The sequence below is a fragment of the Streptomyces sp. NPDC005496 genome (assembly GCF_042872045.1).
Classification (GTDB): Bacteria; Actinomycetota; Actinomycetes; order Streptomycetales; family Streptomycetaceae; genus Streptomyces.
Window position 1 is genome coordinate 825467 of the sequence record NZ_JBIAJQ010000001.1, and the last position, 53223, is coordinate 878689.

Here is a 53223-nt window from a genome sequence, read left to right on the forward strand (position 1 = left end):
TGGGCCTTCTCGAACCCCGTGCGCAAGGTGTTCTACAACCTCACCATCACGGGGCTGTCGATCGCGGTCGCGTTCCTGATCGGCACCATCGAGCTGGTCGGCGTCCTGCACGACAAGCTCGACCTGCGGGACGCGGTCACCGGCTGGATCGCGGAGCTAGACCTCGACAACGTGGGCTTCATCATCGTCGGCCTCTTCGTGATCGTCTGGGCCGCCGCGCTCGCGTACTGGCGCCTTGCCAGGGTCGAGCAGCGCTGGGCGGTCCGCCCGGCCGACGGCGGCTGAGACGGGGCCGCGAGCCTCAGCGCCGGGGGGCGGGCGACAGTGGCGGGCGCCGGAGCGCAGGGGGCCGGGCGAGCGTGGCGGGCGCCGGAGCCCTATTGGCACGGGGCCGACTCCGCACCCGGAACACGCATGACACTCAGTCCCCTCCCCACCAGGCACTGAGTGTCACCTCGATGCCGCCGATGCTAGTTTCGCCGCATGAGCGAGACATCCCCCGGGGGTCCGTCGGCCGGCGCGGGGGCGCCGAAGCCGCCGATGCGCGACGCCCTGGTCGCGGCCGCGTTCCGGCTGTTCCTGGAGCGGGGGTACGAGCAGACGACGGTCGACGACATCGTCGCGCTGGCCGGGGTGGGCCGACGGTCGTTCTTCCGGTACTTCCCGTCGAAGGAGGACGTGGTCTTCCCGGACCACGAACGCTGTCTCGCGGAGATGACCGAGTTCCTGGAGTCCGGCCCGCCGCAGGACGACCCCGTCGCGCGCGTCTGCGACGCGGCCCGGCTCGTCCTGCGGATGTACGCGGAGAACCCGACGTTCTCCGTGCAGCGTTACCGGCTGACCAAGCGGGTGCCCGGGCTGCGGGCGTACGAGCTCTCCGTGGTGTGGCGCTACGAGCGTGCCCTAGCCGACCACCTGCGGACCCGTCTCACCGACCGGCGTGACGGCACCCTGCACGCCGACGTGATCGCCGCCGCCGTGGTCGCGGCCCACAACAACGCCCTGCGTTCCTGGCTGCGCGCGGACGGCGAGGGGGACGCCGACGCCTTCGTGGACCGGGCCCTGGACTACGTGCGGCGGACGTTCGGCACGGAGGGCCCGGTGGCGCGTACGGAGGAGGGCGAGGACGTGGTGGTCCTGGTGGCCCGGCGCGGGGTCCCCATGTGGCGGGTCGTCAAGGAGATCGAGTCCGTCTGGACCGATTGAGGGTACGCAGTGCCTTTACGACTGGCACTGAGTGCCATACTCTGTGGCGCGTGCACGGCGATCCGAGCACATCAGATTCCGGCCGAGCGCAGGGAGATGACATCGTGTTCCACCCGGGAATCGGGATCGCGGCGGACGTGCTGGACGCCGACGTCCCTGAGAGCAACGCCACCGTCCCCGTCGAGAGCGGCGCCCCCGCCTGGGCCGGCAAGTCGAGCGAGGAACGCCTCGCCTTCCAGCGCTGTCGCTGGTGCGGGACCACCATGTTCCACCGGCTGCTGTGTCCGGTCTGCGCGTCGAGCGACCTGCGCACCGAACGCAGCCAGGGCACCGGCATCGTGCGCCGCACCACCGTGGTCCGCCGCAACACCCCGGCCGCGCGCAACGTCTCCCTGATCGAGATGGCGGAGGGTTTCACCGTCCGCGGCCGCGTGAAGGGGCCGTTCATCGCCATCCACCCGGGCGGCCGCGTCCGGCTCACCGTCGCCGAGGACCCGGTCCGCGGCGAGCCGGTCTTCGAACTCTGCGACGACCCGTACGGCCTGCGCCCCTGACGGCCCTCACCCCGGGCCGACGGGGGCCTTGTCACGCTCACCGGCGAAGACAATAGGCTCCTACGGCGTCCGTGCACCCCGCCCCCGTCACAGGAACGGGGCGGGCCCGGGACAGTACCGGGCCGGATCACTGCGTATGACGCGGCTCCACGGGATCCAGCACCGCCCGAGCAGGAAGCCCGCCGTCTTTTTCGCAGCGCAACTCCTCGGCCATGGCGAGCGAGACGGAGTGGGCCACGGTGGCGTAGGCCTCCTTCAATGCCCTGGTGTCACCTTCGGGCTCCTGCGGCATCCCCCAGCGCTGGACGCCGATGAGGACGTGACCCGACCTCGACGCGTCGGACAACCTGGGGCTCCGGCATGCGAATTGGACGTACGCCATGTCCGCCGCGGCCAGGGCGTCCTCTCCCATCTTCAGCACGGTGAACTTCGGGGCCGGCGGTTCGTCCGTCGGAGGGCCGTCGACCAGCTTCCACGTGATCCTGAGCACGAAGTCCGGCGTGCCGATGGGCAGATGGACGCGGCACACGTCTTTGGTCACGGTGGGGACCGGGAACTCCTCGACAAGGTCCGCTGCGGCCTGTGCGACGGTGTACTCCTTCGCCGACGCCTCGAACCGCGACGACCCCGTGATCACCTTCAGCGCCCGAGACGCCTCGGCGGACACAGCCTTGCCACCGCACAGCCGTGTCCCCCCAACCACCTTGTAGTCCTTCGGAGTTTTCGGAGTTCCCTCCGCATCTCCGTCCCCTCCACAACCGGAGGCGCCGAGAAGCAACGAGCCGGCCACGACCGTGACGAGGAGTCCCCCGCGTACCGACCTACGACTGATCACTGTCCGTATCCTTCCGTACTCTCGGCCGTCCACGGACTCAGCCGGTCTCCGGGTCGTTGCCCTGCTGGTTCTCCCGGTCGTTGCCGAGCCCGTAACCGATCACCGTCGACTCACGCAGATCCTGCCCGACCGTGTTTCTGGCGTCGTCCAGGCCGTGACGTCGCAGGAAGTCCTCCATCGGCGCCTCCGCCATGCTCTCCCCCGCGGAGTAGATCTTCGTCTTCTCCGCGCGGGTGAGTTCCTCCGTCTTCTCCTTGTGCTCATCGACCGAGTTGTCGGAGATGTCACCGACCATCTGCCCGATGACCTGTTCGGCAGCACCACTGGCGGTGTCGGTCGCCAGCGGGATGAGCACCGCGGCCGTGCCCACGGCCGCGGTCGCGGGCAGGAAGGCGACGCCCGCCGCGATGCCCGCCGTGGCCCCGAACTCGATCCAGCCCGACCGCTTGGCGACCGCCTTCTCGTAGTCCTCGTGGGTCTTGAGGTTCGTCGCCTCCACCTGGTCGGCACGGGACTGGTCGAGCATGCCCTGCACCTCGGCGCCCACACGCACGGTCGCCCTGGCCCTGGCAGCGACCTCGTCGTCGATCTTTCCGTCCGGGCCCACTGTCCCCTCCAGCACGCTGCGGGTGTAGACCTGCTCCGCGGTCGAGACCGTCGCGTAGGCGTCCGGGTGCTGGCCGAGGGTGCTGAGGAAGCCCCGGACGACGCTCCGCCCGTTCCTGTCCACCGTGTCAGCGAAGTCGAGGTGCCCGTCCGGGTTCTTGCCCGGCGCGAACACGCTGTCCGGATCGTTCTTGGCCAACGCCCAGTTGACGTCGTCGATGTAGCCGGCGCCCATGACGCCCAGGCTGTCGGCCATCGCCTCCTGGTGCTCCTTGAGGAGACCCGGGTCCGCGGCGTACTTCTCCATGACCTGCTGCATGACCGCGGCGTTGTCCTCGTCCCGGACCACGCCGGCGTCCGGGTGCCCCGCGGGGTAGCCGAGAGTCGCTGCCTCCAAGGCGTGGCCGAGGGCATCGGGCATCTGATCGAGCGCCGCCTTGAGCTCCTTCTCGCCGGAGGAGTTGGCGTCGCCGAAGGACTCCCACTCCTCGTTGCCGAAGAAGTCGAGGTAGTTGTCGATCGCCTCGCCGTCCTTGTTCTTTCCCAGGTCGGCCGTGGCACCGTGATCGACCGTGCCGTCCTCGTTGTACGCGGTCGGCGGGTCGGCGAAGAACCTCTTCGCCGCTTCCGGACTGTTGCCGAGCGCTTCCAGCATGGCGGTGGCCGGGTCGTAGCCGGCCCCGTTCACACCGGAGGGGTTGAACGGGTTCTTGAACGAACTGTTCACCACCTTGTTCTGGGCGAACATGTACGGGTCCTTCGCGTGCAGCTGCGCCACGTGTTCGGCGATCGGGTTGAGGAACCTCGCGTCGTAGTTCCCGTACCGCATGATCCCGCCGAGCAGCTGGTATCCGAACGGCCCGCCGTAGTCGTGCTTGGCCAGCGGAATGTGCTCCGTGCCCAACTTGCGGAGCTGCGGACCCCACTTGTCGGTGAATTCCTTGTCGTGGGAGGCGGTGGCCAGGTTGAGGCCGAGGTTTCTCTGGAACTCCTGGACGTCCTTGAGGCGCTCCGGGTCGGCCTTGCCGCCGTACCCGTAGATGTCCGTGGAGAGCTGGCCGAAGAATGCGAGCGACTTCTCGGGGCCGAGCTTCTCGTAGAAGTCCTTGGAGAACTCCCGCGACGAACTGTTGTCCTTGAGCAACTCGTTGAGCTGCTCGAGTTCGGTGTGGGTGATGTCCCGGCCCTTGGCCGCCAGAGAGGCGGCGCGGGCGGCCTCCTCCTGGTCCAGCTTCGTGTACGTCGGCGCGCTGAAGTCCTTGCGGTCGGTGACGTTGGCCTGGAGGGCGTTCTTGAAGGAGAGGTCGGTGTCGTTGCAGTTGTCGACGATGAGGTCGATCCTCCTCTGCCACGACGCGATGTTCTCCCTCTCCTCTTTCAGATACGTGGCGTAGTCGGGGTCGTGCCGTGCCGTGTGGTTCTCGGACAACGGGTTCCGCGCGGTGACCTTGCCCTTGCCGTCCACGTGGACGCCCGCAGCGGGGCCCTCGTGGTCCCGGATGCCGACCAGCTCGTCCTTGGCCTTCTTGATGGCCGCGTGGCCCTCTTCCAGGATCAGCTTCACGCCCTTGGCCTCGGCCGCGGCGTCCGCGAACTCCTTGGCCGTCTTGCCGATGAACGCCCTGGTGACCCCGGCGTTGACGCCTTCCCAGGCCGCCTTGTCCGCCTTCGCCTTCATCCCGTCGGCGGCCTCGGTGGCGAGCTTGTCCAGCTTCCCCGCCATCTCCGACCAGTCGTCGACGGCAGCCTTGAGCTTCGCCACCGGGGCGTCGATGATGTCCTCGTACTTCAGCATGACGTGCGCTCCCCCGAGCCCTACTTCAAGTATTCCGTGAGCACGGAGATCCGCGTGAGGTCCCCCTCGATCTTCGCGTCGTCCTTCGCGTGCTGGGCCTTGCTGTAATCCAGGTGGTTCGAGATCTGCGCGCAGGCGTCCAGCAGCGTCTTCAGGTGGGTCTGCCAGAAGTCGTGCACTTTCAGCACGGCCGCACCGCTCGCGAAGTTCCCGCTGGTCAGCGCCGTCGCCGCATCGAACGTGGAGGAACGCGCGATGTCGCCCTCTTTCGTCAGCCGGCCCAGCAGGGCGTAGGCGTCGCTGCCGATCGCGCCGAGATCGTCCCGGTTGACCACCAGGTCACCCTCGCCACCACCTCCGCCGCCGTCGGCCGGAATGCTGTTCGTCTGCATCGCGGTGGTCCGCTCGCCCGCCGTCGCGTGCGGTTCGGGCCGTTCTTGCGCGAAGGTCATGAATTCCCCCAAGTCCGTCCGGGTGGGCCACGTCACCGGAGTCGCTGCCCCCGCATCGATCGCCTGTCTCTTCTACCATCACCTGGCCACGCACGGACGGTGGTTGAGACCCCGAAGCCCGGACGGCCCTCAGGAAACGGCCTCGATCGCGGCACCGGCGCACTCCGCCGTGCCGCTCACGGACCCCGGTACCGTGCGGCACGCACGATCACCGTGCTTGCCGCGCACTCGGCCGACCTGGTCCCGCCCGGGCCTCTCCCGCGTAACGGGGCGCGCGCCCGCTCCCCCTGGGAAGATCGTCGGACGTTGGTCACTTGGCCAGGAAGGCGAGGAGAGCCTCGGTGACTTCCTGGGCGTGGGTCCACAGCAGGCCGTGGGGAGCGCCCTCGATGACGACGTAGTCGGCCTGCGGGAGCGCCTGGCTGAAGAGGGCGCCGGTGGCCTCGATGGGCAGGATACGGTCGGCGGTGCCGTGCAGGATCAGCGCCGGGACGTCGATCTTGGGCAGGTCGGCGCGGAAGTCGGTGGACCAGGTCGCCACGCAGGCCAGGGAGGCGTACGCGGAGGCTCCGGCGGCGACGTTCCAGCTGTTGCGGACGGCCTCCTCGCTGATGCGGGTGCCGAGGTTCTCGTCGAGGTTGTAGAAGTCCTCGTAGAACGCGGTGAAGTAGGCGTAGCGATCGGCTGTGACGGCCCCTTCGATGCCCTTGAAGACGGCGCCGTCGACACCGCCGGGGTTGTCGTCGGTCTTGAGCAGGAAGGGTTCCAGGGAGGCGAGGAAGGCGGCCTTGGCTATGCGGGCGGAGCCGTAGGTGCCCAGGTAACGGCCGACCTCACCGGTTCCCATGGAGAAGCCGACCAGGACGACGTCGTGGAGGTCGAGGGTTTCGAGGACCGTGTTCAGGTCGGCGGCGAAGGTGTCGTAGTCGTAGCCGGTGGTGGGCTGGCTGGAGCGGCCGAAACCGCGACGGTCGTACGTGATCACGCGGTAGCCGGCCGACAGCAGGGCGGCGGACTGCTTCTCCCAGGAGTGGCCGTCGAGCGGGTAGCCGTGGATCAGCACGACCGGCTGCCCGGTGCCGTGGTCCTCGTAGTACAGCTCGATGCCGGTCGAGTTCTCCTGGCCGACGGTGATGAACGCCATGGTGCTATTGCCTTTCGGTGGGAAGTGCGGTGGATGTGAACTCCCGTGTGCGGGGAGTGCGTTGGGTGGTGAAGTGCCCGGGTAGGTTCGTACGCTTCGGAGTTCTCCGAGGCCGCGGTGGGGCGGTCCCGTCGTTCAGCGGACCGTGCGGGCCGCGCGCTCCACGATGCGGGCCACGGCGTCGGGGCGGGACACCGACACCGCGTGCGACGCGTCGATGACCGTGGTGCGGGCTCCGGCGCGGGCCGACATGTAACGCTGGGCGGCCACAGGGATGTTGAGGTCCTCCGTGGTCACCAGGGACCAGGAGGGGATCGTCTTCCAGGCGGCCTTCGTCGACTTCTCCTCCAGCGCGGCGGCGGCGATCGGACGCTGTCCGGCCGCCATGAGCCTGGCCTTGTCCGCAGGCACGTCCGCGGCGAACTGGCCGCGGAACTTGTCCGCCTTGATGTAGACGTCGGCGCCCTGACCGCCGTCGGGCAACGTGTAGTTGACGGACTCGATCGCCTCGCCGAGGGTGCTGCCCGGGAACTCGTTCGTCAGCCCGAGCGAGCTCTCGCCGACGTCGGGCAGGAACGCGGCGATGTAGACCAGCGCCTTCACCTTGCCCTCCAGTCCCGCGGCGGCCTGGCTGATGACGGTACCGCCGTAGGAATGGCCGACCAGGACCACGGGCCCGTCGATGTGGTCGACGACGCTGCGCAGGTAGGCGGCATCGGTCGCCGGACCGCGCAACGGGTTGGCGGCGGCCACCACGGGGTAGCCCGCACGCTGCAACCGCGTGACGACGCCGTCCCAGCTCGCGGCGTCGGCGAACGCCCCGTGCTCCAGCACGATCGTCGGCCGTTCCGGGTGGAGGGGCGCCGCACCGGCCGTACCGGGCAGGGTGACGGCGGCCACGGACAGTCCTACGGCGGTTGTGACACCGAGCAGGGCGGATCTGCGGCTGAGAAGAGTGGTGCGCATGCGTGAACGTCCTTTTTTCCTTGGCCGTCGGCCCTGACCGGGCCCGGCGAAACGGGGCGGTGCGTTCGAGGGACGAAGCACCGATTTCCTTTGTCAGCAACTGAGTTGGCGTGTGTTCGGTCCGCGCCGAGTGGTCGGCGCGGTCCGGAGGAGGTGGGCGACGCGTCGCGGCGGCGAGGAGAGCGACTGCCCGGCCACGACACACCTGGGCCTGGAGCACCACCGCCCCCGACTGCCGGGGTGAAGTGCCCTGCGTCTTGTCCTACGACGGCAGGACCGGCTCGGTTCACCCCGAAAGCGGCGCTGTTCCCTGCTCAGTCCGCGTTCGGCCGGTGCTCAGTCCTCGGCAGGTGCTCGGTCCGTGGAGTCCAGGACTTCGTAGACCTGCCGCATGTAGTCATGGGTGCGCTCCGAGCCGAGGATTCCGTCGCCCAGCCGGTTCATCGTGTACGAGAACGTGACGCGCCGGTCGAGGTCCATCATGACGATCGATCCGCCCCGGCCGACCCAGAAGCAGATCCTCCCGGTGGGCATGTGCGGCATCGTCCGCGCGTCGGCGAGCGCGAAGCCGAGGCCCCAGCGCACGGGAACGCCCAGGAACAGGTCGACTCCGTCGGCCTGCACGTCGAGGGCCTGGTCCACCGTGTCCGCGGAGAGGAGCCGGCGGCCGTTCACCTGGCCGCGCCGTGAGATCACGGAGAGGGCGCGGGCCATACCCCGTGCGTTGCCGTGTCCGTTGACGGCTCCGAGTTCGGCACGGCGCCACTGCGGGGTGTCGACGTGCTCGTCCCGGGCGGGGCTGCCGAGCAGCGTCCTGGTGAAGATCCCCTCGGGATCCAGGCCTGCGGGTATCCCGGAGACCTGCGACGGTGCCACCAGTTCGGCGATACGTGGCCAGTCGGCCTTCCGCGCGCCGATCTGGACGTCGGCCTGGGCCGGCTGGGCGATCTCGGTGTCGACGAACTCGGTCAGGGTCCGGCCACTGACCCGCCGGACGAGCTCTCCTATCAGCTGCCCCTGCGTCTGCACGTGATAGCCCGAGGCACTGCCCGGCTCCCACCAGGGCGCCTGCGCGGCCAGCCGGGCGCTCGCGGTCGGCCAGTCGTAGAGGTCGTCGATGGCGAAGGGCTGCTGCCAGCCGGAGAGCCCCGAGGTGTGGGCCAGGACATGGCGTACCTCGATGTCCTGCTTGCCCTGGGCGGCGAATTCGGGCCAGTAGTGCGCGACCGGGCGGTGAAGATCCAGTGCGCCCCGGTCGACGAGGACGAGGGCCGCCAGACTGCTGAGGGTCTTGGTGGTCGACCACATGCTGACCAAGGTGTCCTGGCGCCACGGGACGGTCCGAGCCGCGTCGGTGTGCCCTCCCCACAGATCGACCTCCATGACTCCGTCGACGTCGACGGCGATCGACGCCCCCAGCTCCTCGCCGGACTCCAGGTGCGCTGCCAGCGCCGCTCGGACCGGTTCGAACCGGGCGGTGCTCGTTCCTTCGACGGTGACCGAGACTTTTCCCCACTCGTGACGACGACCGTTCGGTCACACAACGGCGTGGACCGCACGCCGGTTCACCCCGCGTCGCAGCTGGACGGCCCCCGGCCGAGCTGCACCGTGCCGCCTACGGCGTCATCGCCCGGATGGGCTCTTGCTAATGTCTTGTCCGGTATGCGGGCAGCGGACGACGGGGTCCTCGCCGCTCCGGACACCGTGGGGCGCGCACACGTCCGCGGACCACGGTCATGGGTGTGCCCCTGATGGTGGCGCGGTCGAGCGGGATTCCGGGTGGATGCGATGACAGCTGTGGGGCAGGGGCTCGACTTCGGCCTGCTGGGTCCGCTGGTGGTACGGCGAGCGGGCACGGTGCTCGATCCGGGTCGGCGCAGGCAGCGACTGCTGCTGATCCGCCTGCTGCTCGCGGACGGCCGTGCGGTCGCGCCCCAGACCTTGTGCGAGGAACTCTGGCCGCAGCAGCCCGGCCGGATCCCGGGCGGCGCTATGAACTCCCTGCACGCGCACGTCAGCAAGCTGCGCGCGGTCCTGGAACCCCAGCACCTGCGCCGCGAGGGCACCTTCGACGTACTGGTCACCGAGCCTCTGGGCTACGCGCTGCGCGTGCCGCCCGAGAGCCGTGACACCGTACGTTTCGAGCGATCCGTCGCCCAGGCCCGCCTGTTCATGGACCAGGACCGGCCCGAAGACGTCGTCCAAGAGGCCGGGAAGGCCCTGGAGTTGTGGCGTGGCACCGCGTTCGCCGACGCGGCGCACCACCTGTTCGCCGCCCATGAGACGGCACGCCTGGAAGAACTGCGGCAGACCGCACGCGAGATCCGCGCCACCGCCCTGCTCATACAGGGAAGGATCACCGAAGCCCTGGACGCGGCACAGGAGTTGACCGCCGAGCATCCCCTGCGGGAAACCGGCTGGGCTCTGCTGCTGCGTGCCCTGTACCTCGCCGGCCGGCACCCCGAGGCGCTTCAGCGCTACACGGAACTGCGTCGGCACCTCGCCGACGAACTCGGCCTCGAACCGGGCCCGCCCCTGCGCGCCCTGCACCAGGGCATCCTCCACCACGACCTGCCTCCCCTCCACTCGGCCGGTGGGCTGAACGGATCCGTGACCGGCGGGGGTACCGGGCACGGCCGCGATCCGATCGGGCCCGCCATGTCCGGAGGGCCGGAGGAGGCCGGGACAGCCGCGTCCACCTTCCCGGCCGCCGAGGAAGGGGCCGACGCGGACGGCTGGTCCGACGCGCGTCGGACCAACGAAACGGCTGACGCGGCCGACCGGTCCGGCGCGCGTCGCGACCCGGCCGCGAAGAGCGGAACCAAGCCGTCGTCCCTGGTACGTCCGGCTCAACTGCCTGGCGCCCTGCCGGTGTTCGCGGGACGGGACGCCGAAGGTGCGTGGCTGTCGGCCGTGAGCGGTGCGCCCGACCGGCCCGGACCGACGGCTGCGTCCGTCGTCGTCATCAGCGGTGCTCCCGGTGTCGGCAAGACCACCTTCGCCGTCCACCACGCCCACCGCATCGCCTCGGCCTTCCCCGACGGACAGCTTTTCGCCAACCTCTGCGGCTTCCACCCCCACGCACCCGCCGTCGATCCCGGCACCGTTCTGCACGGCTTCCTCACCGCCCTCGGCGTCCCCGCGCAGCGCATCCCGGAGGACACCCCGGGCCGCGGCACGCTCTTCCGCAGCCTCCTCGCCGACCGGCGGATCCTCCTGGTCCTGGACAACGCACGCGACGAGCAGCAAGTGCGCCCCCTGCTCCCCGCGGGCGCGGGCTGCCTCACCCTGATCACGAGCCGCAACCAGCTTCCCGGCCTGATCGCCACCGACGGCGCCAAACCCCTCACCCTGCCGCTGCCCTCGGAGGCCGAGGCCCACCAAGCCCTCGAACGCCGCCTGGGACGCGAGCGGTTGGCCGCAGAGCCCGCCGCCACCACCGAGATCATCCGCCTGTGCGGACGACTCCCCCTGGCCATGGCCGTGGTCGCCGCCCGCGCCGAACTCGACCCGTCCTTCCCCCTGCACGCCATGGTCGACGACCTGCAGCAGACCCACGGCGACCTCGACGCGTTCACCGGCTTCGACACCACCACCGACGTACGCACCGTCTTCTCCTGGTCCTACCGCTCCCTGGACGAGCACGCGGCCCGGCTCTTCCGCCTCCTCGCCCTGCACCCAGGCCCCCACATCACGGCTCCCGCCGCCGCCGGGCTCGTCGGCCTCCCCCTCGCGCGGACCCGCCGCGCACTCGCCGCCCTGATCAGTTCCTGCCTCCTTGAGCAGCCACTGCCGGGCCGCTACAGCCTGCACGACCTCCTCCGCTGCTACGCCGGCGAACTCGCCCAGCTCCACGACACCGCCCAGGAACGCCACCACGCCACCCTGCGGGTCCTGGACCACTACCTGTTCACCGCCTACGAGGCCAACCAACTGCTCAAGCAGGACACGACGGTTGATCTCGATCTCGGGGAGCCGGGCCCGGGCGTCACCCCGGAGAGGTTCACCGACGCCAAGCAGGCGACCGGGTGGTTCATCGCCGAGCACCGGGTACTGCACGGCTTGCTCCACTCCGCCGTGAGCCAGGGGCTCGACCACCACACCACCGGGCTGGCCTGGTCGTTCAAGGAACATCTCCAACGCCAGGAGTTCTGGCCCGAAGCCATCGCCGCGCTGACCCCCGCCCTCGAAGTGGCCCGGCGCCAGGGCGACCGACTCGAAGAAGGGCTCTGCCTGCGCCATCTCGGCAGCATCCACGGCTATCTCGGCCACCAGGACGAGGCCCTGCGGCACCTGCGGCACGCCACCACGATCTTCGAGCAGCTCGACGCGACCGGCGAACAGGCGCGCGCCCACTACGTCATGGCGTGCGCGCTGTTCCTGTTCGGCCGGATCCCGGAGGCCGTGGCGTTCTCCGAGCGGGGACTGGAGCTGTCCCGGAAGACCGGTGAGGAGTTGTGGCTGGCCGAGTGCCTCCTCGAACTCGCTTGGTTCCACGCCAACTTGGGGCAGCTGGAGAAAAGCCTTCGGCTCAGCGAGGAGGGCATCGCCCTGTTGCAGCGGCTGGACGCGCCGTGGCAGCTGGCACAGGGATGGGACATCGTGGGCCACATCCTCCGCGAACTCGGCCGCCACGAGGAATCGGTGGCCACCTACCAGCGGGCGACGCGGGCGTTCGAGGAACTGGGCGACCACAGGAACGCCATCGGCACACTCATGCGGCTCGGGGACACGCGGCTGGCCCAGGGCGACCGCGAAGGCGCACGGGCGGACTGGGTCAAGGCGCTCGAAAACGCCGACGAACGGGCCATGCGCCACAGCGCCCAGCAGGTCCGCGACCGGCTCACCGCCCTGGACATGGACGCGGACCCCACGCCCGCGGTGCCGGAGAGGGCGGCCGGAAGCCATCGCCTCCCGGTTCCGCACGAGGGAACTGCGAGCTAGGACTCCGACCGGGGCCGTCCAGGTCACGTACGTTCCTTTCGTTCCGGCGCCACGTCGGTGGTCGGCCCGTGCGCCGAGAACCCCGCAGGTGCGTCCCTGTGTTGTCAACGCCCGCAACAAGGCAGCGGTTCACCCCGTGTCGCACCGACAGCGGCCCAGGCACAGGCGGTCGACAGGAGTCGCCGCGGGAGACGACAAGAAGACGACAAGGTTCGGCCAAGGGGCCCCCGCGAGTGTTGAGCCACTCGACCGCGCATGCGGGCGAGCAGGCCACAGGACACTTGACAGGAACGGGCACCACCCATGAACGGGATCATGGAAGCGGGGACCACCACTCCCGCTCCGCCCCAGGTACACACCCAGCACGTCGCATCGGACGCCGCCGACAGCGATGCCTTCATACGGGATGTCTACGACCGGTACGGGCCGCTGCTCGTCCGGTACGCCACACGGCTGCTGGACGGCGACTGGCACAAGGCGGAGGACATCCTCCAGGAGACCGCGGCCCGCGCCTGGAAGCACGGCCGGTTCCTGGGCACCCGCGGCGACCACATCCGGCCGTGGCTGTTCACCGTGGCGAGGAACCTCGTCATCGACCACCACCGGGCCCGGCGGAACCGGCCGTTGGAACTCATGCCGGTCGAGGACCTGGACGCGTCATGGGACAGCACGGAGGCCACGATCACCTCCCATGCGGTGCTGAAGGCCCTGCGCGAACTGAACGAGCAGCAGCGGACCGTCATCCGCCTCATGTACTCCCTGGAATGCAGCGTGGCCCAGGCGGCCGAACACCTCGGTGTCCCGCCCGGCACCGTGAAGAGCCGCGCCTTCTACGCCGTGCGGGCACTGCGCAGGGCGCTGGAGAAGCAGGGTGTATTCGCGGGATAGCCACGACAGGGCGGCGCACCGGCGTGACGCGACCGCGACCGCTCTCAGCTCATTCGGGCGTGCCCGGTTCGCCGAGTCGGCGGATCGCGGCGGCGGTCTCGACACCGTCGTCGTGCAGCACCTGGCGCATACGGGAGACATCGACGTAGGCGGCTTCGAGAGGGTGGGTGAACAGACGTGAGAGCGCGGTCGCGTACTTGGCCATGGAGCTCTTGCCCGGGATGAAGATCGCCAGCTCGTCCCGGGCCTCGAAGGTCTGCACCTCGGCATCGCCCGGCAGGGACGCCTGCGCTCCCCCGTCCGCCGTGACGGGGAGCTTCACCAGCCAGTGCGGCCCCTCACCGGCGAGGGCCCGGCTCTTCTGCTCCGGGGTCTCGGCGGCCAAGGTCCGCCACGGCCGCCCCGACACCACGGCTCCGCACGCCTCGACCGCCTTGATCAGGCCCTCAACGGTTTCGGCGACAGCGACGTCGGCCGCGTCCCAGTCGAACCCGTCTCCCCCGTCCGACGGGCCCGGCACGGGCCTGGACACCACGGTCATCTGCTCCACCCGGCGCAGGCTCACCTCGGGAGGCGAGGTGAAGAACTCCCGCGCGTCGTCGATCGCCTCATCCTGAGCCTCCCGCTGCCGCCGTACCTCTCCCGCGTGCTGCCGCAGCAGGTCGAGGGCCGCCTCCGGCTCGTCGAGGGCACGACGTACGAGCTTCACGCTCATCCCCGTGCCGCGCAGGACGGTGATCAGCATGGCCTGTTCGACCTGCTGGAACGTGTACGAGCGGTAGCCGGTCCGCTCATCGACGTCGGCCGGGACGAGCAGCCCCTCGGAGTGGTAGTACCGCAGCGTCTGCGGCGGCAGATTGCACATCTCGCTGAAATCACCGATCGACAACATGGCTTCATCTTCAGCGTTATGGCAACTACAAGGTCAAGCACCGAGGACCGCCCGACACGGCTCTCAACGCCCCCGCTCAGGCGCCCTGCCCCACCGGCTCCGTGATGCGTCCTCGGAAAGCGGCGGGCTTGAACACGCTACGGAAACCCAGGTCCCGGGCGGGTCACGGTGATCTCCGTCGACTTCCGTACGTGTCCCGGCCCGATCACCTCAAGGGGCGGCGCCGGCACCGCCCCGCGCCGCACCGCCCCGATCCCCGCGGCCAGGCCCCTGAGACCCCGGCCGGCGGTCCGCCGCGGTCACCCGCCTCCGTCGGTCCCGGCGGCGTGCGGTGGCACGGTGGTGTGGGTCCCGTCCGGGGCGACCATCACCGCGTGCCCCACGCAGCCCAGCATGGGCAGGTCGGAGGGATGGTCGCCGTAGGCCCAGCAGTCGGCCGGGTCGATGTCGGGGTGGCGGGCGAGGAGCCGGCGCACCAGGGTGCGCTTGCCCTCGCCGATGGCCGGTGGGCCGATCAGTTCACCGGTGAGCAGCGGTCCGCAGCGTTCGAGTCTCGCGCCGAGGACGAACTGCGCCCCGACCGCCTCGGCGATGACGGCGAGCAGCGGCGGGAAGGTGCCGGAGACCAGGGCGACGGACGCGCCCTCGGCCCGGTGCCGGCGCAGCGCGGCCAGTGTGGTGGGGAGATAGAAGCCGTCGGCCCGGCTGTGCTCCTGGTACCACCGGCGGGCCGCGGCCTCCGCCTCCGCGGCCGCGCAGCCCCGGAAGGCCCGGTGGAAACGGCGGTTGGCCTCTGCGCGGGGCAGACCGGCCAGTGTGCCGAGCAGTTCGGCGGCCCGGCGCACTCCGTCCGCGCCGTGCGTCCGCGCGAAGTGGTCGCGGAGGAAGTCCGGGCCGCTCTTGCGGCCGATCAGCGTCTCGTCCACGTCGAAGAACACCAGCCGGCGGGGGCCCTCGGGGCGTGCCCGGGCGGCGGGCCGGGAGGGCGTGGGGCGGGGAGGCGGCGTCGCGGGCAGCGGGGACCGGTCGCGCGCGCTGCGGGTGTCAGTGGACACCGGCGACCACCTCCGCGGGCGCGGAGTGCGCCATGAACCGGGGCGCGGCCGCCGAGCAGGCCGCCGGCAGTTCGGCCGCCTGCCCGGGACGGTCTTCGAAGTCGGCGAACACCGAGTCGGCGTAGAAAGCCGCCGCGGTGTCCCGGCGCACGGCCTGGTGCGCGGCCAGCACGTGGACGTCGCGCCAGGTGCGCTCGAGCGGCCCGGAGCCGCCGCATGCGTGGGTTCCGGCCGCGCGGAACAGCCGCTCGACGGCGGTGACCAGGTGCTGTGCGGCGGCCGCCGCGACCCGGCGGTTGCGGGCCACGTCCCGCTCGGCGCGGGTGCCCGAGTCGGCCCGTAGCGCCGCGTCCCCGAGCAGCAGTTCGGCGGCCTCGATGTCGTCGGCCGACTGTGCCAGCGTCAGCTGGAGCGTGGCGCGCTCCAAGGGTCGGACGGCTCCCCTGCGCGCGGCCCACGCGGTCCACTCCCGCAGGGCGTGGCGGGCCGCCCCGAGGGCGGGCGCGCACAGCAGCAGTCCCGTCCCCAGGTGTGCCGGGGCGGTGTGGCAGCGGGACCGTCCGGGCCCGGGAGAGCCCGCCAGCACGTCCGACAGCGAGCAGGTGCGGTGGTCGGGGACCACCACCGGGCCGTCGAGGACCGCGGTGTGGCTGCCGGTGCCGCGCATTCCGGTGCTGCGCCACGTCTCCCGTACCTGGATCTCGGCGGCAGGGACGGCGAAGAGCCGGCACCGGCCGCCGGGTAACCCCGGTTCCGGGGCCGCGAGCAGCAGCCAGTCCGCGTCCGCGACCCCGCTGACGCACTCCCAGGTGCCGCTGAGCAGCCAACCTCCGGAGCAGCGGGCGGCCGAGCCGGAGGGCCGCAGTCCGGCGGCGATCCGCACATCGGGCGATCGGCCCCACAGGTCGAGCTGCCCCTCGAGGGGCAGGTGGGCGGCGTATCTGCCGTGGGTCGCCCACAAGGCGGCGCACCACGCGGCGGACGCGCATCCCTCGCCGATCGCCGCCACCTCGGCGAGGAGGTCGCTGAAGGTTCCCTCGGTGCCGTGCCAGACTCCGGGCACGAAGTGACGGGCGAAGCCGGCGCGGGTCAGCAGCGCGACGGTCTCCGGTGACAGCCTGCCGGTGGCGTCCGCCGCCGACGCGTGTGCCGCGGCGGAGGCCACGGCGCCCGTCAGCTGCCCGCGCGCCCGCGGCGCGCCACCCTGTGCCCCCTGGCCTGTGCAGATTTGACGCCGGTTCACCTATCGCTCTCCTTTACTCCACGACTAGAATTCGTTCGGGAACGAATCTTTCTCGGCCGGTCCTTCACCACCAGGCCGGGGTGAAGGAGGTGATCAGCGTGGTCAAGCAGGCGCGTGCCCTTCGGACGCACGATCGCGTCCTCGACGCCGCAGCGTACGAGTTCGCACGCTACGGCTACGTGAACGCGAACCTGCAGCGCATCGCCGACCGGATCGGGTTGACCAAGGGGGCCCTGTACGGGCACTTCTCCAGCAAGGAGAAGCTGGCCGCCGCGCTGACGGAACATCTGTCCCGGAGCGTGCGGACGCTGCTGGACGGGGCCAGGACCTCGCCCGAGCCGGCCACGAGCCGGCTGGAGGCCCTGGTGCTCGGACTCGGCAGACTCTTCGAGACCGACCGCAGGGCGCAGGCGGCCCTACGGCTGGAGGTGGAGGCGGCTCGGGCAGCCGACACGGTGGCTCCTCTCCTGAGCGACACCCATGGCATCGCGCTCGAACTCGTGGGCGAGGTGCAGCGGGGACGGCGCTGGGACGGGGCACCGCCGGCCGACGCCCTGGCCGATCTCATCGTCGCGGCGTTCTGCACCGCGCTGTGGACCGGCGCCTGCGCGGGCCCGGACCGGCCCGGGCCCAGCGTCACCGCGATGTGGGGCGTGCTGACGCGCGCGATGGGGACACGCGCGTCGGCCTGAGCCCCGACGGCCGTACGGCCCCGGGTCCGGGCCGGTGGGCCGCCGCTACCAGGAGGCCGGGACGGTCGCCGCCGGGCGGGTGCCCACGCAGGCCCAGGCGGTCCGCGCGCGGGCCAGTACGGTGTCACCCTGGACCGCCGAGACGGACAGCTGAAACGTTTCCTGCGGCCGGGCGCCCGACGCGCACTCGTCGACCACCAGCCGGGTGGGCCGGTCGAACTCGCCGAAGGCCAGGCACTGCACCGTGGTCCGGGCCAGCGCGAACGACAGGTCGGCGAACGGGCCGTCGCACGCCTCGTGCACCTTGAGGTGGCCGAGCTGGCGGAAGCCCTCCAGCATCACCATCATCGGAATGTGGTCGGTGGGGTGATCGAAGAGCACCGCGTGGTCGCGGTCCACGCGCAACCGCCACTCGTCGGGCCTCTCGCCCTCTTCCAGGACGCAGTCCCGCCAGCGCAGCCGCCCCACCCGGTGCGGGGGCGTGCGCGGCGCGCCGGAGGCGGCCGTCCACGCCGGTGAGGTGGCCGGCGCGTCCGTGGCGCCGCCGCCCAGCCGGCGCAGCAGGCGGTAGCGCCGTTCGTCCACCATCAGCATGCTGATGCTGCCCCAGCCGCACTCGCGGCCGCCGACGACGAGCCGGAAGTCCATCCGGGCCCCGCTCCTGCCCCGCGCGTCGTCGCCGTCCCAGGTCCACTCGCCCACCAGGAGCACCGAGAGCGGTACGCCCTCGACCCGCAGGGCGGCGGGGTCGGTGATCTCGAAGTCGAGGTCGCGGCCGATGAAGCGCCGGCCGAGCGGTACACCGCGGTGCCGGTGGGCGACGTAGACCATCCCCTGACGCAAGGTCTCCGCGAACAGCAGGGGATCACTCAGACCGTTCTCGTCCGGGTGGTAGAGCGCGTGATCGCGCGGCCACTGGGCGGCGACGACGAACTCGCGGTCACCGGCACGGGCACCGTCGGTGACGAACACCTCCGCGACGGAGCTGCGGTGCACCAGCTCACGCGTCACGGGGCGTGCAAAGGTCAAGTAATCACAGGCGCGGGCCATTGCTGACGCCTGAGGGATGCTGGGATGATTGAGCACGAGTGACATCTGGGATTCGCCTCCCCCGTACTGGAAGAACCAGGACCATGCGAACTAACAGACGTGCGGCGCCGTTCGGCACAAAATTAATATACCTTCGGGAAGGTATCTTGCAAGGCTCGGGCAAAGCACGGCGGATAATCGGTCATCCCTGCTCGTCAGAGGGTCGAAACCCGCGAAGCGTCCGCACGTCCCCGGCCCGATCTGCCCACGAACGGGCCACCGAAAGCAGCGGACGGCACGGCACGAATGGACGTCATGAGCGAACACAGCGACGCGACACAGACCTCGCACATCTCCGGCGGCACCTCGGTCGACGACACCTCGCACCTCAAGCAGGAGCGCGCCATCCGCACCCGGCGCACCATCCTCGACGCGGCCGCGGCGGTCTTCGCCCGGTACGGCTACCCGTCCGTCACCATCAAGGACATCGCCGACGGCGCGGAGATGACCAAGGGCGCGGTGTACTTCCACTTCTCCAACAAGGAGGCCCTCGCGGTCGCCGTGACGGAGGAGTTCTACCGCAGGCTCAATGAGATCGTCACTCCCGCGCTCCAGGGCGACCACTCCTCGCCCTCGACGGTGGTGGACGTGCTGCTGCGCACCGCGGGCGGGTTCCGCGACGACGTCTACGTCAAGGCGGGGGCGCGCCTGCAGATCGAACGTCCTTTCATCAAGGCGGAGATGCCGGTCCCGTACGTCGGTTTCACGTCACTGATCGTCGAACTCCTCGAGGAGTGCCGGGCCGCCGGCCGGCTGCCGGAGCGCGCGGTGCCCGAGGCCCTGGCCAGGGTCCTGGTCTCCGCCCTGTTCGGCGCCCAGCACATCTCCTGGGTGCAGAACGACCGGGCCGACATCGTGGAGCGGGTCGAGGAAATCCTCGACGCCTTCGCCCTGCTGACGGTGCCGGCGCGGTAGGACCGTGGGGCCGGGAAGGCGCGTCGGGAGCGGGTGAAACGCTCAGGTCGCCGCCCCCGCCACGCCGTCCGGCGACGGGCCGGAGGGTTCAGTCCAGGAAGGCGGCCTCTATCCAGCGGCGCAGGGCGCCCGGACGCATGCGGTGCAGCCGGTCCACACTGTCGGACACTTCGTGGGGGCCGCCGACCGACAGGAATTTCTCCCGCACCAGGTCCGCGTGCCGGACCCGGGTCTCCGGGCCCGCCGCACCGACCGGAATCAGCCGGGTGCGCGACACCGTACGGCCGTCGGTCAGCCGGACGGTGACCCGGGCACCGGTGGCCTTCGCAGCGCGGGAGAAGTCCCGGTCGTCGGCGCTCAGCGGGCCCAGCAGGTCGACCAGCTCGTCCCCACCGAAGGCACGCAGCCACGGCACGGCACGCTCCCCCGCCTCACGTACCGCCTCGCCGAACGGGGCGTCGGACAGGAACAGTTCGCGCGTCATCTCGGTGTCGTGCTCCAGGCGCACCCGCCGGGCCAGCGCCCAGCGGGCGGGGTCGTCCAGGTGCGGGGAGGAGAAGTCGTCCACGGTGAACTCGCCGGTGAGCAGGGTGGTCGCGACGGGGTAGGGCACGTCGAGGACCAGGGCGCCGAGCGGGGAGCCCGGACCGTTGACGTACCGGGCGGCGCGCTCACCGGCGAAGAGGGTGTACAGGGACGCCTCGACGACCACCTCGGCCACGTCCTCGGGCCGCAGGCCGCCCAGTTCCCGGTGGATCTCGGCGGCGCAGTCCACGGCCGCGTCGATGCCCGGCCCGCCGGGGTGCATCTTGAAGGAAAGCGTGTCGGTGTGCCAGCGCCGGCCCAGTCCCTTGGCCACCGCCTGCGGCAGCGGCACGGTGGCGAACCGGGCGAGGAAGCCGTCCTCGTGCTCGACGATGTCGGGAGCGCCGCGCAGCCCCGCGTACGCCGCGTCGCAGGCGTCCATGGCGGTGCGCACCGGGGTGAAGGTGTTGAACAGACGGGCGTCGCTGGCCAGGAAGGCGCGCATCAGGGGCCAGTTCGGCATGGCGAAGGCCAGCCCGAAGGCGTTTTCGAAGAGCGCGGCCGGGGCCCTGTCGCAGTGCAGCCGGCCGGCGACCGCGCCCGCCAGGTGCGTGTGCACGGCGCTCTGGCCGCGCAGCGGGCCGAGGGTGGCCGAGGCGGTGATGCGGGCCGCGCACTCGTTGGCCGCGACGACGGCGGTCAGCAGGGACAGCCCGTCGAGCCGGCGGGTGTAGGCGAAGGCGAGCGGTACCGCGACGGTGGAGTTCGACAGGTGCCCGGCGTAGGCGGTGTCGTCGAGATTGAGCCAGGACCCGAGGGCGGCGAAGACGCCCGCGGCGGTGCGCGGGTCGCGCTGCATGGGGTGGCCGAAGGCCGCCACCAGCCGCCGTCCCAGCGGGTGCTGGAGCCCGGCCCTGATGGATGCGGCCTGCGAGAGCACCTGACTGGCGGCGAGCTTCAGCACCCGGCACGGGATGTGCTCGGGGCGCAGCGTCGCCGCCCAATGGGACAGTTCACGCAGCGGGGTGTCGGTGGGCCGGCGAGGACGCCTGGGCGCCGTGCTCCCCCAGTCGTCGCACAGCGCCCTGGCCACGCTCTCACCGAGTACTGCCGTCATGGCGCGAGGCACCTCTCTTGGCGTACGCCGGCCGGGGCGTGCCGTGGCCGGCGGTTGGTCGCTCCGGGCGGGTGGCCGCGGCGGCGGGAGCACCGTCGGCCGGTGCACCCGCCGCCGCGGGAGGGGTTCAGGCGGCCGGGACCTTGTCCAGGAAGCCGTAGACGGCCTTGATGCGGCCCGCCTCGTCGGCGACCAGGACGTCGAAACCGATCGCGATCGGCTCGGTGCCGGGCTCGGTGACGAGGCCCCACTGGAACCGGGCCTGGTCGTGGTGGGCGTCGACCGTGCCGTGCAGTTCGAAGGTCAGGCCCTTGAACTGCTCGCGGGCGCCCGCCACCACCGCGCCGAAGCCCTCGTGGCCCTCGACGGCGGCGAGCGGGTCGATGTACGGGGCGTCGGCGGTGAACAGCTCGGCGATGGCCGCCGCGCGCTTGTCGGCGTCCGCCTCGTTCCAGATGGCCAGGTAGCGGTCGACGGTGGTGGTCAGGTCGCTCATGCGTGTTCTCCTCGTTTCCGTTGGTGCGGGTGACCCGGCGTGCCGTCGCCAGGGGCGCGGTACGACGGGGGTTCTGGAGGTCTCAGGGGGTCTCGGGGCGGTCCGGTGCCGGCGCCCACACGGGGAGGGCGCCGGGGAGGACCTCGAAGGTGGCCGTGGAGCCCATGCCGTGCTGGTACTCGCCGTCGTGCTCCAGCGGCAGCCGGCGGCCGTCGGTGCGCTCCACGGTGATGGTCCGGCCGCGCGCGTACCGCGTGGCGGGGTGGCCGATGTGGGCGGCGGTCAGGGTCAGCCGCGGCACGTCGGCCGCGGCGATCCCGTCGCCGATGACGCAGACGTCGAGCAGGCCGTCGTCGAGCAGCGAGTCGGGCAGGACGTTGAACCGGCCGCCGCGGTAGGGGCCGCCGCCGACGTTCGCGAGGACGGTCGGGCCCTCGTGCACGACCCGCCCGTCGACGGTGACCCGGCCCGGGTACGGCGCGTAGCCCGCGGCAGTGTCGGCGAAGGCGCGCGCGTACCGCTCGCGGCCGGTCAGCGGCAGGTCGCTGGCGGTGATCAGGGCGTCGGCGATCACACCGGAGCAGGCGCCCAGGTAGACGTACTGACGGGTTTCGGCGAGACGGGCCAGGTCCAGGCGGCGCGGGCGGGCGCTGCCACCGATGCCGGAGTCGGTGAGGATCGCCTTGAGGGACTCCGTCCAGGGGCGGTCGCCCCACAGCATCTTGTAGCCGGAGTTGCCGGTGCCGCCGGGCACGACCGCGAGCGTGGCGTGCCCGGAGGCGGGCACCAGGCCCTGGACGACCTCCCGGACGGTGCCGTCGCCGCCGATGACGACGACCAGGTCGGGGGCGCCGGTGTGCCGTTCGAGGGCCTGGCGCACCGCGACGGTGGCGTCACCCGGTCCGGTGGTCGGGTGCACCTCGGTGCGCTCCAGGTACGAGTCGCACAACTGGCGTACCTGTTCCACCAGTTCCGGGCTGTGGCTGCCGGAGGCCGGGTTGGCCAGGACCAGTGCCCGGGTCGGGACCGGGGCTGCTGTATCTGCCATGCGGGCGTACTCCTTCGTGGGACGGCGCCGGCGGGTCCGGGGCCGGGGCCGCGCCTGCGGCTCCGGACCCACGACATCGACTCTGCCGCCGACCGCTGTCACGGCGCTGACGTGCGGCTGACGCCGACGAGGCGCACGGGCACAGGGGGGCGGGGCTGGGACACTCCGGGCATGGGGACGCGGGGCCCGGGGCACGCCCGGCCCGCCGCGGACGCCCGCGGTGCGCCGGACCGGGCGCCGCGGGCACACTCGGCGGGGCGGGGCGCCGCGCCCGGAGCCCCGCTCCGGCGCCCGGGCCCGTGGGCGTGTGAGACACGCGTGCGAGGTGGCCGTGGTGGGAGCGAGAGCGCGGGGCGCGGGCCGGGCGGAATGCCTGGCCGCCGCCCGGCCGGGGCCAGGCGGCGACACGGGAGGCCCCGCCCTCGCGGTCACTGCTTGGCGAAGGCCAGCAGGTCCGCGTTCAGACGGTCGGCGTGGGTGGCGAACAGGCCGTGGGCCGCGCCCTCGTAGGTCAGCAGGGTGCTGCCGGGAACGAGCTCCGCGGTACGGGGACCGCACAGCGGATACGGCGCCCCGAGGTCGGCGGTGCCGTGGACGACCAGGGTGGGCACCCGCACGGCCGCCGCCTCCGCTCGCTGGTCGGTGGTGAACAACGTGCGGTAGATCTCCGTGGCGGCCCGCGGCGAGGTGTCCATGGCCAGGTCCGTCAGCCACTCGGCCAGTCGGGGCGAGAGCGGCGTGCTCGCCGGATCCGCCTCGGGGCCGGCGAAGAACGGCCAGGTCAGTGATCTCAGCCAGGCGGCCCGGTCGGTCCGGATGGCCTTCTCGATCTCGTGGAACAGCGACATCTCCAGGCCGTCCGGGTTGTCCGGGGCGCGCAGCAGGAACGGCGTGGTCGAGGCGACCAGCGCCAGCTTCCCCACCCGCTCGGCGCCGTACCGGGACAGGTAGCGCACGGCCTCACCGCCGCCCGCCGCGTAGCCGACCAGCAGGACGTCCCGCAGGTCGAGGTGGTCGAGCAGGTCGGCGAGGTCCGAGGCGAGGGTGTCGTAGTCGTAGCCGCTCCAGGGGACGTCCGAGCGCCCGGTGCCGCGCCGGTCGTAGGTGACGCAGCGCAGCCCCTGACCGGCCAGGAACGGCGCCTGGAACTCCCACATCCGCGAGTCCGCCATGGCGGCGCTGAGCAGCACCACGGGACGTCCTTCGCCCCAGTCGGTGCAGTGGAGCCGGGTCCCGTCCCGGGTGGTGACGTACGGCATGACGCCTTCCTTCCTTGGGTGGTGGGGACCTCAGCGCCGTGCGGTGCGGCCCGGGGCCGCCAGCACCAGGGCGGAGGCCAGGAGCCCCAGGGCGATGAGCGGGACGAGCGTGACGGCGAACGCGTGCGGGTAGGCGCCCGCCGAGCCGCCGCCGTCGGCCAGGGTGGGGAAGAAGACCGCGCCGGCGATCGCCACTCCGACGGCCGCGCCGCCCTCCTGGGCGGTGTTCAGCAGCCCGGAGGCGGAGGCCGCGTGCTCGGGCGCGGCCGCTCCCAGCACCAGGTTGGTCAGCGGGCCGGTCGTCAGGCCCATGCCGAGCCCGGCGACGAGGAGGGCGGGCAGCAGCCACAGCACGTGTCCCGTCGTGTCGAGGCGGTTGGCGGTCAGGGCGGCCGCCGCGTAGCCGATCGCGAGGGTCAGCGGGCCGACGGCCACCCTCCGGGCGGTGACCGAGGCGGCCTTGCGCGACGACACCACCGAGGCGCCGAAGTAGCCCGCGCCCAGGGCCAGGAAGACGGACCCGGACTCCAGGGGCGACAGGCCCCGGCCCAGCTGCAGGTAAAGGGCCAGCACGAAGAAGAAGGAGCCCATCGCGAGGAAGTAGACCACCGTCGCGGCCAGCCCCACCGAGAACACCCGGCCCTTGAACAGGGCGGGTTCGATCAGCGGGCCCCGGTCGGCCGCCGCCCGCCGGCGCAGGTGCCAGACGGTCACCGCCAGCAGGACGGCCGCACCGGCCAGCGCCTCCCACACCCACAGCGGCCAGCCGCTCTCCTGGCCCTTCAGCAGTGCGAAGACGATGATGCCCAGGGACGCCGTGACGAGCAGGGCGCCCACGAGGTCCAGCCGGGTGCCGCCCTCACCGCGCGACTCCGGGATCGTGCGGCCGACGAAGGCCAGGGAGACCAGGCACAGCGGGACGTTGATCAGGAAGATGGTCCGCCAGCTCAGTCCCGCGACGTCGACCGTGATCAGGGCACCGCCGATGAACTGGCCGAAGACGCCGGCGATTCCGATGACCAGGCCGTAGGCGTTGAAGGCGCGGTCGCGGGCGGCGCCGGTGTACACCGTGCCGATGATGCCGAGCACCTGCGGCACCATCAGCGCGGCGGCGGCGCCTTGGGCGATGCGGGCGACGATGAGGACGGTCGCCGTGGGTGCCAGGCTGCACGCGGCCGAGGCCAGCATGAACAGCACCATGCCGAGCGTGAACATCCGCCGGCGGCCGAAGAGGTCGCCGAGCCTGCCGCCGGTGATCAGTCCCGCGGTGAAGGCGACGCCGTAGCCCACGACGAACATCTGGGCCTGGGCGGCGCCGGCGCCCAGGTCGGCCTTGATGGCGGGGACCGCCACGTTGGCGATGAAGAAGTCCAGCACCGTGATGAACGTGCCCACGAGCACCACCAGGAGGGCACCGGCCGAGGGGGCGGCGGCCGGTGCGCCGTCGGGGGGCGTCTGCGCACGCCCGTCGGCGACGACTTCCGTGCTTGTCTCAGAAGTCATGACGACTCCGTTTCTCGATCATTTCGGGTGGTTGGCCGGTGGTGCCGGTACCGTGGCCGGTCACCAGGTCACGGGAAGGTGTGTCACCCCGTGGAAGACGGTGCCGCGGCGGAAGACCGTGCGCGGGTCGGCCGCCAGCCGCAGGTTCGGGAAGCGCCGCAGCAGGGAGCGCAGCGACAGCTCCATCTCCAGCCGCGCCAGCGGGGCCCCCTGGCAGTAGTGGGGCCCGAAGCCCCACTGCAGGTGGCCGCTGGTGTCGCGGTGCGGGTCGATCCGGTGCGGGCAGGTGAAGACCGACTCGTCGTGGTTGCCGGCGGGCACGGAGATGACGACGGCGTCGCCCTTGGAGACGGCCACACCGCCGAGTTCGAGGTCCTCCACCGCCAGCCGGACCATCGCGTCCTGGGAGATCGACCAGTAGCGCATCGACTCCTCGATGAAGTTCGGTATGAGCGCGCCGTCGTCGGCGGTCACCCGCGCCCGCAGGTCGTCGTCGCGCAGCAGCGCCAGGATGTTCAGGGCGATCTGGTTGGTGGTGGTCTCGTGTCCGGCCACCAGGACCAGCCGGGCGATGCCGACCAGCTCGTCCAGGGTGATGTCGCCCTTCGCGTGGTGGTTGACGGCGAGGCGGCTGATCAGGTCGTCGCCGGGGCTCTCCAGCTTGCGCAGCGCCAGTTTGGCGAGGTACTCGGACATCTCCTCGAAGGCGGCCAGGGAGACCGCCGGGTCCTCCTGGGAGATGGTGACGCGGGTCTTCTCCACGAAGAACGCGGAGTCCGCCTCTGGGACGCCCAGCAGCCGTGCGATGACGAGGGTCGGCAGCGCGCGGGAGAACACCGCGTGCAGGTCGGCCGGTTGGGGCAGTGCCTCCAGTTCGTCCAGCAGCTCGTCCACCAGCCGCTGGACCGGTTCGCGCAGCCGCTTCACCCGGCGCGCGGTGAACTCGGTCTGGATCATGCGGCGGAGCCGGGCGTGTTCGGGGTCGTCAAGGCGCAGGAAGGAACTCGGGTTCCCGCCGGGCGGGACCTGGATGCGCACCGGTGCGCCGGGCAGCCGTTCGTCGGCGCTGAGACGGGGATCGCCCAGCGCCTGCCGTACGTCGGCGTACCGGGTCACCAGCCAGGCCAGGCGGGACTCGGCGGCTCCCGCCGGGAGGCGCACCACGCAGGGGGGCGCGTTGCGCAGTTCCGCCAGGATGGGCGGCGGGTCTCCGTCCTCGGTGCGGGCGAAGGGCCAGTCCAGGACATCGGTGTGGTCCGCGAGGGACACGTCGGCCTCCAGGGGCGAGGGGCGGGCAGGTGGATGACGGGCACCGGCTCTCTCCGTGGTCGGACTCGGACGCGCTGACGCCGACGGGGCGGTGGGGACATGGGTGGTGTCCCGTCCGACGCCGCGGACGGTCGTGCGCCACTGTCGCGCAGTCCGCTGACACGGCGCTGACACGAGTGCCGACGGGGCTGTGGAACCCCCGGGGAACTCGTGTGGGGCCGGTGCTGGGGGCGTGGTGCGGACCGGGAAGGCGCCGGAGTGGGGCTCCTTCCCGGTGCCGCGCCGATGCTGTGGCCGGGACGGCCGGCCGGTCGACCTCGCCGGTCGCGGGCGCTGGTGCCGGTGCGGGCGACGTCCGCCGAGAAGGGGCGTCGCGAGGAGGCGAACGACGCCTGCCGCGGCGCTAGCGCGCGGGGTGGGCGGCGATCCGCTGCAGGCGGTGCGCGAAGTGGGCGGTGACGGCCTGGGCGTGCGTGTCGATGTAGAAGTGGCCGCCGGAGTACTCGTTGTGGCCGAGGTAGGTGGGGGTGCGTCCGGTCCAGTGGGTCATGGCGTCCGGCGCCTCCTGCAGGGGGTCGGAGCGCCCGCCGTAGGAGGCGAGCGGGCAGGCGACCCCGGCGCCGTCGTCGACGTACTGGGCGGCGACCCTGAGGTCGGCGCGGAGCGCGGGGACCACGAGGGCGAGCATCTCGGGGTTGTCGTAGATCTCGGCCGGGAAGGAGCCCAGCTTCTTGATCCACTCGACGAGCTCGGACTCGGGCATCCGGCTCTGCTCCTCGGTGGGCTGGAAGAAGCCCACGGGCGACCAGCCGGACATGCCGACCATGACGGGCGCCGGGCCGCCCTCCTCCTCCATGCGGATGGCCAGCCGGAACGCGAGCTGGGCGCCGAGGCAGTGCCCGAAGAACGCGAACGGCCGGTCGTCCAGGTCGTCGAGCACGGCCTCGTGCAGGGCTTCGAGCAGCGGCCAGAACTCCTCGTACGTCGGCTCCTCCCGGCGGTTGTGACGGCCCGGCAGGGTCACCGCCTGCGCGGCGATGTCGGGCGGCAGCAGGCTCTCCCAGTCCCGGTAGATGATGGCGCCGCTGCCCGCGTGCGGGAGCAGAAACAACCGGATCGAGGCGTCGGGCGAGGGCTCCACCGGGTGGAACCACTGGCCCGCACGGGACATCTGGCTGCCGGCGGTGACGGTGGCGCCGGTGTCCGTTGCGCTGGTGGTACTGGTCACGACTGTGTACTCCCCACGGTGGTGGACGGGCCGAGGGCGCGTACCGCGGGCAGCAGCACCTCGGCGATCTCCTTCAACTGCGGTTCCGGGTCGAGCGATCCGATCCTCAGGACCAGGTGGCGGGCGCCGGCCCGGACGTAGTCGCCGAGCCATTCGGCGCACTTCTCGGCGCTGCCCCAGGCGTAGGCCTGGATGGTGCGCATCTGGTCGAGGGAACGGCCGTAGTAGTGGCTGATGTAGTGCTCCAGTTCCGCCTCGGCCGCCCGCTCGTCCCGGTTCACCGTGATCGTCGCGTAGAGGGCGGGGGTGACGGCGCCGGCGGGGCGGCCCGCCTCCTCGGCGAGCTCGGCGATCCGGCGGCGGGCCCGGCCGTAGGCGTCCGAGTCGGGCAGGAACGGCAGCCAGCCGTCGTAGCGGGTGGCGGCGCGGGCGAGCACCTTGGGGGTGTCGCTGCCCGCCAGCCACAGCGGCGGGCCGCCGGCGGTGGCCGGGGAGGGCAGCCGGTCGAGGTTGTCGGCCTGCCAGTATTTACCCTGGAAGTCGGCCGGTTCGCCCTCCTGTCCGGCGCGCCAGGCCGTGCGCCACAGGGCGGTGATCTCGTCGAGGCGTCCGACGCGGCCGTGGAAGCCGGCGCCGACCGAGGCGAACTCCGCCTCCGTCTCGGGCATGGGAAAGCCGGAGCCGAGCCCGAGGACCAGCCGGCCCGCGGCGACGTGGCTGAGGCTCGCGACCATGTTGGCGCCGATCAACGGGTGGCGCAGGGCCGGGGTCAGGGCGGCGGTGCCGACGGTGATCCGCTCGGTGGCGGCGGCAGCGGCGGCCAGGACGACGAGCGGGTCCAGGCGGGGGCGGGCGGTGAGCGAGTCGCCCGCCCAGAGGGAGTCGAATCCCAGGGCCTCGGCCTGCCGGGCGAAGCCCAGCAGCGGGGCCGCCGCGTAGGTGCCGTTGATGGCCTGTTCCCGGGTGGGCAGCAGTACGCCGACGTGCAGGGGCCCGTTCATGGGCGACGACCTTTCTGTCCGTGGTTGCTGACGCGTAGTCATACGACCGTGCCGGCCAGCGGGTCCCGGGCCGGTACCGTCAGCCGCTCCCGCACCGCGCGGCGGAGGATCTTGCCGGAGGGGTTGCGGGGCAGGGAATCGGTGAAGTGGTAGGCGCTGGGGATCTTGTAGTCGGCGAGCCGGCCGCGCAGGGAGAGCAGCAGTTCGCGCGGGTGCGCCTCGGCGCCGGGGCGCAGGACGACCACCGCGTGCACGCTCTCGCCCCAGTGCTCGTCGGGCAGGCCGACGACGGCGGCGTCGGCCACGGCCGGGTGGGCGACGAGCGCCTTCTCGACCTCGGCCGGGTAGATGTTCTGCCCGGCGACGATGATCGTGTCGTTGATGCGGTCGCACAGGTGGAGGTAGCCGTCCTCGTCGAGGTAGCCGGCGTCCCCCATGTGCAGCCACTCCCCCACCAGGGTGCGCGCGGTGGCCTCGGGCAGGTTCCAGTAGCCGAGCATCCGGGACGGCGCGCGCACGCAGATCTGGCCGATCTCCCCGGGCGGGAGGGGGTCGCCGTCGGGGCCGATCACCTTGACCTCGTTGCCTGGGCACGGCCTGCCGACCGAATCCAGCACCGGGCTGCCCGGGTGGTGCGCCTCGGGCGGCAGGCACACCGCCACACTGCCGGTCTCGGTACTGGCGTAGATCTGCGCGAACTCGCAGCCGTAGGTCTCCAGGCACTGCTTGAGCAGGGTCTCGGACATGGGCGCCGCGCCGTAGGCGATCTTGCGCAGGGAGGTGAACGCCTCCGGTCCCGCGCCGCGTTCGGCGGCCATCATCTGGAGCATGGCGGGGGCCGCGAAGGTGGTGGTGACCTTGTGGGTGCGGATCAGCCGGACCGCTTCCTGCGGGTCGAACTGCGGCATGATCACGCTGGTGCCGCCGGCGTTGAAGGTGTGCAGGAACCAGCCGATGCCCGCGACGCCGAAACCCGGCAGCGAGATGAGGCTGACGTCGTCGGGCAGCCAGTCGATCCAGGAGACGCCGTGCTCGCGCATCGCGTGCGGCAGGGTGAAGAAGCTGCGGTGGGCGAGGACGGCGCCCTTGGGCAGTCCGGTGGTGCCGCTGGTGTAGATCTGCACCACGGCGTCGTCGGGGCCGGTGCCCGGCACCGGCTCGGAGTCGGGCTGGTCGGCGGCCCAGGCGGGCAGGCCCGCGCCGCGGGCCGGTTCGCCGTCGGCGTCCGTGCCGTCGACGCGGATCACCCGCCGCAGACCGGGCAGTTGGTTGCGCACCGCGGCGACGGTGTCCCAGAACTCGTCGTCGACGAAGATCAGGGTGGCGCCGGAGTCGCGCAGGATGTGGTCCACCTCGGTCGGGGTGAGCCGCCAGTTGACCGGCACCAGGACCGTGCCCGCCTTGGCGCAGGCGAGCATGACCACGTAGTAGTTCTCCGACTCGCGGCCCAGGTAGGCGACCCGGTCGCCGCGCCGCGCGCCACCGGCGCGCAGGGCGTGCGCGGCACGGCTGCTGTCGCGGTGCAGCTTGCCGTAGGTGGTGACGCGGCCCTCGCAGATGATGGCCGGGTGGTCCGGCCGGCTGCCGGCGTGGGCCCGTGAGGAGTGGGTGAGCGTCCAGCGCTCGCTCGGTATGCCGCTGGGTGTGTCAGTCATGATCCGTCCTTGGGCGTGTCAGGCGGCCGGAGCCGGCTCGAGCTGCCCGCAGAGGAACTGGGCCAGCTGCCGCACGGTCGGGTGGTCGTGGGTGAGCGAGGCCGACAGGGGCAGCCGGAACGCCTGCTCCAGGGCGGCCTTGACCTGCTGGGCCATCAGCGAGTCCAGGCCCAGGGAGACGAACTCGGTGTTCGGGTTCAGTTCGTCGCCCTCCTCCAGGTGCAGGACGGCGGCGACCTTCTCGCGGACGACCCCGGTCACGGCGGCGGTCCGCTCGGCCGGTGGGAGGGCGGCGAGCGCGGTGAGGTCGAGGCCTGAGTCGTCGTCGGAGGCGTTGCGGGCGAGGCGGTCGTAGAACAGGTCGCCGGTGACGCTGCCCGCGACGTAGCGGTCCCAGTCGAACTCGCCGACCACCCGCTGGGTGCGGGGGCGCCCCCAGAGCCTGGCCAGGGTGTCCAGGGCGCGGGTCGGGGAGAAGAAGCGCACGCCGCTGCGCTCGATCTCCTGGCTGAGGTGCTCCTCCAGGCGGGCCGACATGCCGACCCGTGCCCAGGCGCCCCAGTTCACCGACAGGCCGGGCACGCCCCGCCGGCCGCGCCACTCGGCGAGGGCGTCGAGGGCGGCGCTGGCCGCGGCGTAGTGGCCCTGAGTGGCGCCGCCGAGGACCGAGGCGATCGAGGAGTAGGTGACGAAGAAGTCCAGCTCCGGGAAGGAGGACTGGGCGGCCTCGTGCAACAGCCAGCCGCCGTACGCCTTGGCCTCCAGCTGGGCGTCGATGGCCTCCCAGGTCAGCTCGGCGATGAGCTTCTTGTCGTAGGCGCCCGCGGCGTGCACGATCCCGCCCACCGGGTGCGGGCCGGCCGCGAGGTGCCGTACCAGCTGCCGCACGTCCTCGGCGCGGCCGATGTCCGCCCGGACCAGGTCGAGTTCGGCGTCCTCGGCAAGGTCGGCGAGGACGGGGACGGCCTCCTCGGTGGGCCGTCCGCTGCGGCTGACCAGCGTCAGGTGGCGGGCGCCGAGGGTGATCAGCTTCCGGGCGGTGACCAGCCCGAGGCCGCCCAGACCGCCGGTGACGAGGTAGGTGCGGTCCGGGCGCAGGGCGGCCGGGACCTCCTCGGCGGGGGCGGCGGACTCCGCCTCGGAGGCGTCCGGGAGGGTCACCCAGGACTGTCCCGAGGGGTCCGACAGGGCCGTCCGCAGCGCCTCGCCGGTCTCGTCGAGGCGGAAGTGCCGGGCGCCGTCGTCCTCTTCGGCGGGCCGGGCGTGCACCACGGCCGCCGCGGGGACGGTGAGTGTGGAGCGGAACGTGCCGTCGTGGCGTACGAGGACGTCGTCGCCCGGCGCGAACCCGGTGCCCTCGGCCGCGGCCAGGACCGTGCCGGTGGCCGCGGTGCCGAGCAGCGGCGGGGGCTCCTCCTCCGCGCCGAGCAGTTCCTCGCGCTCCGCGCGGCCCGTGTCCAGGGCGGTGCGGGCGTCGTCGGCGGTCAGGCCGACCGACCGGACGCGGATCTGGACCTCGTCGGCCCCCGGGGGCACGTCCGTGGCGGCGACCAGCGCGAGGTCGGACAGGTCGCCCGAGTCGGGGGCGCGCAGTTCGAAGCCGCCGGACCAGGCGAGCGGCGCGTCGCCGGAGAGGAGCCGGCGGACGTAGCGGCGGCCCGGACGGTGGGCGACCTGGTACTCGCCGGGCGGTTCGGCGTGCCACTCCTCCAGCAGCGGGCTCAGGCCGCTGCCGGGGGCGACGTCGACCAGGGTGGCCCGGTACTGGGGGTACTCGGTGAGCAGCACCCGGCCGAAGCCCCAGAGCGTGGCGGCGGCCAGGTGTCCGCCGTCGCCGGCCGGGTCGCCGGGCAGCCACTGGGCTCCCTCGGTCACCAGCCACAGGCGGGGCGGCCGGGGGGTGCCCGTGGCGTCCAGCGCGGAGATCAGGGCGAGCAGCTCGCGGTAGTTCTCCTCGCACTCGGCGCGCAGCCGGTCGGCGGACATGGCCTGCGGGAGCTGCCGCCAGACGCGGCAGACGTCGGTGACGGTGGGGTCCTCCAGGGCCGCCTTGAGTTCGGTGAGGTCGGCGCCCCGGGTGACCTTCAGGCCGGGCCGTCCGGCGAGGTCGGCGGCGCGGGCGGGCGACGGATCGAGCAGGACGACGTGTCGGGCGGGGGCGGTGGTCCGCGGTGCGGGCAGGGCGCGGCGGACCCACTCGGGGCGGTGCAGGAACCGGCGGCGGCCGGTGCTGCCCTCGGGGCGGGCCAGCCGGACGCCGAGCAGTTCGGCGACCGGCTCGCCGTTCTCCAGGAGCAGCACGTCGGCGGTGCGGCGGTCCTGGTCGCCGTGCACCCGGGCGAGGACGCGCAGCTCCTCGCCGCGGGGCTTGCGGAAGTGGCGGACCGAGGCGACGGCGTGGGGCACGAACACCGGGCCCTCGGGGTCGAGGACGACGCACGCCTGGACGGCGGCCTCCACGAGCTCCGCCGGCACGTGTTCGACCGCGGAGGCGTTCCGGCCGGTCAGCTCCCCGACGACGAGGCCGTCGGCGTGCCGGGCGGCGCGCAGCAGCAGCCGCATCCGGGGGCCGTGCGGGCGGCCGACGGAGGCGAGGTCGGTGTAGATGTCCTCGTCGTCGATCTGCGTTCCGGCGGGGGCGAGGCCCGCGTCCAGTTCGGCCAGTTCGGAGACGGGGACCACCGGTTCGGGCTCGGCGGCGATGACCGCCGTGGCGTGCACGTCCTCCTCCCCGCCGACGACCGTGAACACCGCCACCTCGGCGCCCCCGCCCGGCAGCGGCCGCCAGCGGGTGGTCAGGGTGGTCCTGGTCTCGGCGGGAACGTCGAGCGGCGCGAGCAGCCGGAGGTCGCGCACGGCGGACCGGGTGTGGCCCCGGACCGCGTCCTGGACCGCGAACAGCAGGTCGACGTAGGCGCCGGCGGGCAGGGTGGTGCGTCCGCCGTCGGCGAGGTCGGCGAGCGGGCCGAGGTCCTCGGCGGTGAACTCCGCGGTGAACTCCCGTACCCCCGAGGCGAAGCGCTCCTCGGTGCCGAGCAGCGGGTGGCGGGCGGTGCCGCCCGCGGCGGCGCGGCGGGGTCCGGCGGCCGGCAGCCAGTAGCGCTTGCGCTGGAAGGCGTAGGTGGGCAGGTCCGCCTTGGCCGGCACGGTGTGCCCGGCGTGGTAGCCGGGCCAGGAGACGGTGAGTCCGGCGGCGTAGTACTCGGCGAGTGCGGTCAGGGTGGTGGTGGCCGTCCGGTCCCGGCGGCGCAGGCTGGCCAGCCACAGGTGGTCCTCGGCGGCGACGCCGCGCCGGGCGAGCGCGGTCAGCGCGGCCTGCGGGCCGATCTCGATCATGGCGTGCCGGCCGCGCCGGGCCACCGCGCGGATGCCGTCCAGGAAGCGCACGGGTTCGCCGATGTGCCGCACCCAGTAGTCGGGGGTGGCGATGTCGCGGAACCGGGCGAGCCGTCCGGTCACGTTGGAGATCAGGCTGATGGCCGGTTCGTGGAACTCGATGCCGTCGAGTGCGGCGCGGAAGTCGTCGTAGACCTCGGCCATCTGCGGGGAGTGGAAGGCGTGCGAGACCGCGAGCCGGTCGACGCGCACGCCGCGCTCCTTGAGGATGCCGCAGACCTCGTCCAGGGCGGGGAGGGCGCCGGAGACGACGCACTGGTCGGGGGCGTTGACCGCGGCCAGGGCGAGGTCGGGGCGGCTCTCCAGGAGCGGCTCGACGTCCTCGGCGGGGGCGGCGACCGCGGCCATGCCGCCCTCGGCGCGCACCGCCTGCATCAGCCGGGCCCGCGCGGCGACCAGCCGCACGGCGTCGGGGAGGCCGAACAGGCCGGCGACCGCGGCGGCGACGACCTCGCCGATGCTGTGCCCGACGAGCACGTTGGGGCGCACGCCCCAGGCCATCCACTGCCGGGCGAGGGCGTATTCGAGGGTGAACAGGGCGGGCTGGGTGTACTCGGTGCGGTCGATCGCCTCGGGGTCTTCTGCGGTGCCGAGCAGCAGGTCGCGCACGGAGCGGTCCAGGTGCTCCGCGAACAGCCGGTCGCACGCGTCGACGTGGGAGCGGAACTCCGGGAGGGCCTCGTAGAGGGCGGCGCCCATGCCGGCGTACTGGGAGCCCTGGCCGGTGAACATGAAGGCCGTCTTGCGGATGCCGCTGGGGCCCTCGTGGTCCTGGCCGGCCGCCTGGTCCAGGAGCCGGGCCAGGGCGGCGCGGTCGGCGACCGGGGCGGCGACGCGGTAGGGGTGGTGGGTGCGGGCGACGTTGGCGGTGTGGCAGAGGGCGTCGAGAGGGAGGTCGGGCCGCTCGTCGAGCAGCCGCCGGTGGTTCGCGGCCTGCTCGCGCAGGGCGGCGGAACTCTTGGCGGAGAGGGTGAACAGCGGGGCGGCGGGCGTGCCGGAGGGCTGCGGCGCGGGGCTCGCCTCCGGTGCCTGCTCCAGGACCACCGCGCCGATGGTGCCGGCGAAGCCGAAGCTGTTCACGACCGCGCGGCGCACCTCGGCCCGCCACGGCTCGCAGGCGGTCGGCACGCGCAGCGGGTAGAGGTCCCAGGGGATGCGCCCGGACGGGGTGGTGAGGTTCAGGTGCGGGTAGATGGTGCCGGAGCGCAGCTGCAGCACCGTCTTGATGACGCCGACGATGCCGGAGGCCGGCTCCATGTGGCCCAGGTTGGTCTTCACCGACGCGGTGAGCACGGGGTTGTCGGCGGTGTGCGACTCGGCGAACACGTCCCCGATGGCGCCGAACTCGATCGGGTCGCCGAGCGGGGTGCCGGTGCCGTGCGCCTCCACGTACTGGATGTCCTCGGGGGTGAGGCGGGCGGTGGCCAGCGCGGCGCGGATCACCTTCTCCTGCGCGGGGCCGTTGGGCACGGTCAGTCCGGCGCTGTCGCCGTCCTGGCCGACGGCGGTGCCGCGCACCAGGGCGAGCACCCGGTCGCCGTCACGCTCGGCGTCGGAGAGCAGCTTGAGGACCAGGACGCCGCAGCCCTCGGCGCGCGCGTAGCCGTCGGCCGACTCGTCGAAGGTCTTGCACTGCCCGTCCGGGGCGAGCATCTGCGCGTTGGAGAACATCACCGGGATGCGCGGGTGGTGCAGGGCGTTGACGCCGCCGCACAGCGCGATGTCGGTCTCGCCGGAGCGCAGGGCCTGCACCGCCAGGTGCAGTGCGACCAGGGAGGACGAGCAGGCGGTGTCGACGCTCATGCTGGGTCCGCGCCACCCCAGGAAGTACGACAGCCGGCCGGACAGCGGGAACATCGTGATGCCGGAGGCCAGGTGGCCGTCCATCTCCTCGTACGGCAGGGACTCCAGCTCCAGCGCGTAGTCGATGGAGCTGGCGCCGACGTAGACACCGCCGTTGCCGCGGCGCAGCGGGGCCGGGTCGATGTTGGCGTGCTCCAGGGCCTGCCAGGCGGTCTCCAGCAGCAGGCGCTGCTGGGGGTCCATGTACCGGGCCTCCTTCGGGGAGATGTTGAAGAAGGCGGCGTCGAAGAGGTCCACGCGGTCGAGGAAGCCCCCCGCGGTGGTGTGGATCTTCCCCTTGTCCTCGGGGGTCTCGGGGGTGAACGCGGCCACGTCCCACCGGTCCTGCGGGATCGGGCCGATCCCGCTGCGCCCCTCCCGCAGGAAGGCGTCGAACTCGTCGGGCGAGGTGCTGCCGCCGGGGAATCGCAGACCGATTCCGACGATCGCGACCGGCTCGGGCGGCTGCTGGGATTCCGCACGCGGCATGGAGGGGCTCCTTAGCTTTCCTGAGAAAAACTGTCCTGGACGGCCTGGGTCAAGTGGTCCACCAGATGGGCGACCGTCGGCTCGTTGAAGAGCACGCTGACATTGATGGAGAGATCAAGGAGCCGCTCCAGGCTCTGCCGTATCTCGGTCAGCCGCAGTGAGGTGAGTCCGAGATCGAAATAGCTGATGTCGAGCGGGAGATCCTCGGATTCGTCCATGAGGAGAACCGCCTTGAATTTCTTCAGGACGATCGACTCGATTTCTTCGGCGAGTTCGGCGCGCGGCAGATCACGCAGGCGCTGAACGGTGCTGTCGACGGGTGGCATGCAGTCATGCAAGCAACGCAGGCTGACGCCCCACTGACGGACGGCCGGGCCGGCTTGGCTGAATCAGCTCCCTGTCAGCGCCGGGTCAGATTCCACTGCCACGCTCGCACTGCTTCGAAAAATCCGCTCGCCACAGGTGAAAGGCTGAAGATGCTTCGCGAAGCCGCGCAGGAGGAGAGTGCCGAGGCACCTTCCGATATCAAGAGCTACGACCTATACATCGCGGGCAAGGACGTCGCGGGTGACGGGTGGGTGTACACCGTCAGCGGCCGGTCCCTGCTGGAAGACGTGTTCACCAGCGTGAGCCTGAAGCGCGCCCTGGAGCAGGACCCGGAGTCGGAGGCGGCCAGGCACCCGTACGTCGTCGGGCGCTGCGCGGTCGCGGACGACGCGTCCATCGACCTGGCCACGCAGGCCGCGGCCGCCGCCGCATCCGACTGGGCGGCCGTGCCGCTGGAGCGGCGGATGCGCCTGGGCACCCGGTTCCGCGAGGAACTCATCAAGCACCAGGACGAGTTCCTGCGCATGCTGGTCGCCGAATCCCACCCGGTCAAGCTGGCCCGCTGGGAGCTGAGCTGCCTGCTTCAGATCTACTCCCCGGGCTCCCTGCGCTGGTACACCAAGCAGATGCGGGTGGAGAAGGAGTACGCCGGCCGCACGCTGGTGCTGCACCGCCAGCCCGACGGTGTGGTGGCCTTCAACCCGCCGCAGAACGCGCCCCTGCCGAGCGCCGCCCTGTGCGTGCTGGCGCTGATGGCCGGCAACGCGGTGGTGGTGCGGGCACCGCGCAGCATCGCGCTGAGCACCATGTGGCTCCTGCGGGACGTGGTGGCGCCGCTGCTGGAGGAGATGGACGCGCCGGCCGGGGTGCTCAACGCGGTGTGCAGCAACCCCAAGCAGACCATGGACCGCTGGATCGCGGACCCGCTGATCGACGACATCTTCTACATCGGCGGCAGCCAGGAGGGCCTGCGCTTCGAGCAGCAGTGCGTGGCGCACGGCAAGAAGCCGATCCTCGAACTGGCGGGCAACGACGGCATCGTCGTGTGGAAGGACGCCGACGTCAAGTGGGCGGCCGAGGCCATCACCGAGGCCTTCTACGGCTCCGGCCAGATCTGCATGGTGCCCAACTACGTGCTGGTGCACCCGGACGTCGCGGACAGCCTGATCGCCGAGGTCAAGGAGCAGGTCAAGGGCATCCGGCCGGGCCTGCCCGAGGAGGAGGACGTGCTGCTGTCGCCGGTGCGGCGCAGCGAGCGGTTCTTCCGGCTGCTGCGGCAGGCGCTGGACAACGGCGCCGAGCTGGTCACCGGCGGCCACCGCACCGAAGTGGACGGCACGCCCTCGGAGACGGGGGTCTTCCTCCAGCCGACGGTGGTGCGCGTGGACGGCCTGGACCGGGCGCGCACCTACGACGTGGTGCGCGAGGAGACGTTCTTCCCGCTGGTGCCGATCGTGGTCCCCGAGCGGGAGGACGACGACACCCTCCTGGAGGCGTTCCTGCGCTTCGTCAACAGCAACGACTACGGACTGCGCAACTCCCTGTGGTCGCGTTCCGACCACGTCATCGAGACCTTCGTGCGGCGGGTCGTCAACGGCGGCCTGCTGAAGGTCAACGACTCCCACATCGGCTTCCTGCCCTACCTGCCCAGCCACGGCGGCACCGGCCGCACCGGCGGCGCCTTCGGCGAGGCCAACTACCCGATGCTCAAGACCTCCCACGTGCAGGGCGTCAGCATCGCCCGCGGCGTCAGCCCGTACGACGCGGTGTTCGGCGCCTGACCGCCATCCACCCCTGAACCCCGCCGTTACCGCTGGAGGCTTCCGTTGCGTTCCCTCGACCTCGCCCGCTCCGTCTGCGAGCGCTTCCACCCCGGTCTGCTCAAGGAGCTGGACCAGATCCCGTACACCGACCGAGAACGGCCGGGCAGCCCCGTGATCGACCTGTTCCGCATCCACGGCGGGGTCGGTCTGCTGATCCCCGAGGAGTACGGGGGCCACGGCGCCGACGCCCTGGACGCGCTGCGGGTCCAGCTGGCCCTGGGCGCCGTGTCCCCGTCGCTGGTGGCGGCCGTTTCGATGCACCACTTCACCATCGCCATGCTGTACTCGCTGGCCGTGAAGGAGGGCCGGCTGACCGACGAGCAGACGGCCCTGCTGCGCCGGATCGTGCCCGACCAGCAGGTGATGGCGTCCGGCTGGGCCGAGGGCCGGACGGCGCAGAACATCCTCAAGCCGGCCGTGACCGCCCGCCCGGTGCGCGACGGATTCCTGCTCACCGGCGCCAAGAAGCCGTGCAGCCTGTCCCGTTCGATGAGCCTGCTCACGGCGAGCGTCGCCATCCACGGCGACGACGGCGAGCCGGAGCTGGCGCTCGCCCTGGTGCCGGCCGACGCGTCCGGCCTGACCGTGCACCCGTACTGGGGTAACGACCTGCTGGCGGGCGCGGAGAGCGAAGAGGTGCGACTGGAGGACGTGTTCGTGCCCGCCGGCATGGTCGTGCGGGCCGGCGCCGACGACCCGCACCGCCTCGACGACCTCCAGTCGGCCGGGTTCGTCTGGTTCGAGCTGCTGATCTCCGCCGGGTACGCGGGCGGTGCGCTGGCGCTGGTGGAGCAGGTGCTGGAGCGCGAGCGCGGCAGTGCGGCCGAGCGGGCCTCCCTCGCCGTGGACATGGAGGCGGCGGTCGCGCTGCTGGAGAACGTCGCGCGGGCGACAGGCCCGGAGCCCGGTGACGAGGAGTCGGTGGCCCGCGTACTGGTGGCCCGGTACGCCGTGCAGAACGCCCTGCCCGACATCGCCTCCCGCGCCCTGGAGCTGCTGGGCGGCATGGACTTCATCAGCGGCTCCGGTCCGGCACAGGCCGCGGCGGCGCTGCGGGCCCTCGCCTTCCACCCGCCGTCGCGCGCCGCCGCCGCCGAGCCGCTGCTGCGCTGGTTCGACGGCGGCGAGCTGGTCCTCGCCTAGGGCCTGTCCGCACGACCCCACGATCCCTTGGAGTGAGCCACACGTGACCGTCATACAGGAATCCCCGGCGGCTTCGTCCGCCGACGCCGAGGCAGAGGTCCTCGGCCTGTACCGCGCGCATCTGAGCAAGGGCCGGGCCACGCTGGCCGAGCTGTTCGGCAGCCACATGGAGGTGGCGTCCGAGGGCGCCTGGCTCACCACCAGCGACGGTGAGCGCTTCCTCAACGCCGGTGGCTACGGCGTATTCCTCATGGGCGCCCGCCACCCGATCGTGATGGAGGAGGTGGAGCGCCAGCTGCGCACGCACCCCACCGCGACCCGCATCCTGCTGGAGCCCACCGTGGCCCGCGCGGCCGAGGCACTGGTCTCGGTGCTGCCGCCCGGCCTGGACAGGGTGCACTTCGCGCTGTCGGGGGCCGAGGCGGTGGAGACCGGCCTGAAGCTGGCCCGCGCGGGCGGCTTCAAGCGCACGGTCTCCATGCGCGGCGGCTACCACGGCAAGACCCTCGGTGCGCTGTCGGCCACCGCCAAGGAGGTCTACCAGCGGCCGTTTCGCCCGCTGGTGCCCGACTTCCTGCACCTGCCCTTCGGTGACGCCGACGCCCTGGAGGCCGAACTCGCCGCCCACCCGGGCGAGGTGTGCGTCATCCTCGAACCGGTCCAGGGCGAGGGCGGCGTGATCATCCCGCCGAAGGGCTACCTCAAGCGCGTCGAGGCGCTGGTGCGTGAGTACGACGGCTTCCTGATCCTCGACGAGGTGCAGTCCGGCTTCGGCCGGCTCGGCGAGTGGTGGGGCGCCGACATCGAAGGCGTCCTCCCGGACGTCCTGCTCGCCGGCAAGGCGCTCGGCGGCGGGGTGATGCCGGTCTCGGCGGCCGTCGCCACCCGCAAGGCCTTCCGTCCCTTCGACAAGGACCCCTACGTCCACACCGCCACGTTCTCCGGCCAGCCGGTGCTGATGGCCGCGGTCCAGGGCGCCATCCGGGCCGTGAAGGAGGAGCGCCTGGTCACCAGGGCGCTGGACCTCGGCGCCCGGCTGCTGCCGGCGATCACCGAGATCGCGCGCCGCAACATCCCCGACCTCGTGGTGGACGTGCGCGGCCGGGGCCTGCTGATCGGCGTCGAGCTCGTCGAGGCCGGGCTGGCCGGCGAGCTGCTGATCGAACTGTTCAACCACGGCGTGGTCGCCAACCATTCGATGAACGGCAGCTCGGTGGTGCGGTTCACCCCGCCCGCCGTGCTCGGCGACACCGACGTGGACTTCCTCCTCAACTCCTTCGACCTGGCCACCCGCGACCTCGTACGGGGCGCGGCCAAGATGCCGGAAGGCGGTAACTGATCGTGAGGCACGTCGAACTCGATGCCCTGATACCCGGGGAGCAGGCCGAGTCGGTCCTGCACGCCGTACGGCGCTGGGAGCGGTACCCGGACCTGGCGCCCCATGTCAACGCGACCACGGTGCACGCCGCCTACCCCGACCCCGCCGCCTCCTCCAGCTGGGAGCTGCACTTCCGCAGCGGCCTGCTGCGCTGGACCGAGGACGACACCGTGCTGCCGGAGCAGGGCGAGATCCGCTTCGAGCAGTCCGACGGGGACTTCGACTCCTTCTCGGGGACCTGGTCGGTGACTCAGGACGGCGACGACGTCGCGGTCCGCTTCGACGCCGACTTCGACTTCGGCATCCCGAGTCTGGAGGGCATCCTCGACCCGATCGCCGAGCGGGTCATCAAGGAGACCGTGGCCTGGGCGCTGACCGGTCTCTTCCCCGCCGTGCGCATCGGCGGCGGCATCGAACTCACCCCGTCCGCCGCGCTCGGCGCCTAGCGCATCAGGGAGCTGCTGACCATGGACCAGGCAAACCCGTTCGAGACACCGCGCACGTACTCGCTGCACCGCGCCGAGTACCTGGTGGGCTTCGCCGTCACCACCGGCCTGATGATCGCCCACTTCGGCGAGATCCGCTGGCTGCCGGCCATCGCCCTCTTCCTCTACATCGACCTGATCGGCTACATACCGGGCGCGATCGCGTTCCGGCGCAGTGGCGGCCGGCCGATCCACAAGGCGTACTACGTCCTGTACAACGTGATGCACAGCCTCATCACCCAGGCCGCCGTGGCCGCGCTGTGGTGCTGGCTGGTGAAGCCGGAGTGGGCGCTGCTGGTGCTGCCCTTCCACCTCTTCGGCGACCGCGGGCTGTTCGGCAACTTCATGAAGTCCTTCGCGCTGCCCTTCGAGCCGGTCCGCCAGCCCGGCTACCTGAGGCTCCTGGACGACCTGGGCCTGCCGCACCCCAAGCCGGTCGGGCATGTGACGGACCCGGTGCCGGTCGGGCACGTCCCGGTCCGCAAGCCGGTGCCTGCGCCGCGGGCGGACGCCGCCGCGGCGCAGGAGGCCCCCGCTCAGGCCGCCGCGGCCGGAGAGTCCGCGGTCCGGCAGGCGGAGGCGCTGCGATGAGCACCGCGACCGCGACCGGCCCGCGCACACGCCGGCCCGTCCGCCAGGACCCGGCCGAACGGCGCCGGGCGCTCTACCACCTGGCGTCCCCCGTGTCGGTGCTGACCACCGGGCCGGAGAGCCGGATGCACGGCACCACCGCGAGCACCGTCACCCTGGTCTCGCGCGAGCCGCTCCTCGTCGGCGTCGTGCTGCGGGCCGGGTCGTCCTTCGCGCGGCGGGCCGCCGCCGAGGGCCGGTTCGCGATCAACGTGCTGGGGGGTGACCAGGCGGAGGTGGCCCGCCGGTTCGCCGACAGCGGGCGCCCCGACGGCAGCGCCCAGTTCGCGGGCCTGCCCTGGACGGCGGACCCGTACGCGCAGGCCCCGCTCATCGCGGGCGCGCTCGCCCACTACACCTGCCGCTTCCACTCCGCCCACGCCGCGGGCGACAGCGAGCTGCTGCTCGGCCATGTCGTGCGCGCCAGGGCGGACGAAGGGCTCCCCCTGCTGAGCTACGCCGGCCACCTGCACGCCGGCACCCTGCATCCGGTGAAGGAGGCCGCCGCGTCATGACGCAGTCCAAGGTATTCGTGGCCCCCGAGGCGGACTGGGACAAGGCGCCCGGTCTGCTGGACGGGGCGAAGGAACTCACCCTCGGCCCCGAGGAGTGCGACCTCGCCTACTGGATCACCTCGGTGGCCCAGGGCACGCTGCGCGACCGCGGCGTGACCGGCCACCACGACGACGCGATCGTCCCGGACTTCCTGAAGGAGCCGGGCCCGCTGCGCGAGGCTCTGGTGCTGGAGTTCGGTCTGCGTGGGCTGTCCGAGGAGCTGGCCACCCGGCTGCTCGGCCACTACGTGTCGATCGCTCCCGGCATCCCCGAAATGGAGTTCTACGCCACCCAGCTGCTCGACGAGGCACGGCACGCCCGGGTGTTCCGCAACCACCTGGTGGAGCTCGGCATCCCGGCCGACACGCTCCTGAAGAGCATCGACGAGATGGCCCGGGACTACCGCGCCCGGGTGCTGGACCCGGTGGTCGACTTCACCCTCGACATCGTCCGGGACCAGGCCGACTTCCCCGGCGGTGTCGCCGTGTTCGCCATCGTCATCGAGGGCGTGCTGGCGCCGGCCGCCGAGCTGAGCGAACGCAAGTGGACTCCCCTGTCCCCGGCCACCGGCGAGATCTCCCGCGGCACCGCGATCGACGAGATCCGCCATCTGACGGTGGCCAGCACCATCCTGCGCGACCACGTGGCCGCGCACCCCGAGTACCGTCCGCGCCTGCTGGAGATCCTGCGGGCCGGCGTGCGGCTGTGGGACGAGATCCCCGACCGGGAGTTCGTGATCCACCGCGAGGAGCTGTTCCAGGAGGGCATGCTCCGGCACGCCGACCGGATCGGCGACTACGAGATCTGGCCCGGCGTGCGGATGCTCGACACCACTCCCGAGCAGCGCTACGACATGGCCGAGCGGTGGACCGACGAGATGGCCGAGGCTCGGATGGCCTACATGGGTCTGCCCCTGGAGGTCCTCAGCAGTCCGGGACCGGGCGCGTGAGCACCGGACGGGCCGCCGTGGTCTGCGGGATCGGGTCGTACGTCCCGCCCGACGTGGTCACCAACGAGGACCTGGCCCGGCGGCTGGACACCTCGGACGACTGGATCCGCTCGCGCACCGGGATCGCCCGGCGCCGTGTGGTCGCCCCGGGCACGGCGACCAGCGACCTGGCGGTCGAGGCGGGCCTGCGGGCCTTGAAGTCGGCGGGAGACGAACGGGCGGGCGCGGTGGTGCTGGCCACCACCACCCCGGACCAGCCGTGCCCGGCCACCGCGCCGCAGGTCGCGGCGCGGCTCGGACTCGGCGAGGTGCCCGCCTTCGACGTGGCCGCCGTCTGCTCCGGCTTCCTGTACGGCCTGGCCAGCTCGGCGGGCCTGATCGCCGCCGGAGTGACGGACCGGGTGCTGCTGATCGCCGCGGACGCGTTCACGACGATCATCAACCCCGAGGACCGCACCACGGCGGTGATCTTCGCGGACGGCGCGGGCGCGGTGCTGCTGCGGGCCGGCTCCCCCGAGGAGCCGGGCGCGGTCGGCCCGCTCGTGCTGGGCAGCGACGGCGGGCTGAGCCATCTGATCGAGGTGCCGGCCGGAGGGTCGCGGCAGCGGTCGTCTGGCCGGGAGCCCGCTCCGGAGGACCGCTTCTTCCAGATGGTGGGCCGCGACACCTACCGACACGCGGTGGAGCGGATGACCGCCACCTCCACCGAGGCGGCCGAGCGGGCCGGCTGGCAGCCGTGCGACGTCGACCGGTTCGCCGCGCACCAGGCCAACGCCCGCATCCTGGATGCGGTCTCGGAGCGGCTCGGCATCCCCGGCGAACGGCGGCTGAGCAACATCGCGCAGGTCGGCAACACCGGCGCCGCCTCCCTGCCGCTGCTGCTGGCCGAGAGCGCGGCGGACGGACGGCTCACCGCCGGGCACCGGCTGCTGCTGACCGCGTTCGGCGGCGGGCTGTCATGGGGCGCGACCACGCTGGTCTGGCCCGAGGTGCAGACCATCTGACGTTCCGTCACACACGGGGGCCCGGGCCGGCCCCTCCCACAAGCGCTGTCCGACACAGCGGAGAACGGGCGCTTGCGCCTTCGAGAGAACTGTCGAAAGGAACCGACATGCTGGAGCAGCTCAAGGAAATCCTGTCCAACAAGCTCAAGGTGTCTCCCGAGGCCATCACCCCGGAGGCCACCCGCGAGGACATCGAGCTGGACTCGCTGGCCGTGGTGGAGCTGTCGCTGCTGCTGAAGTCCGAGCTGGGCCTGGACGTCAGCGACGACGACCTGCTCGAGGCGGAGACCGTGGCCGACATGGTCCGGCTGATGGAGGAGCGGAGTGCGAAGGTCTGATGGCCGGCATGGACATCGCCGTCACCGGGCTCGGCCTGGTCACCCCGGGTGGTATCGGGGTCGGGCCGAGCTGGGCGGCGGTCTGCGACGGCAGGCCGGCCGCCGCCCTCGATCCGCTGCTGACGGATAACCCCGTACGTATCTCCTGCCGGGTGCCCGACTTCGACCCCGAGCTCCTGCTGAGCGCACGGCGGGCCCACCGCCTGGACCGGTTCGTCCAGTTCGCGCTGGTCGCCGCGCACGAGGCGGTGGCCGACGCGGGCCTGGATCCGCAGAGCTGGGACGGGGCGCGGGTGGGTGTGGTGCTGGGCTGCGCAGACGGCGGCCCGGGAACCGTCGAGGAACAGCACCACGTGCTGCGCGAGCAGGGCGCCGACCGGGTCTCGCCGCTGCTGCTGCCCATGCAGCTGCCGAACATGCTGGCCGGGCAGACGGCCATCGAGTTCGGGGCGACCGGGCCCAACCTGGTGGTGGCCACCGCCTGCGCCTCGGGCGCGACCGCCATCGGCACGGCCCGGGACCTGCTCGCCCTCGGCCGTTGCGACATCGTCCTCGCGGGCGGCAGCGAGGCCATGGTCACCCCACTGGTCATGGCCGGCTTCGCCCAGATGGGGGCGCTGTCGAGACGGCACGACGACCCGGCCTCCGCGTCCCGGCCGTTCGACGCCGACCGGGACGGCTTCGTCGCCGGGGAGGGCGCCGGCATCCTCGTCATGGAACGGGTGGCGGACGCCCGCGCCCGCGGCGCCCATGTGCACGGCCGGATCATCGGCTACGGCGCCACCGCCGACGCCCACCACATGACGTCGCCGCACCCCGACGGCGCGGGCATCGAGGCCGCCGTCCGAGCCGCGCTGGCCGACGCGGGCGCGGACCCGGACGACGTCCAGCACGTCAACGCCCACGGCACGTCGACACCGCTGAACGACCTGGCGGAAGCCCGCATGATCGGCCGGACGCTGCGCGGGGACCCGCTGGTCACATCCACGAAGGGAGTCACCGGACACCTGCTCGGCGCGGCCGGGGCGGTCGAGGCCGCCTTCACCGTGCTGAGCGTCGAGCACGAACTCGTGCCCCCCACCGCCAACCTCGTCATGCCCGACTCCAGGATCGACATCAAACTCGCGCAGGCCGCCACCTACATGCCCATCGATCTCGCCCTGAGCAACTCCCTGGGCTTCGGCGGCCAGAACACGGCACTGGCCATCGCCCCGGCCTGAACGGCGCGGCCACGCACCGGCAGCCGCCCGCGGAGCACCTCCGCCGGGCGGCTGTTCCCGTGCGGCACCCGGCCGCACGGCGCCACCCCGCCCGCCCGCGGGCCACCCCATCCCGCCCCACGTCAGGAGTCCACCGTGCACGATCCCCAAGAACTGCTGAAGGACGGGCCGCAGGCCGTACGGCGGCTGGCCCGCCGCCGCCACGACCTCGACCCGGCCGCGCTGGCCGACGCCCTGCGCGAGCGCAACGGCGCGCAGGCGGAGGTGACCCGGCTGCGCACCGAGCTGAACCGCACGTCCAGGGCCCGCCGCTCCGGCCCACCGACCGAGGAGGAGAAGGCGTCCGCCCGGGCGCTGCGGGCCGAGGTGCAGCGGGCCGAGGCCGCCGCCCGCACGGCCGCGGCACACCTGACCGAGCTGGTGCTCTCCGTCCCCAACATCCCCCTGGACGCGGTCCCGGACGGCGACTCGGAGAAGGAGGCCGTGGAGATACGCCGGGGCGGTCCCGCTCCGCGTCCGGCGGACGGCGCCCGCCACCACGCCGACATCGGGGAGTCCCTCGGCATCCTCGACGGCCCGGCCGCGGCCCGGCTGTCCGGTGCCCGCTTCGCCGTCGTCCGCGGGGCCGGAGCACGACTGGAGCGGGCCCTGCGCGACTTCCTCCTCGACCTGCACACCCGCGAGCACGGCTACACCGAGCAGTCGGTGCCGTTCCTGGTCGACCGCGACACCATGACCGGGACCGGGCAGCTGCCCAAGTTCGAGGACGACCTGTTCCGCACCCAGGTCGGTGGGCGGGAACTGTTCCTGATCCCCACCGCAGAGGTCCCGCTGACCAACCTGGTGGCCGGCCGGCTCCTGGACTCCCGCTCGCTGCCGCTGGCCTTCACCGCCTGCACGCCGTGCTTCCGTGCGGAGGCCGGGGCGTACGGCCGGGACACCCGCGGCATCCTGCGGCTGCACCAGTTCGAGAAGGTGGAGCTGGTGCGCGTCTGCGCCCCCGAGGACGCCCCGAAGCAGCTCGAACTCATGGTGAGTCACGCGGAGGAGTGCCTGAAGCGCCTGGAACTGGCGCACCGCGTGGTGCTGCTGCCGGCCGGCGACCTCGGGTTCTCCGCCCGGATGACCTACGACGTCGAGGTGTGGCTGCCGGGCAGCGGCTCCTACCGGGAGATCTCGTCGGTCTCCGACTGCGGCACCTTCCAGGCGCGTCGCGCGGACATCCGCGTCAAGCGGCCCGACGGGAGCAGGACTCCGGCGGTCACGCTGAACGGCTCGGCGCTGCCGATCGGCCGCACGGTCGCCGCGCTGCTGGAGCAGGGCGTGCGGGAGGACGGCTCGGTGGTACTGCCCGAGGCCCTCGTCCCGTACACCGGCTTCCGCCGGATCCTGCCGGGCGGGGACACCGCGTAGGCGCCGGGGGCGCCACCGCGGAAGGGGCGGGAGCCGGGTCCGTGACCCGCTCCCGCCCCCTTTCGCCGCGCCCGTCCCGGGGCTCAGACGCCCATCATGTGCACCCCTCCGTCGACGTGCACGATCTCCCCCGTGGTGCGCGGGAAGAAGTCCGAGAGCAGGGCGACGACCCCGCGGGCCGCCGGGTCCGGGTCGGTGGGGTCCCAGCCCGCCGGGGCCCGGTGCTCCCAGACCCCGGCGAGGTCGGCGAACCCGGGGATGGACTTGGCCGCCATGGAGCGCAGCGGTCCCGCCGCGACGAGGTTGCAGCGGACGCCGCGGCCGCCCAGGTCCCGGGCGAGGTAGCGGCTGGTCGACTCCAGGGCGGCCTTCGCGACGCCCATCCAGTCGTAGCGCGGCCAGGCGACCGCGGCGTCGAAGGTCAGCCCGACCACCGAGCCACCGCGCCGCTCCATCAGCGGCAGGCAGGCCGTGGTCAGCGACTTCAGGGAGTACGCCGACACGTGCACGGCGGTCGACACGTCGTTCCAGTCGCCGTCCAGGAAGGAGAAGGCGCCCCGCGGCCCGTAGGCGATGGAGTGCACCAGTCCGTCCAGGGTGTCGGTGTGCTCGCGGATCCGGTCGCCGAGGCCGTCCAGTTGCCGCTGGTCGGTGACGTCGAGTTCGAGCACCGGGGCCGGCTTCGGCAGCCGTCCGGCGACGCGCTCGATCAGGGAGAGGCGCCCGAAGCCGGTGAGGATGACCTCGGCACCCTCCTCCTGGGCGATGCGGGCCGTGTGGAAGGCGATGGACGCGTCCGTGACGACCCCGGTCACCAGGATCCGCTTGCCGGCGAGGAGTCCGCTCATGCCCGGGTCACCGCCTCGGGCAGGGCCCGCACCAGCGGGGAGTCGTGGCCGAGGGCGCCGAGTGCGGCGGCGCCGCCGGGCGAGCCCAAGGCGGCGAAGAAGTCGGCGTTGGAGGCGGTGTGGTCGCCCCACTCGGCGGGCACGTCGTCCTCGAAGCAGATCGCCTCGACGGGGCAGACGGGTTCGCAGGCGCCGCAGTCGACGCATTCGTCGGGGTGGATGTACAGGGCCCGGCGGCCCTCGTAGATGCAGTCCACGGGGCATTCGTCGACGCAGGAGCGGTCCTTGACGTCGACACAGGGCAGGGCGATGACGTAGGCCATCGTCAGCTCCTCTTCGTCACGGGGGTGGTCGGGTGGCCGGGGACGCCGTCGACCGGGGCCCCGGTGGTGCGCTCGCCCAGCAGCAGGACGGTCGCCGCCAGGGCCGCCATCGCCGCGGCGATGACCCCGAACAGGGCACCGGGGCCGTGCGCGTCCAGGACCGGCAGCAGGACGAACGGCAGTGCGGCAGCGCTGAGTTTGGACAGCGAGTAGGCGGCGCCGGACGCGGTGGCGCGGATCGCGGTCGGATACTGCTCGGAGAGATAGACGTGCGAGACGCTGGAGAAGACGTTGCTGCACAGGGTGTAGACGAAGCCGAACGCCACGATGAGCGCGGGGGATCCGGCGTAGGCGAAACCGAGGCCGGCGACCATCATCGCCGCCGCGGAGGCGGCGACCAGCGTCCGGCGCTCGAACCGGTCGACGATCGGCAGGGCCAGCGCGGAACCGACCGGGTAGCCCAGGAAGGACAGCGCGGTGAAGCCGATGCCCGCGACGAGGCCGTAGCCCTTGGCCGCCACGATCTGGGGCGCCAGCGTGCCGAAACCGTAGTAGCCGACCACGGACAGCACGCAGAAGATCCACAGCACCACCGTGCGGCGCCGCATGCCGCGGCCGAACACGTCGCGCACACGGTGGCGCACCGCGGCCGGTTCCACCGGTCCGGCGGTGTCCACGGCCACCGGGCGCACCGTCGCGGGACGGTCCGGGTGGGCCTGCTTCTCCATCTCGGCCACCAGCAGCTCGGCCTCCTCCGTGCGGCCCTGGGCGGCCAGCCACCTCGGCGACTCGATCAGCCGGCGGCGCAGCACCCACACCACGGCGGAGCCCAGCGCCCCGATCACGAACAGCCAGCGCCAGCCGGCGATGCCCAGTGGGGACAGGGGCACCAGCCACAGCGCGGCGAAGCCGACGGCGGGCACCCCGCAGAAAGCGACGGTGTAGGCCGAGGCGATGTACCGGCCGCGCCGCTTGGCGGGCAGCACGTCGGCCAGATAGCAGTCGGACAGCACCTGTTCGGCACCGATGCCGATGCCGGCCATGAAGCGGGTGACGATCAGCCAGGCGGCGTTCGGCGAGAAGGCGCCCAGCAGGGAGAAGCCCGAGTAGATGGCGAGGTTGATCAGGAAGGCCCGGCGCCGGCCGAACCGGTCGGCGATCCGGCCGAGCACCAGCGAGCCGATGAACTGGCCGATGAACACCGAGGCCAGGACGAGTTTGAGCTCGGTCGCCCCGAAGGCGAAGTCGCTCTGGAGCACTTTGGCGATGGTGCCCGAGAGGTTGTTCTCGAACGTGTCGAAGAGCAGACCGATGCCGATGACCATGGTGAGTCTTCGGTGCATCGGGGTGATCGGCATGCGGTCCAGGCGGACCCCGATCGCGGCGGGAGCGGTGACACCGCCCGCCACCGTGGTGGTCTGGGACATGGGGAGGCTCTCCTTGGACTCCTGGTTCTCAGGGACTCCGGTGAGGGAACCGCCCGGGCCGACGGCGGGCCCGGGCGTGCGGCCCGGGGGCCGGGGCTGTGGACAAGTGGGGGTGCGGGGGCGGTGCGGGACCGGAGCGTGGGGGGGGCCCGGACCGGCGGTGACCGAGGGCGCGGGCCGGTCAGGCCGCCTGGGTCGCCCGGCGCCTGATCTCCTCCTCCACGGTCCCGGCCCGCACCGGCTCACTGACCTCGTGCAGGAAGGAGGCGACCTCCCGGTAGGACGCCCAGAAGCCGACCTCGTGGTACGGCACCCCGCGCTCGGCGCAGTAGGCGCGGGTCAGTTCCCGGGCGCGCGCCAGGTGCTTCTGCGGCATGGCCGGGAACAGATGGTGCTCGACCTGGTAGTTGAGGCCGCCGTAGAGGAAGTCGACCACCGGGTTCGGGCGGATGTTGCGGGAGGTGAGGACCTGGCGCTCCAGCCAGTCCAGGGTCTCCTCCTCGCCGTCGCGGACGTCCATGCCCTTGTGGTTCGGGGCGAAGATCATGCCGAAGTAGACGCCCAGGGCGGCGTGCTGCACGAGGATGAACGCGACGGCGAGGACCGGCGAGAGCACCGTGAAGACCAGGGCGCAGTAGACCGCGGCGCGCAGCACGATCAGGAACGACTCCAGCACGGGCCGCTTGGTCTTGCCCTGCGCGATGGACACCACGGCCGTCCGGAGCATCTTGAAGCCCTCCAGGACGAGCAGCACGAAGAACAGCACGCTCTGGTGGCGCACGACGAACTTCTGCGTGCCCCGCCGGCTGGGGTACTGCTTGACGTCGAAGATGACGGTGCGCCGGCCGATGTCCGGGTCCTTGTCGAGGTGGTTGGGGTTGCTGTGGTGCCGGTTGTGGTGGTTGACCCACCAGCCGTAGCTGACCCCGTTGACGAGGTTGGCGTGGATGTAGCCGACGGCGGAGGCGGCCTTCTTGCTGCGGAACATGGCCTTGTGTCCGGCGTCGTGCCACATGAACGCCGACTGGCCGCCGCACAGCCCCATCCACAGGGCCGTCAGGAGCTGCCACCAGGAGTCGCCCAGGGCGAAGAACGCGGCGAATCCGATCAGCAGCAGGGTGGTGTTGAGCGCGAGACGGCCCACGTAGTAGCGCGGGTCGAGGTCGAGGAGACCTTCCGCTTTGACGCGTTTGAGTAGCTCGGCGAACGTCGCCGAGGCGCCGGTGCGCGGGCCGGCCGCGGAGGCGGCGGCTACCCCGGCTTCTTGTGTGTGCGGACGCTGCATGCGTTGCTCTCCTTGGGAGAAGTGCCCGGTTCGGGCGGCGGCGCCGCTGCCCCGCGGACCTGCGGGCGCCGCGAGTCGGCCGTGCTCCCGCGGGCGGTCGGGAACGCGCGGCGTGCCCGCCCGGCGGTCCGGGAACGCCGGAGCACACTGCGGTACTCCGCCAAAGGACCACCGGACGAACACGTGTCCAGCGTGCTGCCCCGCGCTGATGTGCCACTGATGCCGGTCTGATCGGCGGGGGCCGTCAGGCGGCGGACTCGGCGCGCAACCGTTCGTCGAGCGCCAGGACGGCGGCGTCCGCGTCGCGCGCCACGTCCTCGTCGTCGGGCGCGCCGATGACGGCCATCAGCCGCTCGACCACGGTGTGCTGGAGGACTTCGGTGCTGGTGTCGGGTCCGTTGTCACTCATCGCTGGTTCTCCTGTTCCGGAAGACGGGTGGTGCGTGAGGGCGGTGCGGGGAGGGTCACCCGCGACGCCGCGCCCCGCCGCGGGCACGGTCGGACGGAGCTCCCCACTGCAGGCCTGCTGGATGACGGATCGTCAGAACGCCTTGCAGGCACGGAAGACGTGGGCGAAGGACGCCAGAGAGGCCTGCGGGCCGTCGAAGGCGACGTACTCCGGGATGACCACGTCCGGAGCCCACTTCTGCTTGTACGACAGCTGGGTCTGCGCCGGGTACAGCGCGGCCCCCTCGGCCCACAGGGCGTGCATCAGCCACTGGAACGCCGGGCTGTGGCCGTCGATCTCGTGGTCGGCGTCGAGCCCGGTGAACGGGGTGAAGCCGAAGTGCAGCCACTCGACGCCCTCCGACCGGAACACCTCGACGGCGGTCGCGTTGATGGCCTCCATCAGTCCCGGGGAGCCGTCCGGGACGCGCCGGCTCAGATCGTGCATCCAGCCGGCCCGGCCGCCGTACACCGGCGAGTAGGAGATGTACGCCACGGGGTTGCCGTCGATGGTGCCGGTGAACAGCCGGCGGTGTGCCTGGGCCGGTCCGCCGATCTGGCCGACCAGGAACTCCAGTTGCTGGGCACCGCCCTTGGAGCCGAGCCAGGCCCGGTCGATGGCGGCGATCGCGTCCTGCCAGTCGTCGGCGGAGACCTCCTGGACGACCAGGCCGTTGCGGCGGGCCCGGGAGATCTTGTTGCGCAGTTGCATGAAGCGGGTGCCGCGCAGCGTGAAGTCCCGCAGGCCGACGGCCCAGGAGGCGCCGACCTGGTTGACGGTGAAGCCGCGGCGGGCGTAGTGCTCGGCGTCGGCGCGCTGGAGCTGGATGCCGACCAGGGTGCGGCCCTCCTCGCGGACGTGCCGGCGGAAGGCCTCAAGGAGGGGGTCGTAGTCGTCGGGGGCGGCGAAGGGGCCGCCGAACTGGACGGCGAACCGGCCCGTGCGGCGGTACACGACGACGCCGTCGGCACCGGGCAGTGTGAAGACGTCGTTTCCGCTGTTGAGGGCCAGGAACGCACTGGGGTTCTCGCTTGACGTATGGGTGCGTATCGCCTTGAGAACGGGGTTCTCCATGGCGGTCACGGTCATTGTTTTCCCCTTTCGGGAGCGTTTTCCGTCGTCCCGAGTAGAGCATCGAGGGCAGGCGCGGGAAAAGACCGGAAGGGAATTCTTCGACCGAGTCAGAGAGACGTCAGCGCTTTGTCAGACCTCCCTGCCAATGTTGTTCTCGTGAACGGCACGGGAGACCGGAAGCCGGCACAAGGAGAGGTGCCCGGAGCGGCTCATCGGGGACCAGAGAGCGATCTCACGGTCGGGCCCAAAAAGCCCACGCAGGTTCGAATCCTGCCCTCTCCGCGAAAACGGCCACGCACCAACGGCCGCACAAGGAGAGGTGCCCGGAGCGGCTCATCGGGGACCAGAGAGCAATCTCACGGTCGGGCCCAAAAAGCCCACGCAGGTTCGAATCCTGCCCTCTCCGCGAAAACGGCCACGCACCAACGGCCGCACAAGGAGAGGTGCCC

At 72.2% G+C, this 53223-nt stretch carries 45 protein-coding genes and 2 pseudogenes (1 of these 47 running past the window's edge); 20 read left to right on the top strand and 27 right to left on the bottom strand.

The window, feature by feature from the left end:
• From ACFYQQ_RS03735 to ACFYQQ_RS03745, 3 genes are all read left to right on the top strand, one after another.
• Positions 1-285, top strand: partial view of a HoxN/HupN/NixA family nickel/cobalt transporter gene (locus ACFYQQ_RS03735; RefSeq protein WP_355795341.1) — the 3' portion only. The gene continues 816 nt to the left of window position 1, outside the view; only the last 285 of its 1101 coding nucleotides appear in the window; its start codon lies off the left edge, out of view; it ends in the stop codon at positions 283-285.
• A gap of 255 nt (positions 286-540) precedes the next feature.
• A complete protein-coding gene (locus tag ACFYQQ_RS03740; RefSeq protein WP_355793661.1) occupies positions 541-1206 on the top strand; it encodes a TetR family transcriptional regulator in 666 nt (221 codons plus the stop codon).
• A gap of 104 nt (positions 1207-1310) precedes the next feature.
• On the top strand, positions 1311-1760 hold the full coding sequence (locus tag ACFYQQ_RS03745; RefSeq protein WP_355793659.1) for a zinc ribbon domain-containing protein: 450 nt from the start codon (positions 1311-1313) through the stop codon (positions 1758-1760).
• Positions 1761-1887: 127 nt separating this feature from the next.
• Here the strand turns inward: ACFYQQ_RS03745 and ACFYQQ_RS03750 are convergent, their stop codons facing one another.
• From ACFYQQ_RS03750 to ACFYQQ_RS03775, 6 genes are all read right to left on the bottom strand, one after another.
• Entirely contained in the window at positions 1888-2628 is a 741-nt protein-coding gene (locus ACFYQQ_RS03750; RefSeq protein WP_356242005.1) for a hypothetical protein, read from the bottom strand.
• A 4-nt stretch (positions 2629-2632) separates the two neighbouring features.
• Positions 2633-4996 carry a hypothetical protein gene (locus ACFYQQ_RS03755; RefSeq protein WP_388903238.1) on the bottom strand — a complete coding sequence of 788 codons (2364 nt, stop codon included), beginning with the start codon at positions 4994-4996 and terminating at the stop codon, positions 2633-2635.
• 20 nt (positions 4997-5016) lie between these two features.
• The gene (locus ACFYQQ_RS03760) at positions 5017-5448 is read right to left on the bottom strand and encodes a hypothetical protein (RefSeq protein ID WP_355781558.1); all 432 of its coding nucleotides are present in this window, start codon (positions 5446-5448) and stop codon (positions 5017-5019) included.
• Positions 5449-5758: 310 nt separating this feature from the next.
• A complete protein-coding gene (locus ACFYQQ_RS03765; RefSeq protein WP_355781561.1) occupies positions 5759-6592 on the bottom strand; it encodes an alpha/beta hydrolase in 834 nt (277 codons plus the stop codon).
• Positions 6593-6727: 135 nt separating this feature from the next.
• On the bottom strand, positions 6728-7558 hold the full coding sequence (locus ACFYQQ_RS03770) for an alpha/beta hydrolase (protein WP_355781564.1): 831 nt from the start codon (positions 7556-7558) through the stop codon (positions 6728-6730).
• 336 nt (positions 7559-7894) lie between these two features.
• Positions 7895-9007 carry a serine hydrolase domain-containing protein gene (locus ACFYQQ_RS03775; RefSeq protein ID WP_355781579.1) on the bottom strand — a complete coding sequence of 371 codons (1113 nt, stop codon included), beginning with the start codon at positions 9005-9007 and terminating at the stop codon, positions 7895-7897.
• A gap of 339 nt (positions 9008-9346) precedes the next feature.
• On the opposite strand from ACFYQQ_RS03775, the gene ACFYQQ_RS03780 reads away from it, so the two are divergent.
• Both ACFYQQ_RS03780 and ACFYQQ_RS03785 read left to right on the top strand, forming a co-directional pair.
• Positions 9347-12502 carry a BTAD domain-containing putative transcriptional regulator gene (locus ACFYQQ_RS03780; RefSeq protein WP_355781567.1) on the top strand — a complete coding sequence of 1052 codons (3156 nt, stop codon included), beginning with the start codon at positions 9347-9349 and terminating at the stop codon, positions 12500-12502.
• A gap of 303 nt (positions 12503-12805) precedes the next feature.
• Positions 12806-13390 carry a sigma-70 family RNA polymerase sigma factor gene (locus ACFYQQ_RS03785; protein ID WP_355781570.1) on the top strand — a complete coding sequence of 195 codons (585 nt, stop codon included), beginning with the start codon at positions 12806-12808 and terminating at the stop codon, positions 13388-13390.
• Positions 13391-13439: 49 nt separating this feature from the next.
• Here ACFYQQ_RS03785 and ACFYQQ_RS03790 read toward each other — a convergent pair whose 3' ends face one another.
• The 3 genes from ACFYQQ_RS03790 to ACFYQQ_RS03800 form a co-directional block, all read right to left on the bottom strand.
• A complete protein-coding gene (locus ACFYQQ_RS03790; RefSeq protein WP_355781573.1) occupies positions 13440-14282 on the bottom strand; it encodes a MerR family transcriptional regulator in 843 nt (280 codons plus the stop codon).
• Between the two features lie 299 nt (positions 14283-14581).
• Positions 14582-15337 carry an HAD-IB family hydrolase gene (locus ACFYQQ_RS03795; protein WP_355781576.1) on the bottom strand — a complete coding sequence of 252 codons (756 nt, stop codon included), beginning with the start codon at positions 15335-15337 and terminating at the stop codon, positions 14582-14584.
• On the bottom strand, positions 15327-16580 hold the full coding sequence (locus ACFYQQ_RS03800) for an acyl-CoA dehydrogenase family protein (protein ID WP_356172940.1): 1254 nt from the start codon (positions 16578-16580) through the stop codon (positions 15327-15329). The genes ACFYQQ_RS03795 and ACFYQQ_RS03800 overlap by 11 nt, the downstream gene beginning before the upstream one ends.
• An 80-nt stretch (positions 16581-16660) precedes the next feature.
• Between ACFYQQ_RS03800 and ACFYQQ_RS03805 the strand changes: the two genes are divergently transcribed.
• Positions 16661-17272, top strand: coding sequence for a TetR/AcrR family transcriptional regulator (locus tag ACFYQQ_RS03805; protein WP_356172937.1), 612 nt, complete (start codon positions 16661-16663; stop codon positions 17270-17272).
• A gap of 45 nt (positions 17273-17317) precedes the next feature.
• Here the strand turns inward: ACFYQQ_RS03805 and ACFYQQ_RS03810 are convergent, their stop codons facing one another.
• Complete coding sequence (locus tag ACFYQQ_RS03810) at positions 17318-18283, bottom strand: ScbA/BarX family gamma-butyrolactone biosynthesis protein (protein ID WP_356242025.1); 966 nt, start codon at positions 18281-18283, stop codon at positions 17318-17320.
• Between the two features lie 333 nt (positions 18284-18616).
• On the opposite strand from ACFYQQ_RS03810, the gene ACFYQQ_RS03815 reads away from it, so the two are divergent.
• Positions 18617-19276: a ScbR family autoregulator-binding transcription factor gene (locus tag ACFYQQ_RS03815; RefSeq protein ID WP_355793254.1), complete on the top strand. Its 660-nt coding sequence runs from the start codon at positions 18617-18619 to the stop codon at positions 19274-19276.
• Positions 19277-19364: 88 nt separating this feature from the next.
• Here ACFYQQ_RS03815 and ACFYQQ_RS03820 read toward each other — a convergent pair whose 3' ends face one another.
• From ACFYQQ_RS03820 to ACFYQQ_RS03870, 11 genes are all read right to left on the bottom strand, one after another.
• Positions 19365-20918 carry an MmgE/PrpD family protein gene (locus tag ACFYQQ_RS03820; protein WP_356172930.1) on the bottom strand — a complete coding sequence of 518 codons (1554 nt, stop codon included), beginning with the start codon at positions 20916-20918 and terminating at the stop codon, positions 19365-19367.
• 127 nt (positions 20919-21045) lie between these two features.
• Entirely contained in the window at positions 21046-21414 is a 369-nt protein-coding gene (locus ACFYQQ_RS03825) for a nuclear transport factor 2 family protein (protein WP_355795051.1), read from the bottom strand.
• Positions 21415-21496: 82 nt separating this feature from the next.
• Positions 21497-22462, bottom strand: coding sequence for a diacylglycerol kinase family protein (locus ACFYQQ_RS03830; RefSeq protein WP_355795052.1), 966 nt, complete (start codon positions 22460-22462; stop codon positions 21497-21499).
• A gap of 428 nt (positions 22463-22890) precedes the next feature.
• On the bottom strand, positions 22891-23721 hold the full coding sequence (locus tag ACFYQQ_RS03835) for an alpha/beta hydrolase (RefSeq protein WP_355784216.1): 831 nt from the start codon (positions 23719-23721) through the stop codon (positions 22891-22893).
• Positions 23722-23751: 30 nt separating this feature from the next.
• Positions 23752-25224 (bottom strand): MFS transporter, encoded by a 1473-nt coding sequence (locus ACFYQQ_RS03840; RefSeq protein WP_355784219.1) that lies wholly within the window; start codon positions 25222-25224, stop codon positions 23752-23754.
• 60 nt (positions 25225-25284) lie between these two features.
• On the bottom strand, positions 25285-26493 hold the full coding sequence (locus tag ACFYQQ_RS03845; protein ID WP_355784222.1) for a cytochrome P450: 1209 nt from the start codon (positions 26491-26493) through the stop codon (positions 25285-25287).
• Positions 26494-26896: 403 nt separating this feature from the next.
• A complete protein-coding gene (locus ACFYQQ_RS03850; protein WP_355784236.1) occupies positions 26897-27664 on the bottom strand; it encodes a thioesterase domain-containing protein in 768 nt (255 codons plus the stop codon).
• 53 nt (positions 27665-27717) lie between these two features.
• On the bottom strand, positions 27718-28722 hold the full coding sequence (locus ACFYQQ_RS03855; RefSeq protein ID WP_355784225.1) for an LLM class flavin-dependent oxidoreductase: 1005 nt from the start codon (positions 28720-28722) through the stop codon (positions 27718-27720).
• Positions 28723-28760: 38 nt separating this feature from the next.
• Positions 28761-30377, bottom strand: a complete 1617-nt coding sequence (locus ACFYQQ_RS03860) for a fatty acid--CoA ligase (protein ID WP_355784227.1) — start codon at positions 30375-30377, stop codon at positions 28761-28763.
• An 18-nt stretch (positions 30378-30395) separates the two neighbouring features.
• Positions 30396-36104 (bottom strand): SDR family NAD(P)-dependent oxidoreductase, encoded by a 5709-nt coding sequence (locus tag ACFYQQ_RS03865; protein WP_388903251.1) that lies wholly within the window; start codon positions 36102-36104, stop codon positions 30396-30398.
• Positions 36105-36115: 11 nt separating this feature from the next.
• The gene (locus ACFYQQ_RS03870) at positions 36116-36430 is read right to left on the bottom strand and encodes an acyl carrier protein (RefSeq protein WP_355780690.1); all 315 of its coding nucleotides are present in this window, start codon (positions 36428-36430) and stop codon (positions 36116-36118) included.
• A gap of 150 nt (positions 36431-36580) precedes the next feature.
• Between ACFYQQ_RS03870 and ACFYQQ_RS03875 the strand changes: the two genes are divergently transcribed.
• The 11 genes from ACFYQQ_RS03875 to serS all read left to right on the top strand — a co-directional run bounded on the left by ACFYQQ_RS03875 (position 36581) and on the right by serS (position 47369).
• Entirely contained in the window at positions 36581-38212 is a 1632-nt protein-coding gene (locus ACFYQQ_RS03875; RefSeq protein WP_355780693.1) for an aldehyde dehydrogenase family protein, read from the top strand.
• Positions 38213-38257: 45 nt separating this feature from the next.
• Entirely contained in the window at positions 38258-39397 is a 1140-nt protein-coding gene (locus tag ACFYQQ_RS03880; RefSeq protein ID WP_355780696.1) for an acyl-CoA dehydrogenase family protein, read from the top strand.
• 43 nt (positions 39398-39440) lie between these two features.
• Entirely contained in the window at positions 39441-40736 is a 1296-nt protein-coding gene (locus ACFYQQ_RS03885) for an aspartate aminotransferase family protein (RefSeq protein WP_355780699.1), read from the top strand.
• Positions 40737-40738: 2 nt separating this feature from the next.
• Positions 40739-41221 carry an SRPBCC family protein gene (locus tag ACFYQQ_RS03890; protein WP_355780702.1) on the top strand — a complete coding sequence of 161 codons (483 nt, stop codon included), beginning with the start codon at positions 40739-40741 and terminating at the stop codon, positions 41219-41221.
• A gap of 21 nt (positions 41222-41242) precedes the next feature.
• A complete protein-coding gene (locus ACFYQQ_RS03895; RefSeq protein ID WP_355780705.1) occupies positions 41243-41851 on the top strand; it encodes a hypothetical protein in 609 nt (202 codons plus the stop codon).
• On the top strand, positions 41848-42405 hold the full coding sequence (locus ACFYQQ_RS03900) for a flavin reductase family protein (protein WP_355780707.1): 558 nt from the start codon (positions 41848-41850) through the stop codon (positions 42403-42405). Before ACFYQQ_RS03895 ends, ACFYQQ_RS03900 begins: the two co-directional genes overlap by 4 nt.
• A complete protein-coding gene (locus tag ACFYQQ_RS03905) occupies positions 42402-43394 on the top strand; it encodes a VlmB-like protein (protein ID WP_030895211.1) in 993 nt (330 codons plus the stop codon). The genes ACFYQQ_RS03900 and ACFYQQ_RS03905 overlap by 4 nt, the downstream gene beginning before the upstream one ends.
• Positions 43391-44398 (top strand): beta-ketoacyl-ACP synthase III, encoded by a 1008-nt coding sequence (locus ACFYQQ_RS03910; RefSeq protein ID WP_355780710.1) that lies wholly within the window; start codon positions 43391-43393, stop codon positions 44396-44398. The genes ACFYQQ_RS03905 and ACFYQQ_RS03910 overlap by 4 nt, the downstream gene beginning before the upstream one ends.
• A gap of 107 nt (positions 44399-44505) precedes the next feature.
• Entirely contained in the window at positions 44506-44736 is a 231-nt protein-coding gene (locus tag ACFYQQ_RS03915) for an acyl carrier protein (protein ID WP_018888444.1), read from the top strand.
• Positions 44736-45956, top strand: a complete 1221-nt coding sequence (locus tag ACFYQQ_RS03920) for a beta-ketoacyl-[acyl-carrier-protein] synthase family protein (protein ID WP_355780713.1) — start codon at positions 44736-44738, stop codon at positions 45954-45956. Before ACFYQQ_RS03915 ends, ACFYQQ_RS03920 begins: the two co-directional genes overlap by 1 nt.
• A 135-nt stretch (positions 45957-46091) precedes the next feature.
• On the top strand, positions 46092-47369 hold the full coding sequence (gene serS / locus ACFYQQ_RS03925; protein ID WP_388903261.1) for a serine--tRNA ligase: 1278 nt from the start codon (positions 46092-46094) through the stop codon (positions 47367-47369).
• 83 nt (positions 47370-47452) lie between these two features.
• Here serS and fabI read toward each other — a convergent pair whose 3' ends face one another.
• The 6 genes from fabI to ACFYQQ_RS03955 form a co-directional block, all read right to left on the bottom strand.
• Positions 47453-48217, bottom strand: coding sequence for an enoyl-ACP reductase FabI (gene fabI / locus ACFYQQ_RS03930; protein WP_355782817.1), 765 nt, complete (start codon positions 48215-48217; stop codon positions 47453-47455).
• Entirely contained in the window at positions 48214-48540 is a 327-nt protein-coding gene (gene fdxA / locus ACFYQQ_RS03935) for a ferredoxin (RefSeq protein ID WP_355782820.1), read from the bottom strand. Before fdxA ends, fabI begins: the two co-directional genes overlap by 4 nt.
• Before the next feature lie 2 nt (positions 48541-48542).
• The gene (locus tag ACFYQQ_RS03940) at positions 48543-49967 is read right to left on the bottom strand and encodes an MFS transporter (RefSeq protein WP_355782823.1); all 1425 of its coding nucleotides are present in this window, start codon (positions 49965-49967) and stop codon (positions 48543-48545) included.
• 181 nt (positions 49968-50148) lie between these two features.
• Positions 50149-51252 (bottom strand): acyl-CoA desaturase, encoded by a 1104-nt coding sequence (locus tag ACFYQQ_RS03945; protein ID WP_355782826.1) that lies wholly within the window; start codon positions 51250-51252, stop codon positions 50149-50151.
• A gap of 244 nt (positions 51253-51496) precedes the next feature.
• Positions 51497-51661, bottom strand: coding sequence for a hypothetical protein (locus tag ACFYQQ_RS03950; protein WP_167537461.1), 165 nt, complete (start codon positions 51659-51661; stop codon positions 51497-51499).
• Positions 51662-51793: 132 nt separating this feature from the next.
• Entirely contained in the window at positions 51794-52789 is a 996-nt protein-coding gene (locus ACFYQQ_RS03955) for a DUF2156 domain-containing protein (protein ID WP_356242037.1), read from the bottom strand.
• A 174-nt stretch (positions 52790-52963) separates the two neighbouring features.
• On the opposite strand from ACFYQQ_RS03955, the pseudogene ACFYQQ_RS03960 reads away from it, so the two are divergent.
• Both ACFYQQ_RS03960 and ACFYQQ_RS03965 read left to right on the top strand, forming a co-directional pair.
• Positions 52964-53056: pseudogene (locus ACFYQQ_RS03960) on the top strand.
• Positions 53057-53087: 31 nt separating this feature from the next.
• A pseudogene (locus tag ACFYQQ_RS03965) lies at positions 53088-53180 on the top strand.
• Positions 53181-53223 lie beyond the last annotated feature (43 nt).

What these genes read in the sequence shown, in the direction of transcription:
- ACFYQQ_RS03780 (WP_355781567.1), top strand. Translation starts at nt 9,347, where the DNA reads ATGACAGCTGTGGGGCAGGGGCTCGACTTCGGCCTGCTGGGTCCGCTG.
- ACFYQQ_RS03740 (WP_355793661.1), top strand. Translation starts at nt 541, where the DNA reads ATGCGCGACGCCCTGGTCGCGGCCGCGTTCCGGCTGTTCCTGGAGCGG.
- ACFYQQ_RS03915 (WP_018888444.1), top strand. Translation starts at nt 44,506, where the DNA reads ATGCTGGAGCAGCTCAAGGAAATCCTGTCCAACAAGCTCAAGGTGTCT.
- ACFYQQ_RS03765 (WP_355781561.1), bottom strand. Translation starts at nt 6,592, where the DNA reads ATGGCGTTCATCACCGTCGGCCAGGAGAACTCGACCGGCATCGAGCTG.
- ACFYQQ_RS03860 (WP_355784227.1), bottom strand. Translation starts at nt 30,377, where the DNA reads ATGACTGACACACCCAGCGGCATACCGAGCGAGCGCTGGACGCTCACC.
- ACFYQQ_RS03955 (WP_356242037.1), bottom strand. Translation starts at nt 52,789, where the DNA reads ATGACCGTGACCGCCATGGAGAACCCCGTTCTCAAGGCGATACGCACC.
- ACFYQQ_RS03920 (WP_355780713.1), top strand. Translation starts at nt 44,736, where the DNA reads ATGGCCGGCATGGACATCGCCGTCACCGGGCTCGGCCTGGTCACCCCG.
- ACFYQQ_RS03875 (WP_355780693.1), top strand. Translation starts at nt 36,581, where the DNA reads ATGCTTCGCGAAGCCGCGCAGGAGGAGAGTGCCGAGGCACCTTCCGAT.
- ACFYQQ_RS03840 (WP_355784219.1), bottom strand. Translation starts at nt 25,224, where the DNA reads ATGACTTCTGAGACAAGCACGGAAGTCGTCGCCGACGGGCGTGCGCAG.
- ACFYQQ_RS03825 (WP_355795051.1), bottom strand. Translation starts at nt 21,414, where the DNA reads ATGAGCGACCTGACCACCACCGTCGACCGCTACCTGGCCATCTGGAAC.
- ACFYQQ_RS03820 (WP_356172930.1), bottom strand. Translation starts at nt 20,918, where the DNA reads ATGACGGCAGTACTCGGTGAGAGCGTGGCCAGGGCGCTGTGCGACGAC.
- ACFYQQ_RS03895 (WP_355780705.1), top strand. Translation starts at nt 41,243, where the DNA reads ATGGACCAGGCAAACCCGTTCGAGACACCGCGCACGTACTCGCTGCAC.
- ACFYQQ_RS03770 (WP_355781564.1), bottom strand. Translation starts at nt 7,558, where the DNA reads ATGCGCACCACTCTTCTCAGCCGCAGATCCGCCCTGCTCGGTGTCACA.
- ACFYQQ_RS03865 (WP_388903251.1), bottom strand. Translation starts at nt 36,104, where the DNA reads ATGCCGCGTGCGGAATCCCAGCAGCCGCCCGAGCCGGTCGCGATCGTC.
- ACFYQQ_RS03815 (WP_355793254.1), top strand. Translation starts at nt 18,617, where the DNA reads ATGAGCGAACACAGCGACGCGACACAGACCTCGCACATCTCCGGCGGC.
- ACFYQQ_RS03940 (WP_355782823.1), bottom strand. Translation starts at nt 49,967, where the DNA reads ATGTCCCAGACCACCACGGTGGCGGGCGGTGTCACCGCTCCCGCCGCG.
- ACFYQQ_RS03945 (WP_355782826.1), bottom strand. Translation starts at nt 51,252, where the DNA reads ATGCAGCGTCCGCACACACAAGAAGCCGGGGTAGCCGCCGCCTCCGCG.
- ACFYQQ_RS03905 (WP_030895211.1), top strand. Translation starts at nt 42,402, where the DNA reads ATGACGCAGTCCAAGGTATTCGTGGCCCCCGAGGCGGACTGGGACAAG.
- ACFYQQ_RS03950 (WP_167537461.1), bottom strand. Translation starts at nt 51,661, where the DNA reads ATGAGTGACAACGGACCCGACACCAGCACCGAAGTCCTCCAGCACACC.
- ACFYQQ_RS03900 (WP_355780707.1), top strand. Translation starts at nt 41,848, where the DNA reads ATGAGCACCGCGACCGCGACCGGCCCGCGCACACGCCGGCCCGTCCGC.
- ACFYQQ_RS03855 (WP_355784225.1), bottom strand. Translation starts at nt 28,722, where the DNA reads ATGAACGGGCCCCTGCACGTCGGCGTACTGCTGCCCACCCGGGAACAG.
- ACFYQQ_RS03790 (WP_355781573.1), bottom strand. Translation starts at nt 14,282, where the DNA reads ATGTTGTCGATCGGTGATTTCAGCGAGATGTGCAATCTGCCGCCGCAG.
- ACFYQQ_RS03755 (WP_388903238.1), bottom strand. Translation starts at nt 4,996, where the DNA reads ATGCTGAAGTACGAGGACATCATCGACGCCCCGGTGGCGAAGCTCAAG.
- ACFYQQ_RS03870 (WP_355780690.1), bottom strand. Translation starts at nt 36,430, where the DNA reads ATGCCACCCGTCGACAGCACCGTTCAGCGCCTGCGTGATCTGCCGCGC.
- ACFYQQ_RS03835 (WP_355784216.1), bottom strand. Translation starts at nt 23,721, where the DNA reads ATGCCGTACGTCACCACCCGGGACGGGACCCGGCTCCACTGCACCGAC.
- ACFYQQ_RS03785 (WP_355781570.1), top strand. Translation starts at nt 12,806, where the DNA reads ATGAACGGGATCATGGAAGCGGGGACCACCACTCCCGCTCCGCCCCAG.
- ACFYQQ_RS03760 (WP_355781558.1), bottom strand. Translation starts at nt 5,448, where the DNA reads ATGACCTTCGCGCAAGAACGGCCCGAACCGCACGCGACGGCGGGCGAG.
- ACFYQQ_RS03850 (WP_355784236.1), bottom strand. Translation starts at nt 27,664, where the DNA reads ATGTCCCGTGCGGGCCAGTGGTTCCACCCGGTGGAGCCCTCGCCCGAC.
- fabI (WP_355782817.1), bottom strand. Translation starts at nt 48,217, where the DNA reads ATGAGCGGACTCCTCGCCGGCAAGCGGATCCTGGTGACCGGGGTCGTC.
- ACFYQQ_RS03830 (WP_355795052.1), bottom strand. Translation starts at nt 22,462, where the DNA reads ATGGCAGATACAGCAGCCCCGGTCCCGACCCGGGCACTGGTCCTGGCC.
- fdxA (WP_355782820.1), bottom strand. Translation starts at nt 48,540, where the DNA reads ATGGCCTACGTCATCGCCCTGCCCTGTGTCGACGTCAAGGACCGCTCC.